The sequence below is a fragment of the Maricaulis maris MCS10 genome (assembly GCF_000014745.1).
Lineage (GTDB): Bacteria > Pseudomonadota > Alphaproteobacteria > Caulobacterales > Maricaulaceae > Maricaulis > Maricaulis maris_A.
In genome coordinates this window covers 1,471,794-1,528,851 of sequence record NC_008347.1, presented here as the reverse complement: position 1 = coordinate 1,528,851, position 57,058 = coordinate 1,471,794, and the positions used below count along the sequence as shown (strand labels likewise).

55 protein-coding genes and 2 tRNA genes (1 of these 57 running past the window's edge) are annotated in these 57,058 nt (G+C 62.7%); 9 read left to right on the top strand and 48 right to left on the bottom strand.

The window, feature by feature from the left end; all coding sequences use genetic code 11:
* Positions 1–913 carry the 3' portion of a citrate synthase gene (gene gltA / locus MMAR10_RS07245; protein ID WP_011643334.1) on the top strand. It extends 392 nt beyond the left edge of the window, so 913 of the gene's 1,305 nt are visible here — the last part of the coding sequence; its start codon lies beyond the left edge, outside the window; it ends in the stop codon at positions 911–913.
* A 60-nt stretch (positions 914–973) separates the two neighbouring features.
* Here the strand turns inward: gltA and lpxB are convergent, their stop codons facing one another.
* The 20 genes from lpxB to proS all read right to left on the bottom strand — a co-directional run bounded on the left by lpxB (position 974) and on the right by proS (position 23,705).
* Positions 974–2,140, bottom strand: coding sequence for a lipid-A-disaccharide synthase (gene lpxB, locus MMAR10_RS07240; protein WP_011643333.1), 1,167 nt, complete (start codon positions 2,138–2,140; stop codon positions 974–976).
* Entirely contained in the window at positions 2,137–2,979 is an 843-nt protein-coding gene (locus tag MMAR10_RS07235) for an LpxI family protein (RefSeq protein WP_011643332.1), read from the bottom strand. Before MMAR10_RS07235 ends, lpxB begins: the two co-directional genes overlap by 4 nt.
* Entirely contained in the window at positions 2,972–3,769 is a 798-nt protein-coding gene (lpxA, locus tag MMAR10_RS07230) for an acyl-ACP--UDP-N-acetylglucosamine O-acyltransferase (RefSeq protein ID WP_011643331.1), read from the bottom strand. Before lpxA ends, MMAR10_RS07235 begins: the two co-directional genes overlap by 8 nt.
* Positions 3,766–4,212, bottom strand: a complete 447-nt coding sequence (gene fabZ, locus MMAR10_RS07225) for a 3-hydroxyacyl-ACP dehydratase FabZ (RefSeq protein WP_011643330.1) — start codon at positions 4,210–4,212, stop codon at positions 3,766–3,768. The genes lpxA and fabZ overlap by 4 nt, the downstream gene beginning before the upstream one ends.
* A 5-nt stretch (positions 4,213–4,217) precedes the next feature.
* The gene (lpxD, locus tag MMAR10_RS07220) at positions 4,218–5,252 is read right to left on the bottom strand and encodes a UDP-3-O-(3-hydroxymyristoyl)glucosamine N-acyltransferase (RefSeq protein WP_011643329.1); all 1,035 of its coding nucleotides are present in this window, start codon (positions 5,250–5,252) and stop codon (positions 4,218–4,220) included.
* A gap of 21 nt (positions 5,253–5,273) precedes the next feature.
* On the bottom strand, positions 5,274–5,864 hold the full coding sequence (locus MMAR10_RS07215) for an OmpH family outer membrane protein (RefSeq protein ID WP_011643328.1): 591 nt from the start codon (positions 5,862–5,864) through the stop codon (positions 5,274–5,276).
* A 4-nt stretch (positions 5,865–5,868) separates the two neighbouring features.
* Positions 5,869–8,256, bottom strand: coding sequence for an outer membrane protein assembly factor BamA (gene bamA, locus MMAR10_RS07210; RefSeq protein ID WP_011643327.1), 2,388 nt, complete (start codon positions 8,254–8,256; stop codon positions 5,869–5,871).
* Positions 8,257–8,294: 38 nt separating this feature from the next.
* Positions 8,295–9,737, bottom strand: coding sequence for an RIP metalloprotease RseP (rseP, locus tag MMAR10_RS07205; protein WP_011643326.1), 1,443 nt, complete (start codon positions 9,735–9,737; stop codon positions 8,295–8,297).
* 17 nt (positions 9,738–9,754) lie between these two features.
* Positions 9,755–10,945 carry a 1-deoxy-D-xylulose-5-phosphate reductoisomerase gene (locus MMAR10_RS07200; RefSeq protein ID WP_011643325.1) on the bottom strand — a complete coding sequence of 397 codons (1,191 nt, stop codon included), beginning with the start codon at positions 10,943–10,945 and terminating at the stop codon, positions 9,755–9,757.
* Complete coding sequence (locus MMAR10_RS07195; protein WP_011643324.1) at positions 10,942–11,745, bottom strand: phosphatidate cytidylyltransferase; 804 nt, start codon at positions 11,743–11,745, stop codon at positions 10,942–10,944. Before MMAR10_RS07195 ends, MMAR10_RS07200 begins: the two co-directional genes overlap by 4 nt.
* Positions 11,729–12,466 carry an isoprenyl transferase gene (locus MMAR10_RS07190; RefSeq protein WP_011643323.1) on the bottom strand — a complete coding sequence of 246 codons (738 nt, stop codon included), beginning with the start codon at positions 12,464–12,466 and terminating at the stop codon, positions 11,729–11,731. The genes MMAR10_RS07195 and MMAR10_RS07190 overlap by 17 nt, the downstream gene beginning before the upstream one ends.
* Positions 12,467–12,491: 25 nt before the next feature.
* Positions 12,492–13,052, bottom strand: coding sequence for a ribosome recycling factor (gene frr / locus MMAR10_RS07185; RefSeq protein WP_011643322.1), 561 nt, complete (start codon positions 13,050–13,052; stop codon positions 12,492–12,494).
* Between the two features lie 36 nt (positions 13,053–13,088).
* The gene (pyrH, locus tag MMAR10_RS07180) at positions 13,089–13,880 is read right to left on the bottom strand and encodes a UMP kinase (RefSeq protein WP_011643321.1); all 792 of its coding nucleotides are present in this window, start codon (positions 13,878–13,880) and stop codon (positions 13,089–13,091) included.
* Positions 13,881–13,930: 50 nt separating this feature from the next.
* Positions 13,931–14,869 carry a translation elongation factor Ts gene (gene tsf / locus MMAR10_RS07175; protein WP_011643320.1) on the bottom strand — a complete coding sequence of 313 codons (939 nt, stop codon included), beginning with the start codon at positions 14,867–14,869 and terminating at the stop codon, positions 13,931–13,933.
* 34 nt (positions 14,870–14,903) lie between these two features.
* On the bottom strand, positions 14,904–15,770 hold the full coding sequence (rpsB, locus tag MMAR10_RS07170) for a 30S ribosomal protein S2 (RefSeq protein ID WP_011643319.1): 867 nt from the start codon (positions 15,768–15,770) through the stop codon (positions 14,904–14,906).
* A gap of 273 nt (positions 15,771–16,043) precedes the next feature.
* A complete protein-coding gene (locus tag MMAR10_RS07165) occupies positions 16,044–16,496 on the bottom strand; it encodes a YybH family protein (RefSeq protein WP_011643318.1) in 453 nt (150 codons plus the stop codon).
* A gap of 94 nt (positions 16,497–16,590) precedes the next feature.
* A complete protein-coding gene (gene dnaE, locus MMAR10_RS07160; protein WP_011643317.1) occupies positions 16,591–20,034 on the bottom strand; it encodes a DNA polymerase III subunit alpha in 3,444 nt (1,147 codons plus the stop codon).
* Between the two features lie 330 nt (positions 20,035–20,364).
* On the bottom strand, positions 20,365–21,054 hold the full coding sequence (locus MMAR10_RS07155; RefSeq protein WP_011643316.1) for an ABC transporter ATP-binding protein: 690 nt from the start codon (positions 21,052–21,054) through the stop codon (positions 20,365–20,367).
* Positions 21,047–22,378, bottom strand: a complete 1,332-nt coding sequence (locus tag MMAR10_RS07150; RefSeq protein ID WP_011643315.1) for a lipoprotein-releasing ABC transporter permease subunit — start codon at positions 22,376–22,378, stop codon at positions 21,047–21,049. The genes MMAR10_RS07155 and MMAR10_RS07150 overlap by 8 nt, the downstream gene beginning before the upstream one ends.
* The gene (gene proS, locus MMAR10_RS07145) at positions 22,371–23,705 is read right to left on the bottom strand and encodes a proline--tRNA ligase (RefSeq protein WP_011643314.1); all 1,335 of its coding nucleotides are present in this window, start codon (positions 23,703–23,705) and stop codon (positions 22,371–22,373) included. Before proS ends, MMAR10_RS07150 begins: the two co-directional genes overlap by 8 nt.
* Positions 23,706–24,771: 1,066 nt before the next feature.
* Between proS and MMAR10_RS07140 the strand changes: the two genes are divergently transcribed.
* Entirely contained in the window at positions 24,772–25,239 is a 468-nt protein-coding gene (locus MMAR10_RS07140) for a DUF1203 domain-containing protein (RefSeq protein ID WP_041637404.1), read from the top strand.
* 7 nt (positions 25,240–25,246) lie between these two features.
* On the opposite strand, the gene MMAR10_RS07135 is transcribed toward MMAR10_RS07140, so the two are convergent.
* The 20 genes from MMAR10_RS07135 to MMAR10_RS16135 all read right to left on the bottom strand — a co-directional run bounded on the left by MMAR10_RS07135 (position 25,247) and on the right by MMAR10_RS16135 (position 44,456).
* On the bottom strand, positions 25,247–25,588 hold the full coding sequence (locus MMAR10_RS07135; RefSeq protein WP_011643312.1) for a DUF1467 family protein: 342 nt from the start codon (positions 25,586–25,588) through the stop codon (positions 25,247–25,249).
* On the bottom strand, positions 25,585–26,004 hold the full coding sequence (gene mce, locus MMAR10_RS07130; protein WP_011643311.1) for a methylmalonyl-CoA epimerase: 420 nt from the start codon (positions 26,002–26,004) through the stop codon (positions 25,585–25,587). Before mce ends, MMAR10_RS07135 begins: the two co-directional genes overlap by 4 nt.
* A gap of 17 nt (positions 26,005–26,021) precedes the next feature.
* Positions 26,022–27,641 (bottom strand): ribonuclease J, encoded by a 1,620-nt coding sequence (locus tag MMAR10_RS07125; protein ID WP_083759616.1) that lies wholly within the window; start codon positions 27,639–27,641, stop codon positions 26,022–26,024.
* A gap of 47 nt (positions 27,642–27,688) precedes the next feature.
* The gene (locus MMAR10_RS07120; RefSeq protein WP_011643309.1) at positions 27,689–28,468 is read right to left on the bottom strand and encodes a type III pantothenate kinase; all 780 of its coding nucleotides are present in this window, start codon (positions 28,466–28,468) and stop codon (positions 27,689–27,691) included.
* A gap of 10 nt (positions 28,469–28,478) precedes the next feature.
* On the bottom strand, positions 28,479–29,228 hold the full coding sequence (locus MMAR10_RS07115) for a biotin--[acetyl-CoA-carboxylase] ligase (RefSeq protein WP_011643308.1): 750 nt from the start codon (positions 29,226–29,228) through the stop codon (positions 28,479–28,481).
* A 10-nt stretch (positions 29,229–29,238) separates the two neighbouring features.
* Entirely contained in the window at positions 29,239–30,681 is a 1,443-nt protein-coding gene (gene nuoN, locus MMAR10_RS07110; protein ID WP_011643307.1) for an NADH-quinone oxidoreductase subunit NuoN, read from the bottom strand.
* A gap of 12 nt (positions 30,682–30,693) precedes the next feature.
* On the bottom strand, positions 30,694–32,208 hold the full coding sequence (locus tag MMAR10_RS07105; RefSeq protein ID WP_011643306.1) for an NADH-quinone oxidoreductase subunit M: 1,515 nt from the start codon (positions 32,206–32,208) through the stop codon (positions 30,694–30,696).
* Positions 32,209–34,347, bottom strand: a complete 2,139-nt coding sequence (gene nuoL / locus MMAR10_RS07100; RefSeq protein ID WP_011643305.1) for an NADH-quinone oxidoreductase subunit L — start codon at positions 34,345–34,347, stop codon at positions 32,209–32,211.
* A 6-nt stretch (positions 34,348–34,353) separates the two neighbouring features.
* Entirely contained in the window at positions 34,354–34,662 is a 309-nt protein-coding gene (gene nuoK / locus MMAR10_RS07095) for an NADH-quinone oxidoreductase subunit NuoK (protein ID WP_041636856.1), read from the bottom strand.
* Positions 34,662–35,273 (bottom strand): NADH-quinone oxidoreductase subunit J, encoded by a 612-nt coding sequence (locus tag MMAR10_RS07090; RefSeq protein ID WP_011643303.1) that lies wholly within the window; start codon positions 35,271–35,273, stop codon positions 34,662–34,664. Before MMAR10_RS07090 ends, nuoK begins: the two co-directional genes overlap by 1 nt.
* A 47-nt stretch (positions 35,274–35,320) precedes the next feature.
* Positions 35,321–35,809 (bottom strand): NADH-quinone oxidoreductase subunit NuoI, encoded by a 489-nt coding sequence (nuoI, locus tag MMAR10_RS07085; protein WP_011643302.1) that lies wholly within the window; start codon positions 35,807–35,809, stop codon positions 35,321–35,323.
* 3 nt (positions 35,810–35,812) lie between these two features.
* Positions 35,813–36,883, bottom strand: a complete 1,071-nt coding sequence (nuoH, locus tag MMAR10_RS07080) for an NADH-quinone oxidoreductase subunit NuoH (RefSeq protein ID WP_011643301.1) — start codon at positions 36,881–36,883, stop codon at positions 35,813–35,815.
* A 3-nt stretch (positions 36,884–36,886) separates the two neighbouring features.
* On the bottom strand, positions 36,887–38,986 hold the full coding sequence (gene nuoG / locus MMAR10_RS07075; RefSeq protein WP_011643300.1) for an NADH-quinone oxidoreductase subunit NuoG: 2,100 nt from the start codon (positions 38,984–38,986) through the stop codon (positions 36,887–36,889).
* Positions 38,987–38,998: 12 nt separating this feature from the next.
* Positions 38,999–40,312 carry an NADH-quinone oxidoreductase subunit NuoF gene (nuoF, locus tag MMAR10_RS07070; protein ID WP_011643299.1) on the bottom strand — a complete coding sequence of 438 codons (1,314 nt, stop codon included), beginning with the start codon at positions 40,310–40,312 and terminating at the stop codon, positions 38,999–39,001.
* Between the two features lie 3 nt (positions 40,313–40,315).
* Positions 40,316–40,981, bottom strand: a complete 666-nt coding sequence (gene nuoE, locus MMAR10_RS07065) for an NADH-quinone oxidoreductase subunit NuoE (RefSeq protein WP_011643298.1) — start codon at positions 40,979–40,981, stop codon at positions 40,316–40,318.
* Complete coding sequence (locus MMAR10_RS07060; RefSeq protein ID WP_011643297.1) at positions 40,978–42,186, bottom strand: NADH-quinone oxidoreductase subunit D; 1,209 nt, start codon at positions 42,184–42,186, stop codon at positions 40,978–40,980. Before MMAR10_RS07060 ends, nuoE begins: the two co-directional genes overlap by 4 nt.
* A 3-nt stretch (positions 42,187–42,189) precedes the next feature.
* Positions 42,190–42,792 carry an NADH-quinone oxidoreductase subunit C gene (locus MMAR10_RS07055; RefSeq protein ID WP_011643296.1) on the bottom strand — a complete coding sequence of 201 codons (603 nt, stop codon included), beginning with the start codon at positions 42,790–42,792 and terminating at the stop codon, positions 42,190–42,192.
* Between the two features lie 13 nt (positions 42,793–42,805).
* Entirely contained in the window at positions 42,806–43,372 is a 567-nt protein-coding gene (locus MMAR10_RS07050) for a NuoB/complex I 20 kDa subunit family protein (protein ID WP_011643295.1), read from the bottom strand.
* A 6-nt stretch (positions 43,373–43,378) separates the two neighbouring features.
* A complete protein-coding gene (locus tag MMAR10_RS07045; protein WP_011643294.1) occupies positions 43,379–43,747 on the bottom strand; it encodes an NADH-quinone oxidoreductase subunit A in 369 nt (122 codons plus the stop codon).
* A 259-nt stretch (positions 43,748–44,006) separates the two neighbouring features.
* Positions 44,007–44,456, bottom strand: a complete 450-nt coding sequence (locus tag MMAR10_RS16135; protein WP_150099730.1) for a hypothetical protein — start codon at positions 44,454–44,456, stop codon at positions 44,007–44,009.
* 159 nt (positions 44,457–44,615) lie between these two features.
* Between MMAR10_RS16135 and MMAR10_RS07035 the strand changes: the two genes are divergently transcribed.
* Positions 44,616–45,350 (top strand): DUF599 domain-containing protein, encoded by a 735-nt coding sequence (locus tag MMAR10_RS07035; RefSeq protein WP_011643292.1) that lies wholly within the window; start codon positions 44,616–44,618, stop codon positions 45,348–45,350.
* A 93-nt stretch (positions 45,351–45,443) separates the two neighbouring features.
* Positions 45,444–47,003 carry an AbgT family transporter gene (locus MMAR10_RS07030; RefSeq protein ID WP_011643291.1) on the top strand — a complete coding sequence of 520 codons (1,560 nt, stop codon included), beginning with the start codon at positions 45,444–45,446 and terminating at the stop codon, positions 47,001–47,003.
* Between the two features lie 3 nt (positions 47,004–47,006).
* Here MMAR10_RS07030 and MMAR10_RS07025 read toward each other — a convergent pair whose 3' ends face one another.
* On the bottom strand, positions 47,007–48,365 hold the full coding sequence (locus tag MMAR10_RS07025) for a DEAD/DEAH box helicase (protein ID WP_011643290.1): 1,359 nt from the start codon (positions 48,363–48,365) through the stop codon (positions 47,007–47,009).
* Positions 48,366–48,719: 354 nt separating this feature from the next.
* Here MMAR10_RS07025 and MMAR10_RS07020 point away from each other — a divergent pair, with 354 nt between their 5' ends.
* Entirely contained in the window at positions 48,720–49,571 is an 852-nt protein-coding gene (locus tag MMAR10_RS07020; RefSeq protein WP_041637398.1) for a metal-dependent hydrolase, read from the top strand.
* Positions 49,572–49,659: 88 nt separating this feature from the next.
* Here the strand turns inward: MMAR10_RS07020 and MMAR10_RS07015 are convergent.
* From MMAR10_RS07015 to MMAR10_RS07000, 4 genes are all read right to left on the bottom strand, one after another.
* A tRNA-Asp gene (locus MMAR10_RS07015) sits at positions 49,660–49,736 on the bottom strand.
* A gap of 103 nt (positions 49,737–49,839) precedes the next feature.
* Complete coding sequence (locus tag MMAR10_RS07010) at positions 49,840–50,244, bottom strand: VOC family protein (RefSeq protein ID WP_011643288.1); 405 nt, start codon at positions 50,242–50,244, stop codon at positions 49,840–49,842.
* Positions 50,241–50,585 carry an ArsR/SmtB family transcription factor gene (locus MMAR10_RS07005; RefSeq protein ID WP_011643287.1) on the bottom strand — a complete coding sequence of 115 codons (345 nt, stop codon included), beginning with the start codon at positions 50,583–50,585 and terminating at the stop codon, positions 50,241–50,243. The genes MMAR10_RS07010 and MMAR10_RS07005 overlap by 4 nt, the downstream gene beginning before the upstream one ends.
* A gap of 57 nt (positions 50,586–50,642) precedes the next feature.
* A complete protein-coding gene (locus MMAR10_RS07000) occupies positions 50,643–51,911 on the bottom strand; it encodes an adenosylmethionine--8-amino-7-oxononanoate transaminase (protein ID WP_011643286.1) in 1,269 nt (422 codons plus the stop codon).
* A gap of 64 nt (positions 51,912–51,975) precedes the next feature.
* On the opposite strand from MMAR10_RS07000, the gene bioF reads away from it, so the two are divergent.
* A complete protein-coding gene (bioF, locus tag MMAR10_RS06995; protein ID WP_011643285.1) occupies positions 51,976–53,154 on the top strand; it encodes an 8-amino-7-oxononanoate synthase in 1,179 nt (392 codons plus the stop codon).
* Entirely contained in the window at positions 53,154–53,819 is a 666-nt protein-coding gene (gene bioD, locus MMAR10_RS06990) for a dethiobiotin synthase (protein WP_011643284.1), read from the top strand. The genes bioF and bioD overlap by 1 nt, the downstream gene beginning before the upstream one ends.
* A 56-nt stretch (positions 53,820–53,875) precedes the next feature.
* On the opposite strand, the gene MMAR10_RS06985 is transcribed toward bioD, so the two are convergent.
* Together MMAR10_RS06985 and MMAR10_RS06980 are read right to left on the bottom strand one after the other, a co-directional pair.
* A tRNA-Val gene (locus MMAR10_RS06985) sits at positions 53,876–53,951 on the bottom strand.
* A 70-nt stretch (positions 53,952–54,021) separates the two neighbouring features.
* On the bottom strand, positions 54,022–54,663 hold the full coding sequence (locus MMAR10_RS06980; RefSeq protein ID WP_011643283.1) for a TetR/AcrR family transcriptional regulator: 642 nt from the start codon (positions 54,661–54,663) through the stop codon (positions 54,022–54,024).
* 113 nt (positions 54,664–54,776) lie between these two features.
* On the opposite strand from MMAR10_RS06980, the gene MMAR10_RS06975 reads away from it, so the two are divergent.
* Positions 54,777–55,484, top strand: a complete 708-nt coding sequence (locus tag MMAR10_RS06975; RefSeq protein ID WP_011643282.1) for a PspA/IM30 family protein — start codon at positions 54,777–54,779, stop codon at positions 55,482–55,484.
* Positions 55,485–55,496: 12 nt separating this feature from the next.
* Positions 55,497–55,760: a YiaA/YiaB family inner membrane protein gene (locus MMAR10_RS06970; protein WP_011643281.1), complete on the top strand. Its 264-nt coding sequence runs from the start codon at positions 55,497–55,499 to the stop codon at positions 55,758–55,760.
* Positions 55,761–55,819: 59 nt separating this feature from the next.
* On the opposite strand, the gene pheA is transcribed toward MMAR10_RS06970, so the two are convergent.
* Positions 55,820–56,974 carry a prephenate dehydratase gene (gene pheA / locus MMAR10_RS06965; protein ID WP_011643280.1) on the bottom strand — a complete coding sequence of 385 codons (1,155 nt, stop codon included), beginning with the start codon at positions 56,972–56,974 and terminating at the stop codon, positions 55,820–55,822.
* Positions 56,975–57,058 lie beyond the last annotated feature (84 nt).

The window sequence follows — 57,058 nt, the reverse complement described above, 5'->3', positions numbered from 1 at the left end:
TCGCGACGCGCACCCGATGGCGATCATGGTCGGCACGGTCGGCGCCCTGTCGGCCTTCTACCACGACTCCACAGACGTCAATGATCCGGCGGCCCGCACGATCGCGTCACACCGCATGATCGCCAAAATGCCGACAATCGCGGCGCGGGCCTTCAAATATGCAGTCGGCCAGCCCTTTATCAGCCCGCGCAATGACATGGACTATGCCGCCAACTTCCTGCGCATGTGCTTTGCCGTGCCGGCCGAGGACTATGAGAGCAACGCCGTGCTCGCCAAGGCGATGGACAAGATCTTCATCCTGCACGCCGACCACGAGCAAAACGCTTCGACCTCGACAGTTCGCCTGGCAGGTTCGTCGGGCGCCAACCCGTTTGCCTGTATCGCAGCGGGCATTGCATCGCTCTGGGGCCCGGCTCATGGCGGCGCCAATGAAGCGGCGCTGAACATGCTCAACGAGATCGGATCGGTCGACAAGATCCCGGAATATGTCCGCAAGGCCAAGGACAAGTCGGACCCGTTCCGCCTGATGGGCTTCGGTCACCGCGTCTACAAGAATTACGATCCGCGCGCCAAGGTCATGCGCGACACCTGCCACGAAGTTCTGGACGTGCTGGGCGTGCGCAATGACCCGACCCTGCAGGTCGCCATGGAACTCGAGCGCATCGCGCTGGAGGACCCGTATTTCGTCGAGAAGAAGCTGTATCCGAATATCGACTTCTATTCCGGCATCACGCTGAAGGCGATGGGCTTCCCGACCGAGATGTTCACGGTGTTGTTCGCGCTGGCTCGTACCGTTGGCTGGATCGCCCAGTGGTCGGAAATGATCGAGGATCCGACCCAGAAGATCGGTCGCCCGCGCCAGCTTTTCACCGGCGCCACGCCGCGCGACTATCTGGACCTGTCCAAGCGTTGATCGGACAGACCGGAAAAGCCATCAAGGCCGCCCCTCCAGGGCGGCCTTTTTGCTTTCGGGTCAGGCTTGGTGGTTGAGCCCGGCAAGTACGGCCTCGGCCGCACGCTTGCTGGCCTGACCGTTGCCGCGCAGTGTGTCGGTTATGGCCCGCAGCCGCACTGACATGGCAGCCCGCGCCGCCGGGTCCCCGAGCAATCGGTCCACCGCATTGGCGAGATTGGCCCCGGTACACTGCAACTGGATGATTTCCGGCACCACGCGCTCATCCACCGCGATATTGACCAGCGAAATGTGTCGGGTGCGGATCAGGTTGAAGGCCCGGGCGATTGCCCAGGTAATCCAGCCCAGCTTGTAACTGGTCACGGTTGGCACGCCGGCTGTTGCGAGCTCTGTGACCACCGTCCCCGAACAAGCCAGCGCCTGGTCAGCCGCCGCGAACGCGTCAGCCTTCTCGTCCTCGCCAACCCTGATCGCACCAGCCAGCACCTCATGGCGGGCGATTGCCGCGCTGACATCATCGGCCACCGGATCGGCGACCGGCAGGACCAGTCGCAGGTCACGATGGCGCGCCTTGAGGCGCGCGAGTGCCTCGACAAAGGGCGGCGTCATGCGACGGATTTCAGACGGGCGGCTACCCAACAGGACTACCAGGACCAGATCGGCCGGATCGAGCCCGTGCCGGGCCCTGAAAGCGGCCCCGTCGCCGGCCGGTAGGCGTTCCAGTGTCGGGTTGCCGACAAAGGTCACAGGCAGCCCGTGCGGCGTATAGAAGGGCTTGTCAAAGCTGAGGATGGTCAGCAGTTCATCGACCGTGTCGGCGAGGACGGCCGCACGGCCTGGCCGCGTCGCAAAGACCTGGGGACCGACATATTTGACCAGGCGGATAGACGGATCCACCGCCCTCACCCCGCGCGCGACACGCAGGGTGAAACCCCAGGAATCAATCAGCACGACCGTGTCCGGTTTGGCCGCAAGGATCAGCTCGACGGCCCTGGCGACAGATTGCTTGACCCGCTTGTAGGCCTTCAGCCCGTCAATCCAGCCCAGAATGTTGAGCCCGTCGATTGACATCATCGACGCCACGCCGGCCTCGGCCATGGCACTCCCGCCAATGCCGGACAGTGTCACTTCATCACCGGTCAGCGTGTTCAGCGCTCGAGCGAGGTCGGCACCCAGCAGGTCCCCGGACCGCTCGGCGGCAACGAGAAAGATATGAGGGCGGCTCATTCCGGCGGCTCGATCAGGACGAAGAGGCCATGCCGTTTCAGCGCACCCTCGACACCGGCCCGATCAACGATCAGCGCACCGTCTGCCTCCAGGACAATCCCGGCCAGACCGGCGGCGGCACAACGCTCCACCGTGCCCACGCCTATGGTGGGCAGGTCAACGCGTCGCTCCTGGATTGGCTTGGGACGCTTGGCCAGCACGCCCAGTCGCCTGGAGGCGTCGCCCCGGATCGGAGCGGGCAGCCCGGCGACACGTTCCAGCATCGCATTGGTGCCCTCCTGGGCCTCGACCGCCAGGACAACGCCGCCAGCGACCACCGCACCCTGTCCGATATCGAGACGCCCGATCTCGGCGGCGACCATCATCGCCTTGCCGGCATCATCGCGATGCGCCTCCACCGCGGCGGCATCACCCAGACAACCCGCCGGCAAACCGTCCTGGCCCAGCAGGCTGTCGGCCCCGACGACGGCGAAACCGGCCCGCTCGAACTCGTCGACAACAACGCGGATCACCGCATCATCGCCCTTGCGACCCGCTGCCAGCGCGCGCGGCACCATGATCAGGCCGCGGGCATCCATCTTCAGGGATTTGAGGTCAGGTCGGGTGACATAGCCGGCAAAACAGATCGCATCACACCCCGCCCCGCGCAGCGCCTTGATGATCCCGCCGATCTCGCCCACTGACAGAGACACGCTGTCGGCCCCGCCATAGTCACGGTCGGCAAAGCCTTTGAGCACGACAACGAAGACCGGCTTGCCGGCCTGGGCCCTGAGGATTTCCAGCGGCAGGTCGCCGCCGCCCGCGATCAGGCCGAGCTTTGTCCAGCCAGACTCAGTCATCCGGCATGCAGATGGACCGTTTCGCATCTGCCCGGATGAAATCGATGATTTCGGCAATCGGCGCATTGCCCGAATACAGGTGCGCGACATCGTCGACGCGTTCTTCAAACGTGCCTTCGCGGGCGAACAGCAGCCGGTAGGCGGCCCGCAATTCGCGCAGCGTCTCACGCGGCATGCCCCGGCGTTTCAGGCCGACCACATTGAGGCCGGCCAAATGGGCATGATTGCCGATCACCGAACCATAGGGAATGACATCCGACGTCACCATCGCCATCGCGCCGATGAAGGCATGACGCCCGATCCGGCTCTTCTGGTGAATGCCCGCATAGCCGCCCAGGATGGCGTGGTCCGCGATCACCGTCTCACCGCCGATGGCCGCACAATTGGCGAACACGACACGGTCGCCAACAATGCAGTCATGGGCGACATGGGAGCCAACCATGAAGTAGCCGTCATTCCCGACCACTGTCCGACCGCGCGCGAAAGTCGTGCCCGGATGCATGGTGACATTCTCGCGCAGGATATTGCGCTGGCCGATCACCAGTTGCGTGTCCTCGCCCTGGTATTTGAAGTCCTGGGGCGGATGGCCCAATTGCGCCCCGGGATAGACGACGCAATCCTCGCCCAGGGTCGTATTGCCGGCGATGGTGACATGCGAAATCACCCGGACCCGGTCCTTCAGGACGACTTTCGGGCCGATGATCGAGAACGGCCCGATTTCGACCCCGACGCCGAGCTGGGCAGCGGGATCCACAATGGCGGTCGGATGGATATCAGCGGTCTGGGTCATATATTTTCGATCGCCTTGGCAGAGAATTCAGCCTGGACGGCACGCTTACCGTCAGCCCAGACTTCACCTTTGAACTTGAACACGCCATGGCGAGCGGCGGTGACCGTGACCGGCATGCGCAGCATCATTCCAGGACGCACCGGCGCCCGAAAACGGACCTTGTCGGCCCCCATGAAGAAGACGGTCGCGGAGTCCGGCGACGCACCCAATGTCTTGTACATGAGGACGGCGCCAGCCTGGGCCATGGCCTCGATCATCAACACGCCCGGCATGACCGGGTTGCCCGGGAAATGTCCCGGAAAAAAGGGCTCGTTGGCTGTCACCCCCTTGATCCCGACGATCGACTGGCCGGCGATGTAATCCTCGGCGGCATCTATCAGCAAGAACGGGTAGCGGTGCGGCAGGAGAGTTTGGATCTCCGCGTTCTCAATGCGATCGGACACGCCAGTCAGCCTTTCTTGGGAGTCTTGTTCTTCGGTCGCGCCAGACGGCGCAACTCCGCCAGTTCACGCATGTGTTGGCGCATCGGCTGGGCCGGGTTGCCGACCCAGAACTCGCCGGCGGGAACGTCCCGCGAAGCGGCTGAGTTGGCGCCCACGCGGGCACCCTCGCCAATGGTGACATGATCGTAGACACCAACCCGGCCACCCAGCATGGCATTGTCCGCAATCACGGCGCTTCCGGCCAGGCCGGAATACCCAGCCATGATCACGTTCTCGCCAATGTCGGCGTTGTGCGCGATATGGCAGAGATTGTCGATCTTGGACGATGCGCCGATACGCGTCGCGCCAAATAGGCCGCGATCAATCGTACAATTGGCACCAATGGTGACATGGTCGCCGATGAGGACACTCCCCAAATGCAGAATTCCAACGGTATTTCCGTTGGATACTGCAATACCGAAGCCGTCCTCGCCAATCACGGCTCCCGCAAGAATGTTGCAGTCGGCACCAATATCACTGCACTGCAGGCTGACATGAGGGGATAATCGGCTCCGGTCACCGATCCGGCAGCCCGGCCCGATGACGCAGTGAGGCCCGATCACGCAGTCGGTCCCGATCTCGGCGCCTTCACCGATGACGACCCCGGCACCCAGACGGGTCCCGGCGCCGATTTTTGCCGATGGATCAATGAAGGAATCGGTCGCAAAACTGCGCGTCTGAAACAGCGCAGGAAGCACGCTGGCAAAGGCCGCACGGGGAGCTGTGTGGGTCAGGACGGCAGCACCGAGGCGTGTGGCCTCGCTGGCCGCATCGGGCGGACAGATCACGGCGACACCCGACAGTGCACCATCCGGCGCGGACCGCAGAAGTTTGCCGCTTTCAGCATAGCTCAGCGCACCTGCAACCGGTTCACCAAGCGGGGTGACCCGGTCAACGGACTGATCCGCAGTGCCAGAATCAGAAATCGCCGCACCCGAGAGCGCGGCGATATCCTTCAGGGTCAGCGGGCCTAGCCGGTCATAGAAACGCGGATCTGCCACACTCTCCCCCTGTTCGTCAGATTACTGCGAGCCCGGCTGGCCGGATCCGTCCTGCGGCAGGCGCACACGTGTCACCGGCACGGTTGGCAGTCGCGAATTCAACAGCGCAATCACGTCCGCGGAAATGTCCATTTCCGGGGCAGCGAAGACCAGGTTGGAGCGGTCGACGAGAATGTCGATGCCTTGAGCCGCAACGACTTCCTCCAGGATCGGGCCAAGCGCTTCATAGACCGGGCGCATGGCCTGGCGTTCTGTCTGCACGATTTCCTGTTGGCGGGCACGACGCAGCACTTCGAATTGCTGTGCCTGCTGGTTCAGCGTCGTGATGCGGCTCATCAGGTCCGGACGTTCCTGGATTGCCTGCTGCGTCATCGACGCGGTTTCGGCGTTCAGCCGCTCGGTTTCCTGCTGGATCGGCTGGCTCAGCGCCTGAAGCTCGGAGTCAATTTCTTGCGCGATTTCCTGCATGCGGGCGGCGATATGTTGCCCCGCAGCGCTTTCGCGCAGGACACGCTCTTCATTGAGCACAGAAATATTGGCCTGTGCCATCGCCGGGGCAGCGATGCCGATCACAAGGACCGGAAGGAGGAGAAGAGATTTAAGCAGTTTCATTGTATCAGAACCCTGTTCGCGTGCTGAACCGGAAGAATTCGGCTCTGTCATAGTCTTCACGAATGAAGGCCTGAGCAAAGTCGAACCGCACCGGTCCGAATGGTGAATCCCAGAAGATGCTCAGGCCGGCTGACGCACGCAGCGCCAAATCATCAACCGTGAACACCGCGTTTGTTCCCTCGTCTACCTGATCCGCCGAATCGAGCATGCCAAGCGTGCCGAACTCGGTGAACAGGCTGCCTCTCACCCCATACTGCTCGGGCAGACCGAGCGGGAATGAGACTTCCAGTGCACCCACTGCATAAAGCCTGCCACCCAGGGCATCGCCCCGGATCAGCTCACCCGTATCGGGGTCGCGCGACACGGCGCGCGGGCCAATACCAGCCACTTCAAAGCCTCGGAAGGAGTTCCCGCCCTTGAAGAAGCGATCGTTGATTCGAACCGAGTCGCCGCCCCATGGCAGGACAAATCCACCATTCATCGTGAAGCTGGCGACCACGTCGTCACCGAGTAGACCCGGGAAGAATGGCCGATAAATGGCACCATTGAATTCCGAGCGCACATAGCGCACATCGCCGCCAATGCCGGCGAAGCCCTGCGTGAACTGGAGGCGATAGCCATTGCTCGGCTCGATCGGGTCGTTCAGACGCGACCAGTTAAGCGTATAGGTCAGAACCGATGTGGCCCGGCTGCCGGCCTGGTTCAACAGCGCCGAAGACGCCGAGGAATACACCAGGACATTATCGGTCCGGTAGGTGTAGCCGAGCTGCAGATTGGTGGAGGCCGTGACCGGGAAACCGAGACGCAAGCTGGCACCGGTTGACTCAGTCTGGAACGATGCCTCGGACAGGAAGTCGGAATTGACCCGAAACAGGTCAAAACCAGCCGCCAGGTTGCGGTCCAGGAAGCGCGGCTCGGTGAAGCGGATATCCAGCGACTCGCGATTGGACGAGGCCGAGATGCGGAAACGCAGGAACTGTCCCCGGCCCCGCAGGTTCCGCTCCGAAATCGACAGGTCGATCAGGAAGGAGTCGGTCGACGAGAAACCGGCACCGAAGGCCAGCTCACCAGTCGGCTGTTCGCTCACGGCGACGTTGACGCGGGCCCGGTCGGGTGCGGAACCCGGCGTTTCCTCAACTTCGACTTCCTCGAAGAAGCCAAGGCGGCGGATATTGTTGCGCGAGCGGTCGATCAGAACCTGGTTGAAGGCATCACCTTCAACAATGTCCAGCTCGCGACGGATGACGCGGTCCAGCGTCCGGGTATTACCGGAAATGTCGATGCGTTCGATATAGACCCGCGGACCCTCATCGATGACGAATTCAACGTCGACGGTGCGGTCTTCGCGATTGCGCGTGGTCAGAGGGCGGATATTGACGAAGGCATAGCCCGCTGCACCGGCCGAGAAGGTCAGCGCGTCGATACTGTCTTCGATCAATTGCCCCTGAAAGAGATCGCCTTCCTGAACCGGCAGGATGGCTTGCAGGAAGTCCGGATTGAGGTCTGGAATTTCCGTTGAAACCGTGACTTCGCCGAAATTATAGATCTCGCCTTCGTCAATCGTGATCGTGATGTAGAAATCGCGCTGGTCCGGCGTCAGCTCAGCGACGGCCGAAAGAACGCGGAAGTTCGCATAGCCCTGGTTGGAATAGAATTGACGCAGCAGCTCGCGGTCATATTCCAGACGATCCGGGTCGTAATTGTCATTCGACGAAAAGAAACGCCACCAACGCGATTCGCGTGTCACCAGTTCGCGGCGCAGACGACGGTCGGAATAGCTCTCATTACCGATGATATTGATCCGGCGAACGCCGGTTACCGGGCCTTCGGAAATTTCGAAGATCAGATCGACACGGTTTTGCGGTTGCTCGACGATCTTCGGCGTGACGGTCGCGGCAAAGCGCCCGGAACGACGATAGACCTCGATGATGCGCTGGACATCGGACTGGACCCGCGAGCGCGTGAAGATGGCGCGTGGCTGGGCCTGGATCTCGTCGGTGATCTTCTCGTCATCGATCGCGCTATTCCCCTCGAGGATGACGCGGTTGATGATGGGATTTTCCTGCACACGCACCAGGACGATCTGGCCCCGGTCCTCGAACTGCACGTCCGAGAACAGGCCGGTGGCCATCAGGGTCTGGATCGACAGGTTGACCAGGCGGGAGTCGAAGGGCTGACCCGGCTGGAGCAGCAGGTAGGACAAAACCGTATCGGCTTCGACCCGCTGATTGCCTTCAACCAGGATTTGCCGGACCAGCGGAGCGGCAACAGGCTGCTCCACCTCGGTCTGGGCCGTCGCGGGAACTTCCGCACCCGATTGTTGTGCCGACGCTATGGCCGACGCACTCACAGTCATCAGGGCTGCGAAGAGCACACGCAGAACACTCACCATGGAAGATCGCCGCTTTGCTGGGCCCGGTCAGACATTCATCAGAAAATCTGGCCGAGCAAATAATTCAGGTCATTCCAGGTCGCTACAAGCATCAAACCGAGCACGAAAACAAGCCCCACCCGGAAACCGAGTGCTTGTGCCTGCATGCTCAGCGGACGTCGTGCCACCGCTTCATAGCCGTAATACACCAAATGCCCGCCGTCGAGGATGGGTATCGGCAGAAGATTGACCAATCCCAGTCCGACCGAGAGCACGCCGGCCAGGTTGATCAGGTTCACCAGCAGTGCACGTGCGGCGTCGAAAGCGCTGCTATGCCCTTCTATGGAACGCTGTGCCACCTGCCCGGCCGCGGTCGCGATGCCCAGGGGACCATTAAGAAGCTCCGGCGATGCGCGTCCCGTAATGATGTTCGTTACATAATCGACAGTTGTGGAAACAACGGCACCCGTCTGGCTGATCCCGTATCCGACCGCCTCGATCGGATTGTAGCGACGGTATTCGATCAGACGCCCGCCCGATACCAATCCAAGACGGGCATAGGCCGGTGAGACATTCGTCGCGCCGTCCGGCGTTTCCCGAGGCGAGACCGTCAAGGTCATCGCCTGGCCATCGCGTTCGATTTCGACAGGCACGACGCCGTCCGCGGCGACAACCAGCTGGCTGAATTGCTGGAAGCTGGCGACCGGCAAACCGTCCAGGGACGCAATCCGGTCGCCCGGCTCAAACCCCGCCAGTGCCGCCGGGCTGCCGGGTTCCACGCCACCAACAACCGGATCGGAGAAGGCTTGAATGCCCAATTGCGGCAAGCGGCGCGTACCGCCGAACTCGTCTTCCACCGTATTGCGAGCAGCCACAATCTGCAGCGGGATGAGCGTGCCGTCGCGCTCGATATCGACCGCGAGTTCGCTGGTACCGCCGGAAATCACGATCCGCATGATGTCGTTGAAGGCGCGAACTTCGCGCCCGTCGATGGCCACGACCCGGTCGCCGACCCGGATGCCGGCATTGTCGGCCGGAGAATCAGCCACGACGGCACCGACAACCGGCTGCAGCTCGCGATTGCCCAGGGTCAGAGACAGGGCAGCAAAAATGGTGATGGCCAGGATGAAGTTCGCGATCGGACCGGCTGCGGTGATGAAGGCGCGCTGCCAGATCGGTTTGAAGTGATAGCAGCGGTCCGCCGCCTCCCCCATCTGCGCGCGTAGCTGCGCCAGCTTGTCGGCATCCGGCTCGCTGGCCGCACCGGCATCGCCGAGGAATTTCACGTAACCGCCCAGTGGCAAGGCCGCGACACGCCAGACCGTGCCGCGCTTGTCCCGCCATGAGAACAGGGTCGGACCAAAGCCCATCGAGAAGGCTTCGGCGTGCACACCGCAAAAACGCCCTGCCCAATAATGCCCAAGCTCGTGAATCACGACGACAATCGAGATCAGGAATACAAAGGAGAATATGGTCAGGAAGCCGTCGCCGATCAGGCTCATGGGGATAATGTCCGTAATTATGAGTGTGTCAGGCGCTCGACCATCAAGTCCCGTGCCATCTGGCGCGCACGATGATCAATCGCGAAAACATCTTCAAAAGCCGTTAGCGAGCGCGGCATGTCCGCATCCGAAAGGCTCCGCTCGAGAACCTGTTCAACGCCTGACGCGATGTCAAGGAAGCCGATCCGGTCGGCCAGGAAGGCCTCGACCGCGATCTCGTTGGCCGCGTTCAACACGGCAGGTGCAATGCCGCCGGCCTCCATGGCCTCGCGGGCCAGACGTATGGCCGGGAAGCGGGTCAGGTCAGGCGGTTCGAAGTCGAGCCGCGCTATATCGGTCAGCCGCAAGCGCTCGACCGGCGCTGCCATCCGTTCCGGCCAGGCCAGCGCGCTGGCGATCGGCGTGCGCATGTCGGGCGATCCCAATTGCGCCAGCAGGGAGCCGTCCGCGTATTCGACCATGCCGTGGACGATGGATTGCGGATGCACCACCACCTCGACGCGCTCGGGCGCCAGGTCGAACAGCCAGCAGGCCTCGATCACTTCCAGGCCCTTATTCATCATCGTGGCGCTGTCGATGGAAATTTTCGCGCCCATCTCCCAGGTCGGGTGAGCGAGCGCATCGGCCCGGCTGGCGCGCGCCATCACCTCGCGCGTGGCTTCCCGAAAGGGACCGCCCGACGCGGTCAGCGTGATCGAGCGGATCGCTTCGCGATGGGCCCGGTCAAAGACCTGGAAAACGGCATTGTGCTCACTGTCGACGGGCAGAAGCGTCGTGCCGCAGCGCGCCGCCTCGTCCATGAACAAGGATCCGGCACAAACCAGGCATTCCTTGTTGGCGAAAGCGAGCGCACGCCCTTGTCGCAAGGCAGCCAGTGTGGGCTTGAGCCCCGCGGCGCCGACAATGGCGGCCATGGTCCAATCCGCGTCGCGGGCCGCCACATCACACACGGCGTCTTCACCGACCCCGATCTCGATGCCGGGATGGTCCTTCAACGCCTGTTGCAGCGCCGGTGCTGCGGCGGGGTCGGCAATCGCCACGCATTCGGCCTGAAAGCGGATCGCCTGGCGGGCCAGTTCGGCCGCATTGGTCTTGGCCGTCAGGGCCACGACCTTGTATTGACCCGGCGCCGCCCGCCCGATCAGGTCCAGCGTGGCCGTGCCGACCGATCCGGTGGCGCCCAGAATTGAGACCCGGCGCGCACTCATGACAGCGCCCATCCCAGCGGCCACAAGCGCGCCGACAGGACCGCCGCGATCACCGCCAGCATCAGCGCATCGACCCGGTCCAGCACCCCGCCATGCCCGGGGATGAGCGTGCCTGAGTCCTTGACCCCGAAACTGCGTTTGAACACCGACATTGCCAGATCGCCGCCGACCGAGGCCAAGGCGACAAGGACAGCAAATGGCAGCACGCGGATCGGCTCGAGGCCAAACAGATAACCCGCCGCCAGTCCCGCCGCGGCGCCGGCCAGGATGCCGGCCAGGAAGCCGGACCAGGTCTTTTTCGGACTGGCCTGGGGCAGGAGTTTCGGCCCGCCGATCCAGGTGCCGACCAGATAGGCCAGGCTGTCAGCGGCCCAGACGACAGCGAACAACAGGATGACGGCCTTGAGCCCATGATCCGGTTCAGCTCGCATGGCCGCCAGCAGGGCCGCGGACAATGACACGTAGAGCACGCCGAGCACTTCGCTCGACCAGCCACGTCGCCAGCGCTCGATCCCGCTCGCCAGCGTACCGGCTGCGCCCCAGGCAAGTGCATCCATGACGCTGGTCTGCCCCGCCAGAAGCACCGTTCCGGACGCTGTCGCACAGGCGATGGCGTAGGCGACCGGTGGCGCATCCCGGTCGGACATGTGGATCCATTCCCAGGCCATCGCCGCAGCAAAGGCCGCGACCCAGGCTGTGAAGGCCAGGTCCCCGACATAAAGCAGCACGACCGCGAGCGGGCCGAGGATCAGCGCGGAAATGAGACGACGCCGGAAAACCGGATCACGCGGCGCCGGCATCAACGCCTCCATAGCGCCTGACACGCTGGTGATAGGTGTTGATGGCGCTCGCCAGATCGTCAGTGGTGAAATCGGGCCAGAGTGCCTCGACGAAGACAAGTTCGGCATAGGCCGCTTGCCAGAGCAGGAAGTTGGAGATGCGTTGCTCGCCACTGGTGCGGATCATCAGGTCCACATCCGGCAGGCCTTCAGTATCGAGGAAGCCGCCAAGGCGCGCCTCGTCGAGCGTCGACACATCCAGGGCCCCTGATGCCGCCTCCTTTGCCACCGCCTGGCAGGCACGCAGGATTTCGTCCCGCCCGCCATAGTTGAAGGCGATGGTCAGGTGGAAGTCGGTATTGTCCCGGGTACGCGCCTCGGCCCGGTCAATAATGGCGATCAGGTCGGCACCGAGATTGTCACGTCGACCGATGATGCGGATCCGCACACCACGCCTGGCCAGCCCCTCCAGGTCCGCTTCGACATAGTGTTTGAGCAGTTCGAACAGCGCCCCGACCTCATCGGCCGGACGGCTCCAATTCTCGGTCGAGAAGGAGAACAGGGTCAGATAGCGCACGCCGAGCTCGCCGGCATGTTCGACAATCTTGCGGACCGTTTCGACACCGCGCTTGTGGCCAAAGGAGCGCGGACGGCCGCGGGCCTTCGCCCAGCGACCATTGCCGTCCATGATGATGGCCGTATGGCGCGGCTCCGGTCGGTCTGCGGAAGCGTCGTCAGTCATGCATTCGCTCCGCCAATCGGGTTGATCAGACCTGCATAATCTCTTCTTGCTTGGACTTCAGGTTCTCATCAATCCGCTTGATCGCTTCATTGGTGAGTTTCTGGACGTCCTCGGAGAAGGCTTTCTGCTCGTCCTCGGACAAGTCGCCATCCTTCTCCATCTTTTTCAGCGCGTCCATGCCGTCACGCCGCACATTGCGGACCGCGACGCGGGCATGTTCGGCATAATTGCCAGCCAGCTTGGCGATCTCGGCCCGGCGTTCCTCATTGAGCGGCGGAATCGGAATACGCAGAAGCTGGCCTTCCATCACCGGATTGAGGCCAATGCCGGAATTGCGGATCGCCTTGTCGACGGCGGCCACCATGTTCTTGTCCCACACCTGCAGGGTGATCATGCGCGGCTCGGGAACCGAGATATTGCCGAGCTGGTTGATCGGCGTCGGCGTGCCATAGGCGTCAACCTTGATCGGCTCGAGCAGGCCGGCGCTGGCCCGGCCTGTACGCAGACCGGCGAATTCCTTGCGCAGGGACTCGATGGCCCCGTCCATGCGGCGCTTCAGGTCGTTTTCGTCATACTCGTCGCTCATGGCGTTTTCGCTCTTTCTGGAGACAATCCGCGCCGGTCAGACCGCAGCGGCGTCAGACTTCATCTTGCCGATCATGGTGCACTTGCCCTCCCCGGCGAGCACACGGGCAAGACCATTGGTCTTGTGAATGTCAAACACGACAATCGGTATCGCATTTTCGCGCATCAGCGTCACCGCCGAGGCATCCATGACCCGCAAATCGCGGGTCAGGACGTCGAGATAGTCGAGTTGGTCAAAGCGCTCGGCATCCGGATTGGTGCGCGGATCGTCCGAATAGACGCCATCGACCTGGGTGCCCTTCAACAGCGCATCGCAGCCCATTTCGGCGGCGCGCAGCGCAGCAGCCGTATCCGTCGTGAAGAAGGGATTGCCGGTGCCGGCGGCGAAGATCACCACCCGGCCCTTTTCCATGTGCCGTGTGGCGCGGCGGCGGATATAGGGCTCGCAAACCGTGGTCATGGGGATGGCCGACTGGACCCGGGTCTGGACGCCAATGCGCTCCAGCGCGGTCTGCATGGCCAGGGCGTTCATGACGGTGGCCAGCATGCCCATATAGTCGGCTGCGGCCCGGTCCATGCCCTTGGCCGCGCCGGACAGGCCCCGGAAGATATTGCCGCCGCCAATGACGAGGCACATCTCGGTCCCGCCCTTCACGGCTGCGGCGACTTCGCGCGCAATCCGGTCAGCGGTATCAATATCGATGCCATAATTCTGGGAGCCCATCAGGGCTTCACCAGAGACTTTGAGCAGTACCCGCCGGAATTTCGGCGCGCCCGCTTGGCCATCAGCCGGCCCGGATGCAGAGGAATCAGTCACGGCGTGCAGCATATAGAAAGCGGCGGCGCTGGAAAGCGCCGCCGCTTGTTGTCAGACAGGGATCAGGATTGGCCTGAAGCGGCAGCAACTTCAGCTGCAAAGTCTTCTTCCGGGCCCTTCTCGACGCCTTCACCCAGGGCCATGCGGACAAAGCCCGAAATGGTCACCGGAGCGCCAAGATCCTTGGCAGCGGCTTCGAGAACCTGCTCGATGGTATTGTCAGGGTCCATGACGAAGGCCTGCTTGAGCAGCACGACTTCCTCATAGAATTTGCGCATGCGGCCTTCGACCATCTTCTCGACGATCGAGTCCGGCTTGCCGGCCTGGCGGGCCTGGTCGGCGAAGACTTCGCGTTCCTTGTCGGCAATCGCGCTGTCGACACCGTCGACATCGACCGAGACGGCAACGGCCGGGGAACCGGCAGCGACGTGCATGGCGATCTTGCGACCCAGCTCGGCCAGCTTGTCCTTGTCACCGTCCGACTGGAGGCCGACGAGCACGCCGATGGCGCCCATGTCGGTCGCGGCCGGATTGTGCACGTAGGACGCAACCACGCCCGGCTCGGCCACGACAACGGCGGCACGGCGCAGGGCCATGTTCTCACCGATCGTCGCGATCAGGTTGGTCAGGTGATCCTCGACCGTGGAACCGCCAGACGTCGACGCCGCCTTGATCTCGGCGACATCACCGCTACCGCCAATGGCGAGGGCAGCGATTTCCTTGACGGCGGTCTGGAACTTTTCGTTCCGGGCCACAAAATCGGTTTCGGAATTGACTTCGACCACAGCGCCCTGGCCACCCTGGGTGGCGACGGCAACGAGGCCTTCAGCGGCAACGCGGTCAGCCTTTTTGGCAGCCTTGGACAGGCCCTTCTTGCGCAGCCAGTCAACGGCCGCTTCGAAGTCACCATCGGTCTCGCCGAGTGCCTTCTTGCAGTCCATCATGCCTACGCCGGTCTTGTCGCGCAGTTCCTTCACGAGAGCAGCGGTAATGCCAGCCATCGGTTTCTCCTGAATTTCGCTTTGGATCGAAGTCTTAGGCTTCGGTCTTGTCAGATTCGGATGACGTGTCCGTGGCAGCCGCCTCGGCTTCTGCAGCCGGGGCTTCCTCGGCTGCCGGAGCAGCTTCGGCCACGACTTCAGCTTCGGCTTCGACCAGGGTCTCGACCGGTGCTTCGGCTTCGCCCAGATCCATGCCCATCGCCAGCTGGCTGTCGCCCATGCCGTCCAGGACAGCGTCGGCGATCAGGTCGCAATACAACGAGATGGCGCGGCTGGCGTCATCATTGCCCGGGATCGGGAAGTCGACGAGGTCCGGATCGCAATTGGTATCGACCACGGCGATGACCGGAATGCCGAGCTTCTTGGCTTCCTGGATGGCGATGCCTTCCTTGTTCGTGTCGATCACGAACATCAGGTCCGGCGTGCCACCCATATCCTTGATACCGCCGAGCGAACGATCGAGCTTTTCGCGCTCGCGGGTCAGCATCAGCTGTTCTTTCTTGGTCAGGCCGGCCATGCCGCCCTCATTCTCGAACATGCCTTCCAGCTCGCGCAGGCGGGCGATGGAGTTCGAGATGGTGCGCCAATTGGTCAGCGTACCGCCGAGCCAGCGCTGGTTCATGTAGTACTGGGCGCAACGACCGGCAGCCTGGGCCAGCGGGTCCTGGGCCTGGCGCTTGGTGCCGACGAACAGCACGCGACCGCCCTTGGCAGCCGTTTCGCGCACTTTCACCAGGGCCTGGTGCAGCAGCGGGACGGTTTGCGAGAGGTCGATGATGTGAATATTGGACCGCTCACCAAAGATGAAATCCTTCATCTTCGGGTTCCAGCGGTGGGTCTGGTGTCCAAAGTGACAACCAGCTTCGAGCAGCTGACGCATGCTGAAATCGGGGAGAGCCATCGTGTTTTCCTTTTCCGGTTGGCCTCCACGGGGCGGAGTCACCTGCCTGGGCAGCTGACACCGGAGCGTCTGGTCACAATGACCGGACGTAGCCCCGTGTGCGTGATGGCGCGGCTTATAGGCGCGCATGGGCAGGTTGGCAAGCGCGGTCAGGCAGGACCGCAGCAGTGCCAACACAGCGGATTGATCAGAAACACGCCGCCTTGTGTCAAACGCGCCCTCGTGGGCGCGCCCGAACGCAGTACCATGCCCGCCGCGCCCCGCTCCGCGGGGCTATTCGACCGTAGCCATTTCTGGCGAAACCGAGGCATGATCGGCCACATAATACCAGCGCCCCTCGATGCGGGCCTGGACATCCATGAACCGCCCCGTCAGCACGAATGGCTCGCCACCGTCTGCCGGGGTCTGGGTCATCGTCCACACGCCCCAGGCGGCATGGGTATCATCGACGTGCACCGAACCGTGCGGCTCGATCACCAGGGCGATATCATCGAAGGCATCGAAAAACCCCTGCCAGTCGGCTGCGATCGCCTCGCGGCCACGGACATGATGGGTGCCCGGGGCGTAGCTGTCGGCATCTTCGGTATAGAGCTGGGCCAATGCCGACGCGTCCTCCGAACTGATCGCCGTGATGAAGGCGTCAAGCAGCGCATCAGGTGTCTCCTGAGCCTGCGCTGCGCTCGCAAGCCCGACCGCCAAGGCGGCAGCTAGCCAAAAACGGTTCATGGATCATTCACTCCGCAAAATGCGAGCATCCGCTGCATTACGGCCCCGCGCAACCGAAAACATGCCGGCCGCGACCAGAGCGACATCGCCCCGGTCAGGCCGTCTCCACGGACGCGACGCCCTTGACCCCTTTCAACGCCGCCTGCAACGCCGCGTCGGCGCTGTGGCGGCCGGGCAGACGCATCTCGATTTCGCCGCCATCGCGCAGCGGCAGCAACAGGTCGATCACCGCGTCATGACTGGCATCGGCACGCTTGTTGGCCCGCTCGAGCCGGGCATGCACGCCTGTCAGCGCATCCGGCAGGTCGAGGCGGATCCGCAGCCGCTCGGCCGAGATCTTGGTGTCCAGCGGCTCGATCTTGTCGGCGAAGAAGGAAATCTGCTCGTCGCGCTCATCGACCCGGCAATTGACCATCACGGCCTGGCCGCTGTCGAGAATATCGCGCGAACTCACCAGCAGATCGGAATTGACGAAGACCTCGAACTCTCCGGTCGGGTCGGACAGGGTGGTCCAGGCGAAACGCTCGCCATTCTTGTTGGAGACCCGCTCCTGGCGCCGCCGCACCATGCCGGCCAGGCGCAGCGCCGTCGCGCCGTCGGCGACGCGGGCCGGCGCCTCGGCGAAGAAGACCACGCCGCGACCGGCCAGGTGTTCGGTCAGATCGTCGAGCGGATGGCCGGACAGGTAAAAGCCGATCGCCGACAATTCGGCATCGAGACGCTGGGTCGCGGTCCAGGGATCGGGCTCGGGCAGGCGCGGCCGCTCGAGCTGGGCCTCCTCGCCACCACCGCCAAACAGGCTGGCCTGGGCGCTCTCGCGCTGCTCGGCGGCATGCTGGGCCATCGAGATCAGGGTTTCCGCCGAGGCCATGACACGGGCCCGGTCCGGATCGAGACTGTCAAAGGCGCCGGCCTTGGCGAGGTTTTCAAAGGTGCGCTTGTTGACCTGGCGCGGATCGACGCGTTCGGCGAAATCGTAAAGATCGCGGAATGGCCCGTTGGCGGTGCGTTCCTCGACGATGTGTTCCATGGCCACAAAGCCGACATTGCGGATCGCGCCGAGGGCAAAGCGAATCGTCCCCTCCTCGACCGAGAAATCGGCCTGGGAGGCATTCACGTCCGGCGGCCGCACGTCCAGCTTCATGCGCCGCACTTCCTGGAAGAAGGCGGACAGCTTGTCGGTATTGGCGGCATCCAGCGACATCAGCGCCGCCATGAATTCGACCGGGTAGTTGGCCTTCAGATAACCGGTCCGGTAGGCGATGGCGGCATAGGCGGCAGCGTGTGACTTGTTGAAGCCATAGCCGGCGAACTCGGCCACCAGTTCAAAGATGTAGGAGGCTTTCTCGCGGCTGACGCCCTTGGCCTCGGCGCCTTCGAGGAAACGGACCTTCTGCTTGTCCATCTCCTCCTTCTTCTTCTTGCCCATGGCCCGGCGCAACAGGTCGGCCTCGCCGAGCGAATAGCCGGACAGGATCTGGGCGATCTGCATCACCTGTTCCTGGTAGATGATGACGCCATAGGTTTCCGACAGCACGCCCTCGAGATCGGCATGCAGGCAATCGACCTCGGCGCGACCGAATTTCCGGTCGACATAGACGTCGATATTCTTCATCGGGCCCGGTCGATAGAGCGAGATCAGGGCGATCAGATCCTCGATCGCATCCGGCTTCATCTTCTTGAGTGTGTCGCGCATGCCGGATGATTCCAGCTGGAACACACCGATCGCATGGCCGGACTGCAAAAGGTCGAAGGTCGCCTGGTCGTCGAAATCGAGCCCTTCGATATCGGGCACGTCCTTGCCGGTCGAGGCGATATAGCCCAGCGCACGGGCAATCACGGTCAGTGTTTTCAGGCCGAGGAAGTCGAATTTCACGAGACCCGCCGGTTCGACCCATTTCATGTTGAACTGGGTGGCGGGAATGTCGGAGCGCGGATCGCGATAGAGCGGAACGAGCTCGGACAGTTTGCGGTCACCGATCACCACACCGGCGGCGTGGGTCGAGGCGTTGCGGAACAGGCCTTCCAGCTTCAGGGCGACGGTCAGCAGCGTGTCGACGGACTCGTCATCGCGCCGCATTTCGCGCAGCCTGGGTTCGATATCGAGGGCCTGGGCCAGGGTGACCGGATTGGCCGGGTTGGCCGGCACCATTTTGGCGAGCCGGTCGACCAGGCCCAGCGGCAGCTGCAGGACCCGGCCGGTATCGCGCACCACGGCGCGGGCCTGCAGGGTGCCGAAAGTGATGATCTGGGCGACCCGGTCATGCCCGTATTGTTCCTGCACATAACGGATCACCTCGCCGCGTCGTTCCTGGCAGAAGTCGACGTCGAAATCGGGCATGGAGACCCGCTCGGGATTGAGGAAGCGTTCGAACAGAAGACCAAAGCGCAGAGGGTCGAGATCGGTGATGGTCAGCGCATAGGCGACCAGCGAGCCGGCGCCCGAACCCCGGCCCGGCCCGACCGGTATGTCGTTATTCTTGGCCCACTGGATGAAGTCCGAGACGATCAGGAAATAGCCCGGGAACCCCATCTGCTTGATGATGTCGAGTTCGAAATCGAGACGGGCGCGGTAGTCCGCCTCGGGCGCCGCCGCATTGATGCTGGCCAGCCGGTCTGTCAGGCCTTCATGGGCGCGCGCGATCAGCTCTTCGACCTCGGTCCGGCCGCCCTCGGTCGGGAAGCTGGGCAGGATCGGCGCGTGGGTGCGGACCCGAAAGGCGCAGCGGCGGGCAATTTCGATCGTGTTGGTCAGCGCTTCCGGCAAGTCGGCAAAGCGCGCATTCATTTCTTCCGGCGTGGTCAGGTAGTGGTCCGCCGTCACCCGGCGCCGGTCGGCGACCGAGACAAAGGAACTCTCCGAGATACACAGCAAGGCGTCATGGGCCTTGTGCATCGACTGGTCCGGGAAATAGGCCTCATTGGTCGCAACCAGGGGCAGATCGCGGGCATAGGCTTGGCCGACCAGCCAGTCCTCCGCTTCGAGCTCGGCTTCCAGACCGTGACGCTGCAGCTCGACATAGAGCCGGTCGCCAAAGGCCGATGCGAGCTGGTCGAGATAGGTCGCGGCCTCGGGCTGCCGACCGCCCGTGATCAGACGGTTGAGAAGACCATCCGGCCCGCCGGTCAGGGCAATCAGCCCCGCCGCATGATCGAGCACCAGGCTGAACGGGATGTGCGGCTCTTCCGACCCGTCGACATCCAGATAGGCGGCGCTGGAAAGCGCCATCAGATTGCCATAGCCGACCTCGTCCTGGGCCAGCAGGACCAGTGTCCCGTCCGGCTCGGCGCGCTCGCCCGGATGCGGGTCACCCAGACGGACTTTCAGCGTACACCCGACAATCGGTTGGACCCCAGCCCCGGACAGGACCTCGGAGAACTCAAGCGCCCCGAAAAGATTGTTTGTGTCCGTCAGCGCGATCGCCGGCATGCCATGGGTCTGGCAGGCCTCGACCATTTTGGGCATGCGGATCGCGCCCTCGAGCACCGAATAAGGCGACCGAACCCGCAAATGCACAAAAGGTAGCTGCGCGGCCATCCCACTCTCCCGAACCGGCCCCGATCCTGCCTAGATCATGGACACCGCATCAGGCCGCCATCCGGCCCGACCGCTCACCGGATCAGCACCTGCCAGCGCGCTCCGAGTCAGCCGGGCCAGCATAGACGGTTCAGGCAGCGCCGAGAACCGATCCCCACATCGCGATCATCCAGGCGAAACCCAGAACAGCAGTGGCGGCAGAAACATCTTGAACAACGCGGCGCATGGCTATCTCCCCAACAACAATGTTCGTGCTTTGTTCTATTTGGCGACAATCAAGACGTCAAGAGATTTGTTCCAATTTTGTTCCATTCGGTGAAAGTGCCTTGCTCAGGCAGGGACATAGGGCGTCAGATGCCCGTCCGCGAAGGTCAGGATGCGGTCCATCCGCCCGGCCAATTCGTGGTTATGGGTCGCCACGAGCGCCGCAGCGCCCTCGGCCCGGACGGTATCGCGGAAAGCGGCGAACACCGTGTCGGAGGTATCCGGATCGAGATTTCCGGTCGGTTCGTCGGCCAGCAGCACATGCGGCGCATTGGCCAGCGCCCGGGCAATTGCGACGCGCTGCTGTTCCCCGCCGGACAATTGAGAGGGCTGATGGAGCAGGCGCTCGGCCAGACCCAGCCGGGTCAGCAATTCTTCGGCGCGCTGACGGGCCCTGGCGGACGGAACGCCGGCGATCAGCTGCGGCAGGACGATGTTTTCCAACGCGTCGAATTCCGGCAGCAGATGGTGGAATTGGTAGACGAAACCGATATCGCGGCGGCGGATGGCGGTGCGTGCCCGATCATCCAGATCACGCGTCGCCTGTCCCCTCACCCGCACTTCGCCGGCATCGGGACGCTCCAGCAATCCGGCCGCATGCAGCAAGGAGGACTTGCCGGAGCCGGACGGTCCGACAAGCCCGACAATCTCGCCCGGTGCCAGCGACAGGCTGGCGCCGCGCAGCACGGGCAGCTCGCCGGCCTCGGTCACATAGGTGCGTTCGATGGCGTCGAGTTCGAGGACGAAATCACTCATAGCGCAGCGCCTCCACCGGATCGAGACGGGCCGCTCGCCAGGCTGGTGGCAGGGTGACAAGCAGCGACACCACAAGGCCGAAGATCGAGATGAAACCGACCTCGCCCCAATCCATCTTGGCGGGAATGCGATAGAGATAATAGACGCTTGGATCCCAGACCTGGGCGCCGGTCGTCCAGGTGATGAAGTCCTGGATGGGGCCGATATTCATCACGAACAGGATGCCCAGGGTGAGGCCGGCCAGGGTTCCGGCCATGCCGATGCTGGCGCCGACGATCAGGAAGACCCGCATGATCGAGGCCTGGGTCGCGCCCATGGTCCGCAGGATGGCAATGTCGCGGGACTTGTTCTTCACCAGCATGACCAGGCCGGAAATGATGTTCATCGCGGCGATCGCCACAACGATCGACAGGATCAGCCGCATCGCCGTGCGCTCGAATTGCAGCGCGTTGAAAAAGGCCGGATCGAGCCTTGTATAGTCGTAGACGGCGGCATTGGGTCCGGCGATCGCGCGCACGGGATCTACATAGAGCGGCGCCTGCTCGGCGTCGTCGAGACGCACCTGGATCAGGTCCACATCATCACCCCGCACGAAGAACAACTGCCCCTGCTCCAGCGGCATATAGGCCAGGCTGTCATCAATGGTGGAGACGCCGGCGGCCAGGATGGCACCGACATAATAGGCTTTTTGCTGAGGCCGGGCCCCGAAAGCCGACGGCGCGGCGCGGGCCGACAGGAAAGTCACCCGGTCGCCGACATTGACGCCGAGACGACGGGCCACGCCGGTGCCCAGCACGATGACATCGCCGCCATTGCGGCCCGTTCCGAATTCCGAGAGGTCGCCATGGGTCAGCCCGGTTCGGCTGCGAGGGTCCTCGCCGGAGCGGATGACATCCATTTCGGCGAGATCCTGCGGCCGTACGGCAAGGACCTGGAGGAAGGTTTCATAGCGGTCCGAGGTCGCCATGACCTGACCGGATATGACCGGATCAGCGCTGGTCACGCCCGTCATTGCTTCGATTTCGAGCAGAAGGCGGTCGACATCATCAGCGGGCATTTCCCGTGTATCGACATAGACATGCGGCTGAAAGCCGAGAAGTTGGCTGAACAGCTCGGCACGAAACCCGTTCATGATCGACATGACGGCGATCAGGCCGGTCACTGCCAGCGCAATCCCGCCAAAGGATATCCAGGCAATCAGGGCAACGCCGCCATGCTTGCGGCGCGAGCGCAGATAGCGAAAGGCGAGCAGGAATTCATAGGGGCTGAACGGCCGTGCGCCGCCGCCTTCACCAACACCCGTCCCGCCAGCCGCCTCAGACATCGCTGAACGCCCCTTCGGCGAGCCGGCTGACCGCATCCTCGGGCGACATTTCGTGGGTCTCACCCGTGCGGCGGACTTTCAGTTCGATCTTGCCCTCTTTCAGACCACGCGGCCCGACCACAAGCTGGTAGGGCAGTCCGATCAGGTCGGCGGTGGCGAATTTGGCGCCGGCGCGGCTGTCGGTATCGTCATAGAGCGGGTCGAGACCGGCCTTCACCAATCCCTGGTAAGCGGTCTCACAGGCCGCATCACAGGCCTCATCGCCGACACGCATATTGATGATGCCCGCTCCGAAGGGGGCGACGCTTTCCGGCCAGATACAGCCCTTCTCGTCATGATGTGCTTCGATGATCGCGCCCAGCAGACGCGACACACCAACACCGTAGGAGCCCATATGGACCGGGCGCGGCTGACCGTCCTGGTGCTGGACCGTGGCCTTCATCGGCTCGGAATATTTGGTGCCGAAATTGAAGATATGACCGACCTCGATACCGCGGGCCGACAATTGGCGGTCGGCCGGCACGGCGGCGAATTCTTCGGGCTGGTGCATTTCCTCGGTCGCGGCATAGAGCGCCGTACGCTGGTCGACCAGCGGCTGCAGATCGCCGTCGAAATCAACATCGAGGCCCGGCGCGCCCATCTCGACGAGATCGGCATGGCAGAAGACCTCGCTCTCGCCGGTCTCGGCCAAGACGATGAATTCATGGCTGAGATCGCCGCCGATCGGACCGGTATCGGCCTGCATCGGCACGGCCTTCAGCCCAAGCCGCGCGAAAGTGTTGAGATAGGCCACGAACATGCGGTTGTAGGAGCGCCGCGCCGCCGCCTCGTCGACATCGAAGGAATAGGCATCCTTCATCAGGAATTCGCGTCCGCGCATGACTCCGAAACGGGGCCGGCGCTCATCGCGGAATTTCCACTGGATATGATAGAGGAGCTTGGGGACGTCCTTGTAGGACTTGCAATAGGACCGAAAGATGTCGGTGATCATCTCCTCATTGGTCGGCCCGAACAGCATGTCGCGATCATGGCGGTCGGTGATGCGCAGCATCTCGTCCCCATAATCATCATAGCGCCCGCTCTCGCGCCACAGATCAGCGGACTGGATGGTCGGCATCAACAGTTCGACCGCGCCGGCCCGGTCCTGTTCCTCGCGCACGATCTGCTCGATCTTGCGAAGCACCCGATGGCCCAGCGGCAACCAGGCATAAATGCCGGCGGCCTCCTGTTTGATCATGCCGGCACGCAGCATCAGCTGGTGCGAGACAATCTCGGCATCGGACGGGGTTTCCTTGAGGACGGGCAGGAAATAACGGGACAGGCGCATGGGGCGATTCCGGTGGGTAAGAGTGTGACGCCCATTAGACCGGGTGAGCGCCGTAATACAAGGCGGCAGCGATGTCGGGGTGCAGAGACTGCGCGGCAGACTGGCTGACCAGGTCCGGATTTGCATCTCCCGCGCCGGAAAGCGGGGGCCTATCCCCGTTGCGCGCTGCTTTCCTTCTCCCCTGGGAGAAGGTGGCCGGAGGCCGGATGAGGGGGATTTCTCCTGCGGTCACCGGGATTTACCCCTCACCCTCCTCATCATTTGCCCCGCAGGCGCACAGCGCCATCCGGGACCGACGGGTTTGGTTTGAAAGGGCTGTCCGACGCCGATGCACGCCTGTCATCCCGGACGAAGCCCTGACTTGATCAGGGCGAAGACCCGGGACCCATACGCCCGGTGCGGCCAGCTTTCGCGATAATGGGTCCCGGATCGCCGCCCGGCTCGAGGCCGGGCATATGTCCGGGATGACAAGGTTTTGTGCCTTTATCCCCGCTGTGCACCCCACACACCGTCATCCTGGCGAAAGTCAGGACCCAGTCTCGCACACTCGATTTCGCCAGGCTTGGCAATAGCTTGCGTCGCAGGCTGGGTCCCGGCCTTCGCCGGGATGACGGTGTGTGGAGCGGGTGTTTGAAGAAAACTTATCCTCCCCCCTAGACCGCCAGCACATAATGCCCTCGGTTTTCGGGACGGGAGGCACGAGCTCAGTCACTTGTGCCCGGAAGCGAGCGGAGCCTGTCCGCGCGTTGGATGTGACATTCCAAAGCTCCGGCAGGGCGTGCGACCAGGTCGCGGGGCACTAAACGACCGACCCCATCTACCTGCCGCATTGGAATCGGGGGCGAGAGCGTCCGGGAAATCTCCGAGAACGGGATGTCGAGGACATCACGGACACCGCAGACTACCAACAGGACACCCCGGTGTCCGCCGACATCCCGTTCCCTCCCACACTTCGGCGCCCTGGCGCGCGAAGACAAAGGCGCATGCCGCAGGCGACAGCAAGGATCGGGTGGCGGCCTCGATTCAGGCGCGCCAGGGTGCAGCCTGCAATCTCGAGGAGACACCCATGGCCTTCACCATCAGCGGGCTCGCGCCGGACGCCTTCACACCCTATTTCGGCATGAGCGACACAGAACTGGCCGAGCACGGCATCATTCGCCACACCGCGACCGCCAAGCCCGGCTATCCCTGCCGCATCACGCTGGAAGACGCCGAGCCGGGCGAGACACTGCTCCTGCTCAATCATGTCAGCCACGCGGCCGACACGCCCTATCGCAGCAGTTATGCGATCTTTGTGCGCGAGACGGCCGTCGAAACCGCCCGCTTTCACGATGACATCCCGCCGGTGATGAAAGGACGGCCGCTGGCGCTGCGCCTGTTTGATGCGGAAGGCATGCTGGTCGGAGCCGATCTCGCCCTGAGCGGTGACCCGACGTCCAATATCGAGGCCGCCCTCGCCCGCAAGGACGTCGCCCATGTGGACGTGCACAACGCCGCCCATGGCTGTTTCGCGGCGCGTGTGGAGCGCGATTGACCGCTGCCTAGCTGAACAGGCTTTGCGGCATGAATTGCTCCATCACACCGCTCTCGGTGATCAGGAAATAGGCGATCCAGACAATCGAGGTGGCGATGGTGGTCCACCACATCTTGCGCTTCAGATTGGGCGCTTGTGGTGCGCCGGGCTCGGAACCGGCCACCACATCGCCGGCCTCCTCCTGCGAACGCACGCCGATCGGCAGCATGGTGAAGAAGAACAGCCACCAGACGATCAGGAAGACGACCAGCCCGTTGACGATTCCGACACCGCCATCCCGGACGAAAAAGCCCTTCAGCCAGAATATGGCAGCCAGGGCGACTGGCAGGTACGGCAGGAAGCGGGTCATCGGGCTGGCTCCTGCATCAATTCGATCAGCTGGCCATGGCTGTCCTTGGGGTGAACGAAGATCACCGGCACGCAATGGGCGCCGATATAGGGTTCGCCCGTACCCAGCACTGTCGCGCCACGCTCGCGCATGGCGTCGCGTGCAGCGATGATGTCGGGCACTTCAAAACAGATATGGTGCTGGCCGCCCTTGGGATTGCGCTCGAGGAATTTGTGGATCGGGCTGGCCTCACCGCACGGCTCGATCAATTCGATCTCGGAATTGTCGAGATGGACAAAGGCGACCCGTACACCCAGATGAGGGAAATCCTTGGTCTCGGTCGCTTGGGTCGCGCCATAGAGCGCGGCATAGGTCTTTTTGGCCGCCTCGATATCGGGAACGGCCACGCCGACATGGTTCAAACGTCCGATCTTCATGGGGTTATCTCCCGGTTTCAGACTTCCAGCATCATGATCTCGACCCAGGGCTTCTTGCCCCAGATGCGGTTGGCCTCGCGGCGGACCGCGCGGCGGACTTCTTCCTCGGCCCGCTCGACATCGCGGCGGTCGCGCTTGGACAGGCGGTCGAAGGCACGTTCGGCCTCGTCGGCCATGGCGTCGGCGAAATCATCGAGGGACATGTTGTCGTCTTCCGGCACACCCTGCAGGCGCACTTCCGGGCCCGAGACAATCTCGCCCTTCTCGCTGACCGCCATCGACAGGGTCACCTGACCGGCATGGGCCAGCTTGCGGCGCTCGCGCATCGAGGCGGCGTCGGCATCGACGATGAAATTGCCATCAACATGCAGCCGGCTGGCCGGCGCCTCGTCGACAATCGAGGCGGTGCCGTCGGAGCGTATCTGCACCATGTCGCCATTGCGCACGGAGACCGAATGCGGCACCTGCAGCTCACGGGCAAAATCGGCATGCTCGAGCAGGTGACGGCGCTCGCCGTGCACGGGGATGGCCACACTCGGCTTGGCCCAGGCATACATCTGCGCCAGCTCGTCGCGGCAGGGATGGCCGGAGACATGGATCGGCCGGGTCTTCTCGGTGATGATATGAACACCACGCTCGGCCAGCTGGTTCTGCAGCTCGAAAATTCCCAGCTCATTGCCCGGAATGACACGGCTCGAGAAAATGACGGTGTCGTCCCTGCTCAGCGAGACATTGCGGTGATTGCCCGCCGCGATGCGTGACAGGGCGGCGCGCGGCTCACCTTGTGATCCGGTGCACAGGTAGAGAATCTTGGAGGCCGGGAAGGACGACGCCTCTTCTTCGCTGACGAAATCCTTCACATGCTTCAACATGCCGACAGCCTTGGCGGCAGCCGTCATGCGGTGCATCGAGCGGCCCACCAGACAGACGCGGCGGCCATTGGCCTCGGCGGCCTCGATGGAGGATTGCAGTCGCGCGACATTGGAGGCGAACGACGCGATCGCCACCTTGCCGGTCTTGCACTCGCCGACGACCTTGATCAGCTCTTCCCGGACATCGCCTTCCGAACCGCTCTCGCCCGGCGAGAACACATTCGTGCTGTCGCAGACCATGGCCAGCACGCCTTCATTGCCGATTGCGGTCAGCGCGTCGATATCAGTCGCCTCGCCAATCATCGGCGCCGGGTCGATCTTCCAGTCGCCGGTGTGCAGCACCATTCCGGCCGGCGTGCGGATGGCGATGCCATTGGGTTCGGGAATGGAGTGGGTCAGCGTCACCAATTGCAGGTTGAAGGGTCCCAGATCAAAGCGGCAATCCAGCGCCATCTCGTGCAGCTCGACCTCGTCGAGAAGCCCGTACTCACGCAGCCGGTCACGGACCAGCCAGGCGGTGAAGGGGGTCGCCCAGATCGGACAGCGCAGGCGGCGCCACAAATGGGCAACAGCGCCCATGTGATCCTCGTGCGCATGGGTCAGCACCATGCCGATCAGGTCGTCGCGCCGCTCTTCGATGAAGCGCGGATCAGGCATGATCAGGTCGACACCCGGCGTCGTCAGATCGCCGAAAGTGACCCCGCAATCGACGATGATCCATTTTTGTTTTCCCTCCGGCCCGTAGCCGTAGAGATTGAGATTCATGCCGATTTCATCGGATCCGCCAAGCGGCAGGAAGTAGAGGCTATCGGTCACGTATCGGCACCGCCATTGAGTTTCCAGACTTCAAGAAGACCGCGAATGGTCAGATCCGCGTCATAGTGGTCGATCGCCTTCGAGGCGCCGTCAAACAGCGAGACGACCCCGCCGGTCGCAACCACGGTCATGGGTTGGGCGTACTCGCTCTTGAGCCGCTGGACCAGCCCGTCAATCAGGTCGATATAGCCCCAGAACACGCCGGACTGCATGGCCGACACCGTATCCTTGCCCATCACACGCGCCGGTTTGGCAATGGCGACACGCGGCAGCTTGGCCGCGGCGCCATGCAGGGCCTGCATGGACAGGTTGATGCCCGGGGCAATGATCCCGCCTTCAAAGGCGCCATCTGCCGCGATCACATCGAACGTCGTCGCCGTGCCGCTGTCGATGATGATCAGGGCGCCGTCATAGACCGCGCGGGCGCCGAGTGCGTTCACCAGGCGGTCAGCACCGGCATCCTGCGGACGGTCCAGGCGGACCTCGATGTCCATGCGGACGCCCGGCTCACCGACGATCACCGGCTCGGCCTTGAAATAGCGACGCGACAGGTTTCGCAGGTTGAACAGGGCCTGCGGCACCACCGTCGAGATCACGCAGGCGGTGATGTCGGCAAAGCTGCGCCCTTGCAAGCCCATGAGCTGGGACAGCCAGACCGCATGTTCGTCAGCGGTCCGGGTCGAATCGGTTCCCGAACGCCATTGGGCGACCCAGTCATTGCCGTCATGAATGGCAAACAGTGTATTGGTGTTGCCGCAATCGATCGCGAGCAGCATGGGTTTCCTTTCATCCCGCATCCGGGAAAAACACGTCTCCTGCGGAGATATACCGGCGACCGCCGCCAACCAAGTCCAGTCGCAGCGCGCCATCGGGCCCGAGGTCCGCAAAGACGCCCTTGACTGTCTCGCCCTCGAGCCGTGCTTCGCAGGGCTGGCCAAGCCCGTGGGCCCGGGTCAGCCAGCGATCGCGGATCGGACCGAAGCCGCCCAATTGCCAGGCCTGACGCTCACGCTCGAAGGCGTTCACCAGGGTCTCGAGTGCGGCGTCGGGCGACAGGGTTGCGCCATGCCGGTCCAGCGACGTCGCCGGACGCTCAACATCGTCAGGTGCAGCAGCCAGATTGATGCCGATGCCGACCGCCAGCCACAGACCGCCCTCGGGCGCCGGACCGCTCTCGAGCAGGATGCCCGCCACCTTGCGGCCATGCACGAGCGCGTCATTGGGCCATTTCAGGCGCGTCACCGACGGGTCCCGCGTGGCGCTGTCGCAGACCGCCGCAACGGCCAGGGCAGCGGCGAAGGACAACTCGGCCGCCCGGCCGGGATCAGATTGCAGCGTGTACAGGCCGGTCGTGAAAAGATTACCGGTCAGCCCGCTCCAGACCCGCCCGCGCCGGCCACGGCCCGCGGTCTGGCGGCGAGCGGCCAGCCATAACGGGCCACGCTCACCGGCCAGGGCCCGCTCCCGGATATCGGCATTGGTCGAGCTTGTTTCCTCGATCCACTCGATACGAGGCTGGGGCTGGGTCTGTGCCAAGGCTATGGCGCTAGAGCAGCGCCAGCCCGACCGAATAGGCGCGGAAGACCAGCCAGCCGAGCACGGGCAACAGCAACACCGTCGCCAGGCCGGCAATCCGGGCAATCCAGTAAGTCGAAACCGCAGACGGTACGAACTCGATCTCCGAGCTGTCGAACCAGATCACTTTCACGATGCGCAGATAATAGGCCGCACCCACGACAGAGAACAGGACGGCGAGGACCGCGAGGATCATCAGATCGGCCTGCACGGCGGCATAGATCACGAAGAATTTGCCGAAAAAGCCGACCATGAAAGGCAGGCCACCGATCGAGAACATCAGGGCGGTCATCGACCAGCCGAGGCCGGGATTGCGCTGGGCGAGACCGGCGAGATCGGAAATCTGCTCGACCATGCCCTCACGTGTCCGCATCGACAGGATGGTGGCAAAGGACCCGATGGCCCCGACCATGTAGAGCACCATGAAGACCAGCAGCGCCCACAGGCCGGTCTGGCTGGCCGCTGCTACGGCAACCAGGGCATAGCCCATATTGCTGATCGACGAGTAAGCCATCAGACGCTTGATGTTCTGCTGGGTCAGGGCGCCGAAGGCACCGACAGCCATAGACAGGACCGCGATCATCCAGATCACGTCCCGCCACTGGTCGACCACAGCCCCGAAGGGTTCCATGAGCACGCGGGCCAAAAGCACGATGGCGGCAAATTTCGGCGCCGTTGCGAAGAAGGCGGTGACCGGTGTCGGCGCGCCTTCATAGACGTCCGGGGTCCACATGTGGAAGGGCGCGGCCGAGACCTTGAAGGCCAGACCACAGATCACGAAGACGAGGCCGACGGTGAGGCCGATATTGCTGCCGCTTTCGACGGCCAGGGCGATGTCGCCAAAACCGGTCGAGCCGGCGAAACCATAGACCAGCGAGGCACCATAGAGCAGCAGGCCGGAGGACAGCGCGCCGAGCACGAAATATTTCAGCCCCGCCTCGGACGCCCGCAGGCTGTCGCGATTGAAGGCGGCGAGCACGTACAGCGCCAGCGATTGCAGCTCGATGCCCATATACATGGCAATCAGGTCATTGGCCGACACCATCATCATCATGCCGGTCACAGCCAGCACGACCAGGACCGGATACTCGATCTTGCCCAGCTTCTCGGCCTGCAGATACGGCATGGCCAGCAGCATGGCGATCGCCGCGACAAGGCCGATGGCGGTCTTGGAGAAACGCGCCAGGCTGTCAAAGACGAAGCTGTCATTGAAGGCCATGCCCTCACCGCTCACCAGGAAGAGCGCCGCCAGTGCCGCCGCGGCCAGCAGGCCAACGGTCAGCCACTGGACCAGTTTCTCGGTCCCGTCGCCCTTGAGGAAGACGCCCAGCATCAGCAGCGCCATGGCGCCGCCGGCCAGCACCAGCTCGGGAATGAGAAGCGACAGGTCGTGGGAAAGCATGTCCGCCGTCATGGCTGGCTTCTCCTACTGGGCCGATGCGGCAAGCGCCGCATCATAATTGGAAAGCAGATGATCAACCGCGGTTGCGGTGACATCCGTGATCAGGGTCGAGAACACGCCGAGCAGCAGCGTACCGATGATCAAGGGGATGAAGATCAGCCACTCCATCCGGTTGAGATCGGTAATGGTCTCGAGCTTGGGATTGGTGATCTCGCCGAACACGACATCGCGATAGACGGTCAGCATGTACATGGCCGACAGGATCACACCGACCGCGGCGCCGGTGGCAATCCACCAGCTGACCTGGAAGGCGCCGACCATGGTCATGATCTCACCGACAAAGCCGGAGGTGCCCGGCAGTCCGACATTGGCCATGGCAAACAGGCCGAAGATCGCCGCGAAAACCGGCATCCTGTGAACCAGCCCGCCATAGAAGGCGATCTCGCGGGTGTGCATGCGGTCATAGATGACGCCGACACACAGGAAGAGCGCACCGGAGATCACGCCGTGCGAGATCATCTGGAAGATCGCGCCCTGCACACCGGTCTCATTCATCGCGAACAGGCCCATGGTCACGAAGCCCATATGGGCGACCGAGGAGTAGGCGATCAGCTTCTTGATATCGGTCTGCCGGAAAGCCACCAGGGAGGTGTAGATGATGGCGATGATCGACAGCACGAAGACCATTGGCGCGAAATAATCACTCGCCTCCGGGAACATCGGCAGGGAGAAGCGCAGGAAGCCATAGCCGCCCAGCTTCAACAATACGCCGGCCAGAATGACCGAACCAGCGGTCGGCGCCTGCACGTGGGCATCGGGCAGCCAGGTATGGACCGGCCACATCGGCATCTTCACCGCGAAGGAGGCGAAGAAGGCCAGCCACATCCACATCTGGGCATTGCGGGCGAACTCGGTCTCCAGCAGAACGGTGACATCGGTCGTGCCGGCCTGCAGGAACATCACGATCATGGCGACCAGCATCAGCACCGAGCCGAGCAGGGTGTAGAGGAAGAATTTGAACGCCGCATAGACGCGGTTCTGTCCGCCCCAGACACCGATGATGATGAACATCGGGATCAGGCCGCCTTCGAAGAAGATGTAGAAGAGCACCAGGTCGAGCGCGCAGAACACGCCGATGACCATGGTTTCCAGCAGCAGGAAGGCGATCATGTAGTCGGCGACGCGGGTCTTGATCGCGCCCGACGCCATGATGCAGATCGGCATCAGGAAGGCGGTCAGGACGACGAACAGGATCGACAGGCCGTCAACACCCATCCGGTAACCCAGACCAATCTGCTCGAGCCAGGTCACTTCGTGGACAAACTGGAATCCGGTCGCCTCGGCATCAAAATTGGCCAGAAGCAGAACCGACATGCCAAGCGTCACCATGGTGGCCAGCCAGGCCACCCAGCGCGAATTACGGTCGATCAGGCTCTGGTCCTCTGAGCGGGCCGTGAACCGGAAGATCGCAATGACCAGCGCGCCAAGCGCCGGAACGAACGTCAGGATCGACAGGAAGGCTTCAAATTCGCCGAACATTTAAAGACCCCCTTGCCCGATCATGATCCAGAGCGTGAAGCCCAGGACGCCGATCAGCATGACGAATGCGTAGTGGTAGAGGAAACCGGACTGGCCCTTGGCCAGGCGGCGCGCCGCGGCCAGCGTCGTGCCGGCCACACCATTGGGACCCAGCCCGTCGATGATCTTCACATCACCGATTTTCCAGAACAGGTCACCGAGTGCCTTGGCACCGCGGACGAAGAGGAAATGGTAGATCTCGTCGACATACCACTTGTTGTAGAGGAAGGAATGGAGCGGACCACCGCGCGCGGCGATGCGGGCGCCCATGCCCTCATTGATCAGGTAGAACCAGATCGCGAGCCCGAAACCGGTCAGCGTGGCAAAGAAGGGCGACAGCAAGACCCAGGTCGGCGGATGATGACCACCGCCATGATCGCCCTCACCGGCCTCACCATGATCATCGACCACGGCATGGTCATCCGCCGCCGCGTGCGCCGGCGGCGCGTCATGGCCGGCTTGCGCCGCATGATCATCGACCACCGCGTGATCACCGGCTTCAGCATGGTCATCACCATGACCACCGGCAACGGCCTCGCCGTGCGCAGCTGACGGCATGGCGTCATGCCAGAAGGCGGACGCCCGCTCGCCGATGAAGTCGGCCTTGAAAATGCCACCGGCCAGGATCGCGCCCACCGCCAGCACCACCAGCGGCATTGCCATGGCGAATTTGGGGTCATGGGCGTGGTCATACACATCCTTGGGACCGCGATAGGTGCCGTGGAAGGTCATGAAGATCAGGCGCCAGGAGTAGAAGCTGGTCAACAACGCCGCGACACAGCCGATCCAGAAGGCCGGGATGCCGAAGAAGACACCTTCGCGGCCGGCCATGAAGGCCCCCTCGATGATCGCATCTTTCGAGAAGAAACCGGCAAAGCCCAGATCCCAGGGCAACAGGCCCAGCATCCCGAAGGAGAAGCCGACGCCGGTCAGTGCGACCGTACCGATGAGCATCATCAGCCAGGTCATCGGCATCATCTTGTAGAGGCCGCCCATCTTGCGCATGTCCTGCTCGTCATGAACGCCGTGGATCACCGCGCCGGAGCCGAGGAATAACAGCGCCTTGAAGAAGGCGTGCGTGAACAGGTGGAACATGGCGGCGCCATAAAGGCCCAGACCGGCAGCAAAGAACATGTAGCCAAGCTGCGAACAGGTCGAATAGGCGACCACGCGCTTGATGTCGTTCTGCGCCACACCGACCGTCGCTGCGAACAATGCCGTGGTCGCACCGATCACGGTGACGAAGGCCGAGGCCGCTTCGGCGTCCTGGAAGATCGGGAAAGCCCGGCAGACCAGGAAGACACCGGCGGTGACCATGGTGGCGGCATGGATCAGGGCGGAGACCGGCGTCGGGCCTTCCATCGCGTCCGGCAGCCAGACATGCAGGAAGAACTGGGCCGACTTGCCCATCGCGCCGATGAACAGCAGGAAGGCAATCAGCTCGATCGCGTTGAGCTCCATGCCGGCAAAGGCCAGCACCGTGTCGCGATGCTCGGAGACACCGGCGAAGACGTCGTCAAAGCTGACAGAGCCAAAGACGTAGAAGATCGCCATGATGCCCAGGGCAAAGCCGAAATCGCCGACCCGGTTGGTCACGAAGGCCTTGATGGCCGCATCATTGGCCGACTTCTTCTTGTACCAGAAGCCGATCAGCAGATAGGAGGCCAGCCCCACGCCTTCCCAGCCGAAGAAGAGCTGAAGGAAGTTGTCGGCGGTCACCAGCGACAGCATCGCGAAGGTGAAGAGCGACAGGTAGGAGAAGAAGCGCGCCTTGTGCGGGTCGTGCTCCATATAGCCCCAGGAATAAATGTGCACGAGCGAGGAGACCGAGGTCACCACGACCAGCATCACCGCGGACAGGCTGTCCAGCTTGATCGCCCAGGAGACGTCAAACGCGCCAACGCTCATCCAGGTCGCGAGGTGAATGGTCTGGGCATTGCCGCCATAGGTGACGTCAAAGAAGGTGATCACCGACAGGACGAAGGACAGCACCACGAAGAAAGTGGTGACGATCTGCGCCGCGCGGTGGCCGACATGATTGCCGAGAAGACCGGCAAAGGCCGAAGCGATCAGCGGCCCGAAGACGATAATGGGTGCCATGATCCCCTAGCCCTTCATCAGGTTGACGCCCTCAACCGAGATATCACCCCGGTTGCGGAAATAGACGACGAGAATGGCCAGACCGACCGCCGCCTCGGCGGCCGCCACGGTCAGGACGAAAAGCGCGAAGACCTGCCCGGCGAGATCGCCGAGGAAGGCCGAGAAGGCCACCAGGTTGACATTGACGGAGAGCAGGATCAGCTCGACCGACATCAACAGGATGATGACATTCTTGCGGTTCACGAAAATGCCGAAGACACCGATGGTGAAGAGCACACCGGCGACGGCGAGATAATGTCCCAGTCCGACGTCCATCATTCCCCAATCCCCTGTCCCGGCTTGATATCATGCATGGTCACGGCGTCCTTGCGGTCGCGGGCGACCTGGGCCGAAACGCTCTGGCGGCGCACGCCCGGCTTGTGGCGCAGGGTCAGCACGATGGCGCCGATCATGGCGACCAACAGCACCAGGCCCGCAGCCTGGAAAAAATAGACATATTGGTCATAGATCACGAGGCCGAGCGCCTCGACATTGGTCAGCCCGTCGGGAATGGCCGCATCGCGCAGCGCCATCGCCTGCTCGGAGGCCTGCCAGGTCATGCCGATCATGCCCAGCTCGACCGCCAGGATGATGGCGACCAGACCGCCCAGTGGCAGATAGCTCAAAAAGCCCTGTTTCAGCTCGGTGAAATCGACGTCCAGCATCATCACGACGAAGAGGAACAAGACCGCGACCGCGCCGACATAGACAACGATCAGCAGCATGGCGAGGAATTCGGCGCCGAGCAGCACGAAGAGCCCGGCCGCCGAGAAGAAGGCCAGGATCAGGAACAAGACCGACCGCACCGGGTTGCGGGCAATGACGACCATCAAGGCCGACAAAATCGCCACTCCGGAAAAGGCCCAGAAAGCCAGGTTAGCGAGCATGGTGCCCTCGTCCTCTCAAATGCGTCCCAAAATCGCTCCCAACCGCATCAGCGGTAAGGCGCGTCGAGTTCCAGGTTCTTGGCAATTTCCCGTTCCCAGCGATCGCCGTTCTCGAGCAGTTTTGCCTTGTCGTAGAAAAGTTCTTCGCGGGTTTCGGCGGCGAATTCGAAATTCGGGCCTTCCACGATTGCATCGACCGGGCATGCCTCCTGGCAGTAACCGCAATAGATGCATTTGGTCATGTCGATGTCGTAGCGCGTGGTCCGGCGCGAGCCGTCAGAGCGCGGCTCGGCCTCGATGGTGATCGCCTGGGCCGGACAGATGGCTTCGCACAGCTTGCAGGCAATGCAGCGCTCCTCGCCATTGGCATAGCGGCGCAGGGCGTGCTGGCCGCGGAAACGCGGGCTGAGCGGACCCTTTTCGAACGGGTAGTTCAGCGTCGCCTTCTTGGCGAAGAAATAGCGCATGCCGAGCCCGAATGCGGACCAGAAGTCCATCAGGAGCGCGCCGCGAAATGCTTGTTGAATGCGTCCCATGACTTACCCCTGAGGTCCGTAAACGACGGCGGCGCCGACCAGGGCGACTGCCGCGAGCGAGATGGGCAGGAAGATTTTCCAGCCCAACCGCATCAGCTGGTCGTAGCGGTAGCGCGGCACCAGGGCCTTCACCATCGCGAACATGAAGAAGAAGAAGACGATCTTGGCGGCGAACCAGAAGAAATACCAAGCGTGCGAGGCCAGGTAGGGCCAGCCGGACACGTCCAGACCGAAGGGGTCATTCCAGCCGCCAAAAAAGAGGATCGCCGTCATCGCGCACATCAGCACGATGTTGAGATACTCGCCGACCATGAACAGCAGATACGGGGTCGAGGAATATTCGACCTGATAACCCGCCACCAGTTCCGACTCGGCTTCGGGAAGGTCAAACGGCGGACGGTTGGTTTCGGCCAGGGCCGAGATGAAGAAGATCACCGCCATCGGGATCATCACCAGGAACATCGGCATCGGCCAGGCGTGGAAGGACAGCACATTCCAGTTCCAGAAACCGCCACCCTGCATCTCGATGATCTCGGACAGGTTCATCGAGCCGGCGAACAGCAGCACCGTGACGATGATGAAGCCGATCGAGACTTCATAGGACACCATCTGCGCCGCCGAGCGCAGTGCGCCGAGGAAGGGATATTTCGAGTTCGAGGCCCAGCCGCCGATGATGATGCCATAGACACCCAGGGACGACATGGCGAACAAATAGAGAATGCCGACATTGAGATCGGCAATCACCCAGCCCGGCGCTGCCGGGACGACGGCCCAGGTCACGAAGGCGAGGATCAGGGTGATCAGCGGTGCCAGCAGGTAGAGCGAACGATCCGCCCCGGCCGGAACCACGATTTCCTTGAACACGAATTTGAAGAAGTCGGCGAAGGACTGCAGCAGGCCGAAGGCGCCAACGACGTTCGGGCCCTTGCGCATCTGCACGGCGGCCCAGACCTTGCGGTCCATCAGCAGCAGGAAGGCCAGTGAAATCAGCAGGACAACGGCAAAGGCCAGGATCTGCAGAACGGCAATGCCGAACCCGCCCCAGACACCGAATTGTTCGATGAAATCCGTCATCGCTTACTCCGCAGCCATCTGGGCCGGACCGGACGCCAGGGCGGAACATTCCGCCAGCGTCTTGGAGGCCCGGACGATCGGGTTGGTGAAGTAGAAATTCCGCACCGCCGGCACGAAATCAGTTGCCTCGACGTCACCGGCAGCACCGGCGGCCTTGGCGTCATATCCCTCACTTGCACCCGGTGCGTGATCGATTCCCGCCAGCACGGGAACATCCTCGAACAGTTTGTGGCGCAATTCGGTGAGATTGTTATAGGGCAGCGTCTTGCCCAGACGCTCGGACAGGGCCCGGAAGATCGCCCAACCCTCTTTCGCATCGCCCTTCGGGAAGGTCGCACGATAGCCCAGCTGTACCCGGCCTTCGGTGTTGGCGAACAGTCCGTCCTGCTCGGTCCAGGCGGCGCTTGGCAGGATGAGATCGGCGCGGTGGGCACCGGCATCACCATGGCTGCCGACATAGATCACGAAGGCGTCGCCGAACTGGTCCATGTCCAGCTCGTCAGCGCCCATCAGGACAACCGTGTCGAGTGCGGCAGACTGCATGCCGGCCACATCATGACCACCCTCGCCCGGCACAAAGCCGAGATCGAGACCGGCAACACGGCTGGCCGCCGTGTGCAGGATCGAGAGACCATTCCATTCGGCGCTGACAGCCCCTACCGCATCGGCGAGTTCACCGGCGGCGCGCAGCACCTGGGCGCCATCGGCGCGGGTCAGGGCGCCGGAACCGACCAGGATGAGCGGACGCTTGGCATCCTTGAGGGTCTTGATGAAGCCGGAGCGCTTTTTCTTGAGGCCGGCGAGAATATCGGCAGACGTGCCGACATGCTCATAGGGATAGGTCAGATCAACAGCTTCGCCGATCAGCCCGACCTTTGTGTCATTATGCAGCCAGGTCTTGCGGATGCGGGCATTGAGGATGGCCGCTTCCTTTCGCGGATTCGACCCGATGATGAGGATGGCATCGGCCTCCTCGATCCCGGCAATGGTCGCGTTGAAGAGATAATCCTCACGCGCGCCGTTCCCGTCCTTGGCGCCGACTTTCGCGCCATCCTGGCGGCAATCGGTCGAGACCACGCCGAGCGCGTCGGCGAGATCCTTGGCGGCTTTCATTTCTTCAGCCGAGCAGAGATCACCGGCAATCATGCCGATCTTGGAGGCGTCACCACCCAGCTTTTCAGCCGCGATGGTCAGCGCTTCAGGCCAGTCGGCCGGACGCAGCTTGCCGTTCTCGCGGACATAAGCCTTGTCGAGACGCTGACGGCCAAGGCCTTCCCAAGCGTAGCGCGTCTTGTCGGAAATCCATTCCTCATTCACGCCCTCATGGACGCGCGGCAGGATGCGCAGCACGGCGGAGCCGCGCGCATCAACACGAATATTCGAGCCGAGCGCATCCATCACATCAATGGTCTCGGTCTTCTTCAGCTCCCAGGGACGGGCGTTGAAGGCGTAAGGCTTGGAAGTCAGCGCGCCGACCGGGCAGAGATCGATGACATTGCCGGAAAGCTCCGACGTCACGGCGCTTTCCAGATAGGTGGTGATCTCGGCATCCTCGCCGCGACCGATCATGCCGATCTCGGGCGAGCCGGCGACCTCGGTCACGAAACGGACGCAGCGCGTGCACTGGATGCAGCGCGTCATCTCGGTCGCGATGATCGGACCCATTTCCTTGTCTTCGACGGCGCGCTTGTTTTCCGGAAAACGCGAGCCGGTGCGGCCATAGACCAGCGACTGGTCCTGCAGGTCGCACTCACCGCCCTGGTCACAGATCGGGCAATCGAGCGGGTGGTTGATCAAGAGGAATTCCATCACGCCTTCGCGGGCCTTCTTGACCAGCGGAGACAGCGTATTCATCGCCGGCGGCTCGCCATTCGGCCCGCCGCGCATGTCACGCACATTCATCGCGCAAGACGCAGCCGGCTTGGGCGCACCAACGAGCTCGACCAGGCACATCCGGCAATTGCCGGCGACCGAGAGGCGCTCATGATAGCAAAAGCGCGGGATTTCCCGGCCAGCCGCTTCAGCGGCCTGCAACAGCGTATAGGAATTCGGAACCTCGATTTCCTCGCCGTCGATAATGATTTTGCGGAGATCTTCGCTCATCGGATGATGCCCCTACTCGGCCGCGACCTGGCTGACAAAGACAGGCTTGCCAGCGCGGTAATTATTGATGCGGTCCTCGATTTCGGACCGGAAATGGCGGATCAGGCCCTGGACCGGCCAGGCGGCCGCGTCACCCAGGGCGCAGATCGTGTGACCTTCGACCTGACCGGCGACGTCCAGCAGCATGTCGATCTCTTCAATCGTCGACTCGCCGCGCGACATGCGGGTCAAGACGCGCCACATCCAGCCGGTGCCTTCGCGGCACGGCGTGCACTGCCCGCAGCTTTCATGGCGGTAGAAGTAGGAGATGCGGGCAATCGCCTTCACCACGTCGGTGGACTTGTCCATGACGATGACGGCAGCCGTGCCCAGACCCGACTTGTGCGCGGAGAGCGCGTCGAAATCCATCAGCACGTCGTCGCAAATGTCTTTCGGCAGGAGCGAGACCGAGGAGCCGCCCGGAATGACGGCTTTGAGATTATCCCAACCGCCGCGCACGCCGCCGGCATGCGTCTCGATGAGGGTTTTCATCGGGATCGACATGGCTTCTTCGACATTGCACGGATTGTTCACATGGCCGGAGATCGAGAAGATCTTGGTGCCGACATTGCGCTCGCGGCCAAAGCTGGCGAACCATTCGGCGCCGCGGCGCAAAATGGTGCCGGCAACGGCGATCGATTCGACGTTGTTGACCGTGGTCGGGCAGCCATAAAGGCCGGCATTGGCCGGGAATGGCGGCTTGAGGCGCGGTTGCCCCTTCTTGCCTTCCAGGCTTTCCAGCAGGGCCGTCTCTTCGCCGCAGATATAGGCACCGGCGCCGTGATGGATATAGACGTGGAAGGGCCAGCCATGAATGTTGTCATCGCCGATCAGCTTGGCCTCATAGGCCTCCTTGACGGCCTTTTCCATGGCCAGACGCTCGGTGACATATTCACCGCGCAGATAGATGTAGCAGGCATGGGCCTGCATGGAGAATGAGGCGATCAGGCAACCTTCGATGAGAAGGTGCGGATCATGCCGCATGATCTCGCGATCCTTGCAGGTGCCCGGCTCGGATTCGTCGGCATTGACGACGAGATAATGCGGGCGGGCGCCCACTTCCTTTGGCATGAAGGACCATTTCAGACCGGTCGGGAAACCGGCGCCGCCACGACCACGCAGGCCGGAGGCCTTCATGTTCTCGATGATCCAGTCACGACCCTGCTGAAGGATCTCGGTGGTGCCATTCCAGCAGCCGCGCTGCTTGGCGCCTTCCAGATCCGGGCTGTGATGCCCGAACAGGTTGGTGAAGATGCGGTCTTTGTCCTGGAGGAGTTGCGTCGCCATGGTTCAGCCCTCCGCCTTGCCGGTATTCGGCAGCTTGATTTTCTTGGCGCGCGAACCGTCATAGAGCGACGGGTCGGTGAGCACCTTGGTGCCATGCGGCTCGGAAGCATTGCGCTCCGATTGCGGGCCGTACTTGATCTGTTTGCCGGCGGCGAGGTCGTCCATGAGGGCTTCCAGTTTCGCCCCGTCGAGATCCTCGACGTAATGGTCGCCGTCGGGGTTGGCGAGCTGGATCATCGGGGCATTGGCGCAGGCGCCCATGCATTCGACTTCGATCCAGGTAAACTTGCCGTCGGCGGAAATCTCGTGCTGCTTGCCGATGCGCTTCTTGCACACATCGATCAGCTCGCCCGAACCCCGCAACATGCAGGGCGTGGTACCGCAGACCTGGATCAGGTGTGTCCCGACCGGCTCGAGATTGAACATGGTGTAGAAGGTCGCGACTTCGTAGACGCGGATATAGGGCATCTCCAGCCGGCCCGCGATGTCGCGAATGGCGGGCTCTGAGACCCAGCCTTCCTGCTTCTGCGCAATCCACAGCATGGGAATGACCGCCGATGCCTTCTTGGCCTCGGGATATTTGGCCAGCCAGAACTTGATCTCGGCTTCGCTCTTCTTGTTGAAGGCAAAGCTCTCCGGCTGCTCTTTTGCGAGACGACGAACGCTCATCGGTCGATCTCCCCGAACACGACATCCAGCGAGCCGATGATCGCTGACACGTCGGCCAGCATGTGGCCCTTGCTCATGTAATCCATCGCCGCGAGGTGGGCGAAGCCCGGTGCGCGGATCTTCAGGCGGTAGGGCTTGTTTGAGCCGTCCGAGACCAGGTAGACGCCGAATTCGCCCTTGGGCGCCTCGACGGCGACATAGGTCTCGCCCTCTTCGACATGGACACCCTCGGTATAGAGTTTGAAGTGCTGGATCAGCGCTTCCATCGAGCGCTTCATCTCGGCCCGGCGCGGCGGCGAGAATTTCGAGTCAGTGGCCAGCACCTCGCCCGCATTCTCGTCCTTCATGAGCCAGTCGCAGCACTGGATCATGATCTTCACGCTCTCGCGCATCTCTTCCATGCGGCAGAGGTAACGATCATAGCAATCGCCATTCTTGCCGACCGGAATGTCGAATTTGAGCTCGTCATAGACCGAATAGGGCTGCGAACGGCGCAAATCCCAGGCCAGGCCAGAACCTCGCACCATGACGCCGGAGAAACCCCAGGCCAGCACGTCTTCCTTGGTCACAACGCCGATATCGACATTGCGCTGCTTGAAGATGCGGTTTTCGGTCAAAAGGCTGTCGATATCGTCCAGCTTGGCCGGGAATTGGTCACACCAGGCACGGATGTCCTCGACCAGCTTCATCGGCAGGTCCTGATGGACCCCGCCCGGCCGGAAATAATGCGCGTGCATGCGCGAACCGGAAGCGCGCTCATAGAAGACCATCAGTTTTTCGCGCTCTTCAAAACCCCAGAGCGGCGGCGTCAGCGCGCCGACATCCATGGCCTGGGTGGTCACGTTCAAGAGGTGGTTGAGCACCCGGCCAATCTCGCAATAGAGCACGCGGACATATTCGCCGCGCTTGGGCACGGTGATGCCGGCGAGCTTTTCGGCGGCCATGCAGAAGGCGTGCTCCTGGTTCATCGGCGCGACATAGTCGAGACGGTCGAAATAACCGATGCCCTGGAGATAGGTCTTGTGCTCGAGAAGCTTCTCGGTACCGCGGTGCAGAAGGCCGATATGCGGATCAACGCGCTCGACAACCTCGCCATCCAGCTCCAGCACCAGGCGCAGCACGCCGTGCGCAGCCGGGTGTTGCGGGCCGAAATTGATGGTGAAATTGCGCGGGGCCTCGGTGGCCTGGGTCATGTCGTCAGCCATCGTCTAACCCTCCGCCTTCTCATCGCCCGGGAGGATGTATTTGGCACCTTCCCACGGGCTCATGAAATCAAAGTCGCGATATTCCTGGACCAGCTCGACCGGCTCGTAGACGACGCGCTTTTCTTCCTCGTCCCAGCGCACTTCGACATAGCCGGTGAGCGGGAAGTCCTTGCGCAGCGGATAGCCCTCGAAACCGTAATCGGTCAGCAGGCGGCGCAGGTCCGGATGATCGGCGAAGACGATGCCATACATGTCGAAGGCTTCGCGCTCGAACCAGTCAGCGACCGGGTAGACCGGAATCACGGTCGGGACCGGTGCTTCCTCATCCGTCGACAGCTTCACGCGGATGCGGTGATTCTGGTGCATGGAGAGCAGGTGATAGACGACCTCGAAGCGCTCGGCGCGCTGCGGGTAGTCGACGCCGCAAATATCGATCAGCGTGGTGAAACGGCAGGCCGGATCATCGCGCAGCCAGGTCAGCACAGTCTCGATCCGGTCGCGATGGATTTCCACCGTCAGCTCGCCATTGGCGATCGACCAGCCGGTGACGGCCGCATCCTGGGCGTTGGCAATATGCTCGCCGAGAACCTTGAGGGCTTCGCTCATTTGCCGTTCTCTCCTAGCGCTCAATCGAGCCTTCGCGGCGGATCTTCTTTTGCAATTGCAAAATGCCATAGACCAGGGCTTCCGCGGTCGGCGGGCAGCCCGGGACATAGATATCCACCGGAACGATGCGGTCGCAGCCACGCACGACCGAGTATGAGTAGTGATAATAGCCGCCGCCATTGGCGCATGAGCCCATCGAGATGACGTAGCGCGGCTCGGGCATCTGGTCGTAGACCTTGCGCAGGGCCGGAGCCATCTTGTTGGTCAATGTGCCGGCGACGATCATCACGTCGGACTGGCGCGGGGAGGCCCGCGGCGCAAAACCGAAGCGCTCGACATCATAACGCGGCATCGAGGCCTGCATCATTTCAACGGCGCAGCAGGCCAGACCAAAGGTCATCCACATCAGGGAGCCGGTGCGGGCCCAGGTGACAAGATCATCGGCAGCCGCAACCACGAATCCCTTGTCGGCCAGCGCATCGCTGACACCGTCGAAGAACGGGTCGTGCTTCTTGGGGTCATAGCCCGGGACGGTCGCGCGTCCGGCCATGCCGGCATGAGGTGTGAGATCAGATGCCATTGTGGACTACTCCCAATCCAGCGCGCCTTTTTTCAGCTCGTAGACGAAGCCGATGGTGAGGACAGTGAGGAAGACCATCATCGACCAGAACTCGAACTGGCCAAGATGCTCGCGAAGCGTCACCGCCCAGGGAAAGAGGAAGGCGACTTCGAGGTCGAAGATGATGAAGAGGATGGCGACGAGATAGAATCGCACGTCGAACTTCATCCGCGCGTCGTCAAAGGCGTTGAACCCGCACTCATAGGTCGACACTTTTTCCGGATCGGGACGCGACGGGGCAATGACGAAGGCCGCCACCATGAAACCAATACCGATCACCGCGGCAATCGCGAAAAAGATCAGGATGGGCAGGTATTCAAGAAGCAATGCATCCATCGCCAGGCCTCGCCAAGAAGAGCGTCCGGTAGGGTATGGGAGGCTGCGGATTGGCTGGCAAGACACGCCGAAAGCGAATCGCCAACGCCAATCAGGCCCCCTGCCCGATTTGGCGCGGAAGCTAGAGCGCGTGGACGCTCGGAGCAAGGGCTAAAGACCGTCTGACATCAGTTCCTTGTCACGCGATCCGGGGATAATCAAACCTAGTTGCGAATGGTTTTCAACTGGAATGCGCAGCGACAGACCAGGCCGGCAATGCCTAGCGCTTGAATCCCAGCACGGATTGCCAGAAAGCCAGGCGCAGGAAGGGCGAGTTGAGTGAGAAGGCGCGATCCGGAAACACGTGCCAGGGCTTGTACCCCCAGCCGGTGACCAAGGCCCTGGCATCGAGACCGAAACCCTCCGCCTGGGCGGCAGCGATCGCCGCGCGGCGCGAACACCAGGTCGACCGGGCGGCCCGGAAACGGGCCAGAGCCTCCCCGGTCAGACCGCACGCCGCCCGGACAGAATGCCGCAAGGCACGAAACTCGCGATGACGGGCCAGGCTGTCGATGACGAGGACAAGCGCGCCGGTCGCGCAGGCAACACCCCACCAGACCGACGCGTGCAACAGCGACGCCAGCAGGCAGGTCGCGGCCAGAACGAGCGGCGGCCAGGTCGCTCGCAGATACCAGAGCGATCGACGGAGTTGGGCGGACAGGCGGTTCATGCTGGCCATTCTTGCACGGCCAACTAAGCACGATAGCGGGACTGGCACGACGGTTGTCCCCCGGACCGGGACGACGGAAGTCACCGACCGGCACAATTGCGGCTTGAAGCGCTGCAGAACTCATGGCTGCATGGCGTTGTGGACGCCGGGAGCTGTGCAATGCTGGACAATTATTATGGTGTCATCGGTTTCGCACTGATCGCGGCCGGGTTTTCCTGGCTCGTCGATCACAGCCCCTTGGCCAAGCACACGCTGTCGCGCCGGATGGATGTCCATCGCAAGCAATGGATGATGCACATGGCGGCCCGCTCGGTGCGGATCATGGACAGCCAGATCATCGCCGGGCTGCAGAACGGGATCGCCTTCTTTGCCTCGACCGCACTGCTGGGCATCGGCGCCGCCTTCACCCTGATCACCGCACTCGACCCGGTCATGGCCGCGGTCGGGGATGTGCCTTTCCTCGACACCTCCTCACGGATCCAGTGGGAGGTGATGACGCTGGGCCTGCTGGTGATCTATGCCTACGCCTTCTTCAAATTCGGCTGGGCCTACCGGCTGGTCAATTATTCGGCAATGCTGCTGGGCGCGACACCGGACGTCCAGCGCGACACCGAGGCGACGGCCGAGGCGCTGCGCGGCGCCTATCGGGCCGGCGCCATGAATGTGGTGGCAGGCCGCCAGTTCAATCGCGGCCTGCGGGCACTATTCCTCTCCATCGGCTATCTCGCCTGGATCGCCGGACCGGCGGCCCAGATCGGCGGGACTCTGATAGTCGTCGGCCTGCTGGCCTCGCGCCAGTTCTTCTCGCCCGCCCTCGCAGCGCTGGCCGCCGGTGAGGACGCCATGGATGGGGTGGAGATGCCCGCGGCCGACGACAGCGCGAACCGGACCTGATTCCGCTCGACCCGATCGTGTAGTCCGCACAGGCATTGCGCCCACCGGTCGAATGCGCTCAAACTCCCGGCCTTGTATTCGGGGAGACAGCACATGAGCATCGGATCAGCCATACTCAATTCGGTCGAGAAGGCCGGCAACAAACTGCCGGACCCGGTGACGATCTTTCTGATCCTGATCGCTGTGGTGATGGGCGCTTCCTTCGGCCTGGCGGCACTGGACGTAGCCGTGACCAATCCGGTCAGTGGTGACGATATCGCCGTCGTCAATCTCCTGACCGGTGCACAATTGCAGAATCTGCTCGTCGGGATGCCAGGCGTCCTGACCGGCTTTGCCCCGCTGGGCATGGTCCTGGTGGTCATGATCGGAGCCGGGATCGCCGAGAAAACCGGGCTCCTGTCTGCCGGTCTGCGGGTCATGGTCTCGGGTGCGCCCTCCTACCTCCTAACCCCGGTTCTCGTCTTCGCCGGCGTGATGGGCAATCTGGCCGTCGATTCCGGCTATATCGTCATGGTCCCGTTGGGCGCCGTGGTCTTCGCCGCTGCCGGCCGCCACCCGATCGCGGGTATCGCCGCTGTCTTCGCCGGTGTCTCCGCCGGTTTCTCGGCCAACCTGGTCGTCACCTCGCTTGAACCGCTCCTGTTCGGGATCACCGAAGTCGCCGCCCAGACAATCGAGCCCGGCGCGACCGTCGGCATGCTCGACAATTACTATTTCACCATCGCCCTCACTCCCTTGCTGGTGATAGTCGGCACGCTGGTCAATGACCGTATCGTCGAGCCCCGCCTGGGCACCTGGGTGCGCCCGGCCGACTTCGCGGAACCAGAGGGTAATGGCAGCCTCAGCGCCAACGAGCGGAAAGGCCTGCTCTGGGCCGGTCTCTCCCTCCTCGCCATCACGATCATTGTCCTGTTCATGGCTGTTCCGGTTGACGGCATTCTGCGTGATCCGAACGGAGACCTCGCCCCCTTCTATCGCTCCATCGTTGCTATCCTGATGATCGCCTTCCTGGTGTCCGGCACGATCTACGGTATCGCGGTTGGTTCGGTGAAGTCGGACAAGGATGTTGTCCAGCTTGGCACACGTTCAATGGCCGACATGGGCGGCTACATCATTCTCGCCTTCGCGATGGCGCATTTCATCATGCTGTTCGGTGCCTCCGAGATGGACACGGTCATCGCTATTTCCGGTGCAGGCGGACTGCAATCGCTCAACCTGCCGGCTCCGCTGCTGATAATCGGCATGGTGATTCTGGTCGCCGTCCTGAACCTGTTCATGGGTTCGGCGTCAGCGAAATGGGCGCTTCTGGCACCGGTCTTCGTGCCGATGCTGATGCTGTTGGGTATTTCCCCGGAGGGTTCGACGCTGGCCTACCGCATGGGCGACCAGGCGACGAATATCATTACGCCATTGATGCCCTATCTGCCGCTGATCCTGATTTTCTGCCAGCGCTATGTGCCGGAGTTCGGCCTGGGCAGCCTGATTGCAGTGATGCTGCCCTATTCGATGGCAATCCTGGTCTCGTCGTTGACCATGATCTTCGTCTGGTTCGCACTGGACCTGCCGTTGGGGCCCAATGGTGCCAGCTTCACCTATGAGGTGCCGGCAGCCGCGTCCGCCCCGGCCGAAGCCGGGGCAGATGGTCGACGATAATCGTCAGGCCGGCGAACGAGCGCCGGAGCGGTTATTGCGGCGGCGGGGACGTTTGGATCCGCCGCCCTGACCACCGCCTTGGCCACCACCCTGGCCGCCACCGCGGCTGCCGCCATTACCCTGTCCCTGCGGCCGGGCGCGACCGGCCGTGAAGGGCTTCTTGCGGGCCGGGCGCTGTTGCTTCTTCTGCGACGCGGCCGGCGTGGCATTCTTGGCCTCGGCGAGGAATTTCGCTTCGTCACCGACGAAGACCCGATCGATATCGAGCCCGGTCAGGCGCTCGATATCGCGCAGATATTCATACTCCCCCGGCTCACACATCGAGACCGCGACGCCGGACTTGCCGGCCCGTGCCGTCCGACCAATTCGGTGGACATAGGATTCCGGCAAGTTGGGCAGGTCGTGATTGACGACGTGGGAAACATTGTCGACATCGATACCGCGCGCCGCGATGTCAGTCGCGACGAGGATCTTGACCGCACCGGTCTTGAAACCGTCCAGCGCCTTGATCCGCTGGGCCTGCGACTTGTTGCCATGAATGGCAGCAGACTTGAGACCATAATCGACCAGGTGCCGGTTGATCTTGTCGGCGCCATGCTTGGTCCGCGAAAAGACGATGGCACGCTCGACGGCGCGATCCGACATCAGCTCCAGCAGGAGGTCCTTCTTGGACTCCTTGGGCAGGAGCACCACTGATTGCTCGATACGCTCGATCGGACGTGAGGCCGGCGCGACCGAGACTTCCTTGGGGTCGTCCAGCATTTCCTGCGCCAGGGCGCGGATCGGCTTGGGCATGGTCGCCGACAGCAGGGCCGTCTGGCGCTTGTTCGGCAGGAAGCTGACAATCTTGCGGATAGCCGGGAAGAAGCCGAGATCCAGCATCTGGTCGGCTTCGTCCAGGATCAGGATTTTCGTCTCGCTCAGCTTGACGGCGCCGGACTGCATCAGGTCGAGCAGGCGTCCCGGAGTGGCGACCAGGACGTCGACGCCCTTCGACAGGGCACGGATTTGCGGCCCGGGCTTCACGCCGCCCACGACCAGGGTCGAGGATACCCGCATATGACGGCTATAGCCGCGAACATTCTCGAGAATCTGGGCTGACAGCTCGCGGGTTGGCGACAGGATCAGCGCCCGGCAGGTTTTCGGATGGGTGGGCCGGTTCTCCTCGATCAGGCGATTGAGGATCGGCAGCACGAAGGATGCGGTCTTTCCGGTGCCGGTTTGCGCAATGCCGACTATGTCACGGCCTTCAATCATCGCCGGGATGACTTCGCGCTGGATCGGGGTCGGGGTCTCATAACCCTCATCGTTCAAAGCGCGCAGAATGGGCTCGGCCAGGCCGAGATCAGAAAACTGGGTCAAAAATCAAAATCTTTCTCATGGACCGGGCGCAGACAGCCGCGCGGCGCGATCCTCGGGGTTCTTGTTGCGGAAGCTTGCGTAGATCAGCTGCCAGTGACTGGCGCCGGACCTGGCGCCTGGGTGGCAATGATCAATACGGGCCGTCAAACGGCTGACTGTCTCGCCAACGACCACCGTTCGCAGCTACTCGCTGCCTACACACGGCGGATCGTGAGCTGCGTGTCCCATGTTTCGCCGCCATTGGCAAATTGTTTCGCGCTTGCAGCAAAAAGCCGGAATTGACACAGCTCCGGCATCGGGGGACGGTAAACACTGTTCACCCCGCCGATTGGGGTCCACAGCATGGAGCACGACATGGCCCGGACCGCCACACCCGACGATCTGGAAATCACGCCCCGGAACCGCAAGTTCACCGACGATCCGCACCGGCCACGATGGTGGCTTGGCGGCGATCCCTATGCGAGTGCCTGGCACAATGCCCTGTCGATCACTTTCCCGGCTGGCGAGACCTTCTTCATCGAAAGCGTCAGGCGCTTCCAAAAGGACGTCCCGCCCGCCCTCGCCGCACAGATAAAGGATTTCGTCCGCCAGGAAGCCTTCCACACCCGCGAACACAACAGCTTCAACCAACGCGTCATCGAGGCCGGTTATGATGTCAGCACCGCCCTGAAACGGGTCGAGGACAGCCTCGCCGAGGCGCGGGAGGGCCATCCTGTTGCCCAGCTGAGCATCACGGTCTCTCTGGAACATTTCACCGCGATTTTCGCCCATCTCGCCCTGAAGGATCTGAAGCTATACGCGGGCACGGATCGCGAATCGCAACGCATGTGGCTGTGGCACGCGATCGAGGAGATCGAGCACAAGAGTGTTGCCTACGACACCTATGCCCATGTCATGCGGGATGTGTCGCCGCTCAAGCGCTGGGGCATCCGCTGTGCCGTGTTTGCCCGGGTCTCGAAGGATTTCATGCTCAAGCGCTGGACCGACGCCCTCAACCTGCTCGCACAGGACGGAATCACCGGTTTGAGGGCCCGCCTGGGCCTCGCCGGCTATCTCTGGGGTCGCCCCGGTGTCGTACGACGGGTGGCCCTGCCCTGGCTGGCCTATTTCCAACCCGGCTTTCACCCCTGGCAGGTTGATGACCGCAATCTGATCGCCGACGTCGAGTCGCTCTACGATCTGGCCGAGCCGGTCGCCGCCGAATAGACCGGTTCCAAGGACAGTCCAAACGCAAACGGCCGCCCCGAAGGGCGGCCGTTTTGGCGTCTGGCCATCTCTTCCAACGTGAAAGAAATGGCGCGAGTGACGGGACTCGAACCCGCGACCTCCGGCGTGACAGGCCGGCGCTCTAACCAACTGAGCTACACCCGCATAAGGCGTCTCGCCGCAGCGAGGTGCGTTGTTTATGGGCAGAGCGCGGCCCGGTCAAGCGGGTTTCAGCACGCTTTGCAGGCCGAACGCAGATCGATTGCAGTCAGCCCGGCTGCAGCACAAATTGCGGCGCCGCGCCGCGCTCTTCCGTTTGATGTTGCGTGTGAAACGCTTCCCACATCACGCCATCAGGGTCAGACGTCCAGCTCTTCTCCGATTTGTGGTAGCAGCAAGTCGTCACGCCTTCCGGCAGATAGGGGGCTTCTGCAGATTTCATCCGCGCGAACACCTCATGCAATTCTCCCGGGGTTTCGGACTGCAGTCCGGCATGGCTGAACCCGGGCTCGCCCTCTCCCGCCTCGAGCACGAAATTCATGCGCGGGTCGTCGAGCAACCATTTCGCATACTGATCCCGGACAAGCGTGGGCTGGCATCCGAAGAGCTGGGTATAAAACTGAATGGACGCGTCAAGGTCGCGCACATTGAAGCTGACATGGAGACGTTTCATGAACCGGTTTCCTTGGCTTTCCCGGCGACAGCACTTGCTGGCGCCCCTTTGCAACAATCGTCGAGAAGGAATCCGGCGAGAGCCTGCAGAGCAGAAATACACGGCGTGTAGATCAGCGAGCGTCCGCGCCTCTGGTGCCGGACCAGGCCGGCACGCGACAATTCCTTCAGGTGGAAAGACAAGGTCGGCGCCGGCAAACCCAACGCCTTGGCCATTGCACCGGGGGTCAATCCGCCCTCGCCTTCACACGGCGATGCCGCCGTGACGAGCAGACGGAAAACATCCAGGCGGGCTTCATGGGCGAGTGCGGCGAGCGCGGTGATGGCAGCTGTCTTTTCCATTATTCCAATATAATGAAATAATCAGCGATCGCAAGTCCCGCTCTCAAAATTTTCGCCCTAGGAGAAATGCCGCCGCGCCCACCCTTCAGTGACCCGCAAAGTGGTATCGATCAGAACGGTCAGATCCTCAGCACTGATCACATAGGGCGGCATGAGATAGATGATGTTGTTGAATGGGCGCACCCACACCCCGGCATCAACGAAACAGGCCTTCAGCACATCCAGTTCGGGCAGGCTGGCCATCTCGATCACCCCGATCGCGCCCTGCCAGCGCACATCCACAACGCCGGGAAAGTCCCGCGCTGTCGGCAAGAGGGCGGCAAACATCGCCTCGATGGCATGGACCTGCGCCAGGCGCGGTTCGTGCTCGAACAGGTCCAACGAGGCATTGGCCGCCGCGCAGGCAGCCGGATTGCCCATATAGGTCGGGCCGTGCATCAGCGCCTTGCCGGGATCTTCATCCCAGAACAATTCGAACAGACGGGTGGAAACCAGCGTTGCCGCCAGTGGCAGTGTGCCGCCGGTCAGCGCCTTTGAGACCGTCATGATATCGGGCGTGACCCCCGCCTTCTCGGCAGCGAACATCGTCCCCAGCCGGCCGAAACCGGTCATGATCTCGTCGAAGATCAGCGGCAGGCCGTGACGGTCACACAGATCGCGCAAGGCTTGCAGCGTAGCGGCGTCATGGAAACGCATGCCGCCAGCGCCCTGGACCAGGGGCTCGACCACCACACCGGCCAGCGTGTCGATATGGTCAGACACCAGCGCGTCGAGACTGTCGATACGGTCGGCATCGGTTGGCAGGTCCGCGATCAGCTGCCTGGCAATCGCCCCGGCAAACATCGTATGCATGCCTTCTTCGGGGTCACAGACCGACATGGTCGCCAGCGTGTCACCATGATAGCCGCCGCGAAAGGCCAGGAAGCGGGTGCGCCCACGCAAGCCCCGATTGATGAAGGACTGGACCGCGACCTTCATCGCGATCTCGACCGAGACCGAGCCCGACTCGCTGAAGAAGGCGTGGTTGAGATCACCCGGCGCGATTGCCGCCAGGCGGCGGGCCAGGCACTCGGCCGGGTCATGGGTAAGCCCGCCCAGCATCACATGCGGCACGGCATCAAGCTGGCGCTTGACCGCGTTGATGATGTGCGGATGGCGGTAGCCGTGGCAGACCGTCCACCAGGACGAGACCCCGTCGATCAACTCGCGGCCGTCGGCAAGTGTCAGACGGACACCTTCCGCACTGAGGACCGGAAGGGCGGGCGGTGTGGTTTTCATCTGGGCGTAGGGACGCCAAAGGGCATGATCAGCGGGGTCGAAATTCATCTTGTCTGCATCCCGAAACATGTGGAGGCTTTAGCAGGCCACAATTCTGTGCGACAGGCTTTGTATGACATCTGCCAGTGCTTCCCTCGAGCGGTTCGCAGCCAACAAGCTGGCCGGGCTCGACCGGCGCAATCTGCGTCGCCGGACCCGTGAAACCCGCCCGCTGGGCGGTGCCCTTGTCGAACGCGACGGTCGCCAGCTCGTCAACGCCTGTTCCAATGACTATCTCGGCCTCAGCCAGCACCCCGCCGTGATTGAAGCGGCAGCCGCGGCAGCCCGGCAATTCGGTGCCGGTTCCGGTGCCTCCCGTCTGGTGACCGGTGGTCATCCGCTATTGTTTGAACTGGAAGCCCGCCTGGCAGCCTTCAAGGGGACAGAGGACTGTCTGGTGTTCGGATCGGGCTATCTGGCCAATCTGGCGATAACACCCGCCCTGGTCGGCAGTGGCGACATCATCTTCGTCGATACGCTCGCCCATGCCTGCCTGCACGCCGGGGCCCGGCTATCCGGCGCCCGTGTCGAAGTCTTTCCGCACAATGACATGGCGGCTCTCGAGGCGATGCTGAAGACGCTGAGGCCCGTCCATCGTCACGCCATGATCCTGACCGACGGCGTTTTCTCCATGGATGGCGATCTCGCACCCTTGCCCGACATGATGGCGCTGGCTCAAACACACGACGCTTGGACCCTGATTGATGATGCGCACGGTATCGGGGTGATCGGTGGCGGCCACGGCAGCACCCACGCTTTTCAGCCATCGGTGGTTCCGCCCTTGCAGATGGGGACGCTGTCGAAGGCCCTGGGAAGCTATGGGGGCTATGTGTGCGCGTCCCGTGATGTCTGCGATCTGCTACGCACCCGCGCCCGGCCGCTCGTCTTCACCACCGCCCTGCCGCCCGCCAGTATCGGAGCCGCGCTGGCGGCGCTTGACCTGATCGAACAGGACTCCGCTTTACGCGAGCGACCGATGGACCTGGCCCGCCGCTTCTGCCGGACGCTCGGCCTGGCTGAGCCCAACTCACCGATCGTACCGATCATCATCGGCGACGAATCGGCTGCCCTCTCAGCCTCGGCCGAGCTGGAGGACGCCGGCTTCCTGGTCACCGCGATTCGCCCCCCCACTGTGCCCCGCCGCACGGCCCGACTGCGTATCACTTTCAATGCCGCGCACAGCGAGGCCGATATCGACCGCCTTGCCACCACCTTGAAATCGATCCTGCAAACCGCCGAGGCTGCCGAGTAATGAGACCCCTGTTTTTCACCGGCACCGGAACGGATATCGGCAAGACCCATGTATTGTGCGAGATCATCCGCGCCTGGCGGGCCAGCGGCCGGTCGATGCGGGTGCTCAAGCCGGTCATTTCCGGCTTTGATCCGTCAGCGTTGAACGAAACCGATACAATCCGCCTTATGCGGGCCAATGAGGACGCCCTGACCGGGGAAGGCGTACAGGCCGTGTCGCCCTGGCGCTTCCGGGCGCCGCTCTCACCCGACCTGGCGGCGCGCAAGGAACGGCGCGAGCTGGCGCTCGACAAGATCGTCAGCTGGTGTCTGGACCATATCAGTCGCGACATGCCGACCGTGATCGAGGGCGCCGGTGGTGTGATGTCACCGATCGCCTCTGACGGACTCAATCTCGACCTGATCCGGGAACTCGATGCCCATCCGGTCCTGGTCGCCGGCAGCTATCTGGGGACGATTTCGCACACCTTGACGGCACTGCGTGTGCTCGATGGGCGCTGCAGCGTGATCCTGAATGACCACCCCGAAAGCGACACGCCGATCGCCGAGACCGCCCGTACAATCAGCCGTTTCGCACCGCGCGCTGATATCCGTGTCTTCGACCCGGCCGCACCCGAAGCGCTGCTCGACCTGTTCGAACGCGCAGCAGAAACCCTGCTCGACTAGAAACATGGTTGCCCGCGGGTCCGCGCCTTTGCGGCGCAGGCCTCACGGCTTGGGTATGGTGGGCGGTGAGGGGCTCGAACCCCCGACCCTCTCGGTGTAAACGAGATGCTCTCCCAGCTGAGCTAACCGCCCGGATACCGGTGCCCGTCGGATGGGCAGGAGGCGCTTGTAATGCGTTCGACCCCGATGGCGCAAGCCCGGCTCAGCGTCGCTGTGCAGCGTCGCGAATATAAGCACCCACCACCATCTCGATCTGGTTCATCGCGGTGGCGACCGGATCGTCATAACTGGCATTGGGCAGCACGATGCCGATAATGCCGTGGACAGCCGCCCAGAGCGCCCGCGCGGATGTCTCCCGCAAGGCGGCATCCTCAAGTCCGGGCGCCGCCTCGAGAACGTCGATCACCAGCCTGAAAAGCTGGTCCTCGTAATCCGTATAGTATTGTGGCGCAGAACCGCCCTGGCGTCGATTGAACGCCAACAAGGCCCGCCAACGCGCATTCTCGGCGGTTACAAAATCCACATAGGCTCTTGCCAACACCATGACCCGGCCGTGCACCTCGGACGGATCGAGGGCGGCCCGCTCCAGCGCCTGACGGTGATGCTCGGCGAAATCGCGATAGGTGATCATGTTGAGTTCGCGAATCAAATCATCGATATCGCCGAACAGCTTGTAGATCGACCCGACGCTGAGACCGGCCCGTTCCGCGATGGTCCGGGCCTTCATGCCGTTCAAGCCCTGCTCCGCCAGCAAGGCTCCGGCGGCGGCGAGCGCCTGCTCGCGGGTTTCCGGAGCCAGGGCCGGACGGCCTCGTGGCCGAAGTTTGTCCTGAACATCTGTCATAACCCATCTGATACTCCGGCGAGGCCCGCCGAACAATGTTCATTATTCGCCTTGCGTGAATGGGATTCCCGCCTAGCCTAATTAAATGAACATTGTTCACAAAGGAGAATGACATGTTCACGACACTGGTTGCATTGTTCAGGGCCCGGTCTGAATCCAGCCGGCAAAAGTTGGAAACCGAGAACGCCGCCCTGCTCATCGAACAGAAGATACGGGAGGCCGAACAGGGCCACGATACCGCCAAGCGCTCCCTGGCCGGCCTCATCCTTCGCGAGCGCCAGGAGGACACCGCGCTGAAGGCTCTCGCTGCGAGACGCCAGGACATGGAAAACCGCACGCGTGATGCCCTCAAGGCCGGGATGGAGGAGCTGGCCGGTGATGGCGCCAATGCCCTCGCCGATCTGGACAATGAACACGCGGCCCGCGCTGATGCCCTCGCTCGGACACGGGCCGGCGCACGACGATTGCGCCTGCTGCTGGAAAAGACCGAGCGCCGGCTGACCGATCTCAGACAGGGCCTCATAACGGCCCGGGCGCTGGAGGATGAACGCCGCGGCGGGACGGCCCTCCAGGGCAGCCTTGGCGGCCTCGGCGCCCTCATGGAGGGCGAGGCCGTGCTCAAACGGGCACTCGCCGCCCCGAACACTGGCGATTTCGCCGATATCCTCGACGACATCAATGCGGACCTGTCCGGCGATGACCTGGTCGACCGCATGGCCGTTCAGGGGTTCGGCGCCGCAGTAAAGGCACGCGGGGATGACATCCTCAAGCGGATCAGGGCCGGAACCGACACCGAACAACCAGCCGCGCATCCGGCCTAGGGAGGACAGGACATGCTGGGACAATCAAAACTCTGGATCAGTTTCAACTATGCCTGTGTTGCCGTGGCCTACGCCATGCTGGGCCTGTCACTGATGCTGATGCCGGTCGACCTGTCGACCAAAGGCTATGTCGGAATGGGGATCCTGTTCCTGACAGGTTCACTCATCACGCTGGTCAAGACGCTGCAGGAGCAGCGCATCAACGACCAGTTCTCGTCCAAGCTGGAACGCGCCAAACACGAGAAGATACTGGAGGACTATGTCACCAAGGCCTGACCGGCAAACGGCGCCCGTCCCGCGCGGGCGCCGTCAGCTGACAGGGACGGGCGAGACGGTCATTCGGCGACCGACACCTTGTCGATGGCGTCCATTGCATAACAGCCGAGCAGTTTGATCTCGCGGGTATGCTCCTCAAGCACCGACATGGACTCGCGGATCTTGCTGTCCTCCAGATGCCCTTCGACATCCATGATGAACATTTCTTCCCAGGGATTGCCGGCAATCGGCCGCGATTCCAGCTTCACCAGATTGATCCCGTTATCACGGAAACCGATCAACGCATTGACCAGCGATCCCGGCGTGTCGCGTGTGGTGAACATCATCGACGTCTTGCACTCGACCTCGCGCGTCGGGAGTTTGGACTTGCGTCCGATGACGATGAACCGCGTGATATTCTGCTCGTGGTCACCGACATTGCGCTCCAGAATATCCATGCCGAACAGGCGGGCCGCATCCTCGCCGGCGACGGCCACCGCCGTATCATCGTCCTCCAACAGCCGCTCCAGCGCGCGCGTGGTCGAGGCCGCCATGTGGGTTTCAAGCTCCGGATGCGAGCTGATATAGCGCCGGCACTGGGCCAGCGCCTGAGGATGGCCGAACACACGGCGCACGCGCCCCTGCCCGCTCGCCCGACCGACCAGGCAATGATCGACCCGCAGCAGGAACTCACCAATGATCTGCGTGTGGGAATTGATCAAGATGTCGTAGACCTCGTTGATCGACCCGGTCGTGGTGTTCTCGATCGGGATCACGCCATAATCGACTTCGGCATTCTCGACCGCACGGAAAATCGAGACAAAGTCCCGTTTCGGCGATGGCACCACCGTCGCATTGCGACGCTGGAAGACCTTTTGCGCGGCAATGTGGCTGTAGCTGCCGGGACCGCCCAGATAGGCGACCGTGGCCTCATTGAGCTCGTCATTGCGCATGGAGTCGAATTGCTGGCGCTGACGGCGGACCGACGCCTCGAACAGCGCATGAAACAGCGTCTCGACCAGTTCAGCCGGAACGCCTTTCTCGCTGCCCTGCTGGACGGCGGCCCGGAGCACGTCGCGCTCGCGCTCCCGGTCCCTGACCGGACTGCCGGTCCGCGCCTTGGCCTTGAGGATTTCTTCCACCAGTCCGGAGCGACGGGCGATGGCATCGATCAATTCCTTATCGATATCGCTGATAGCCGAGCGGATTTCATCCCGCGTCATGTCCGTTGCCATGTGTGTAATCCCTTCAGACAAAAGAAAAGGGCCTCCCCGTGGGGGAGGCCCTGGTTTCGTTGCGCTGTCGCACAATCTAGCCGG

Coding starts and splice junctions, on each gene's coding strand:
- MMAR10_RS07125 (WP_083759616.1), bottom strand. CDS start 27,641: ATGAATCTCAATCTCTACGGCTACGGGCCGGAGGGAAAACAAAAATGG.
- MMAR10_RS07090 (WP_011643303.1), bottom strand. CDS start 35,273: ATGCTCGCTAACCTGGCTTTCTGGGCCTTTTCCGGAGTGGCGATTTTG.
- MMAR10_RS07005 (WP_011643287.1), bottom strand. CDS start 50,585: ATGGAAAAGACAGCTGCCATCACCGCGCTCGCCGCACTCGCCCATGAA.
- MMAR10_RS07200 (WP_011643325.1), bottom strand. CDS start 10,945: ATGAGTGCGCGCCGGGTCTCAATTCTGGGCGCCACCGGATCGGTCGGC.
- proS (WP_011643314.1), bottom strand. CDS start 23,705: ATGCGCCTGTCCCGTTATTTCCTGCCCGTCCTCAAGGAAACCCCGTCC.
- MMAR10_RS07150 (WP_011643315.1), bottom strand. CDS start 22,378: ATGTCTGAGGCGGCTGGCGGGACGGGTGTTGGTGAAGGCGGCGGCGCA.
- bioD (WP_011643284.1), top strand. CDS start 53,154: ATGAGACCCCTGTTTTTCACCGGCACCGGAACGGATATCGGCAAGACC.
- MMAR10_RS07105 (WP_011643306.1), bottom strand. CDS start 32,208: ATGTTCGGCGAATTTGAAGCCTTCCTGTCGATCCTGACGTTCGTTCCG.
- MMAR10_RS06970 (WP_011643281.1), top strand. CDS start 55,497: ATGCTGGGACAATCAAAACTCTGGATCAGTTTCAACTATGCCTGTGTT.
- MMAR10_RS07050 (WP_011643295.1), bottom strand. CDS start 43,372: ATGGCATCTGATCTCACACCTCATGCCGGCATGGCCGGACGCGCGACC.
- pheA (WP_011643280.1), bottom strand. CDS start 56,974: ATGGCAACGGACATGACGCGGGATGAAATCCGCTCGGCTATCAGCGAT.
- nuoE (WP_011643298.1), bottom strand. CDS start 40,981: ATGAGCGTTCGTCGTCTCGCAAAAGAGCAGCCGGAGAGCTTTGCCTTC.
- MMAR10_RS07010 (WP_011643288.1), bottom strand. CDS start 50,244: ATGAAACGTCTCCATGTCAGCTTCAATGTGCGCGACCTTGACGCGTCC.
- nuoN (WP_011643307.1), bottom strand. CDS start 30,681: ATGACGGCGGACATGCTTTCCCACGACCTGTCGCTTCTCATTCCCGAG.
- MMAR10_RS07055 (WP_011643296.1), bottom strand. CDS start 42,792: ATGAGCGAAGCCCTCAAGGTTCTCGGCGAGCATATTGCCAACGCCCAG.
- MMAR10_RS07140 (WP_041637404.1), top strand. CDS start 24,772: ATGGCCTTCACCATCAGCGGGCTCGCGCCGGACGCCTTCACACCCTAT.
- MMAR10_RS06980 (WP_011643283.1), bottom strand. CDS start 54,663: ATGACAGATGTTCAGGACAAACTTCGGCCACGAGGCCGTCCGGCCCTG.
- mce (WP_011643311.1), bottom strand. CDS start 26,004: ATGAAGATCGGACGTTTGAACCATGTCGGCGTGGCCGTTCCCGATATC.
- nuoH (WP_011643301.1), bottom strand. CDS start 36,883: ATGACGGATTTCATCGAACAATTCGGTGTCTGGGGCGGGTTCGGCATT.
- MMAR10_RS07235 (WP_011643332.1), bottom strand. CDS start 2,979: ATGACTGAGTCTGGCTGGACAAAGCTCGGCCTGATCGCGGGCGGCGGC.
- pyrH (WP_011643321.1), bottom strand. CDS start 13,880: ATGCTGCACGCCGTGACTGATTCCTCTGCATCCGGGCCGGCTGATGGC.
- MMAR10_RS07035 (WP_011643292.1), top strand. CDS start 44,616: ATGCTGGACAATTATTATGGTGTCATCGGTTTCGCACTGATCGCGGCC.
- MMAR10_RS06975 (WP_011643282.1), top strand. CDS start 54,777: ATGTTCACGACACTGGTTGCATTGTTCAGGGCCCGGTCTGAATCCAGC.
- bioF (WP_011643285.1), top strand. CDS start 51,976: ATGACATCTGCCAGTGCTTCCCTCGAGCGGTTCGCAGCCAACAAGCTG.
- nuoG (WP_011643300.1), bottom strand. CDS start 38,986: ATGAGCGAAGATCTCCGCAAAATCATTATCGACGGCGAGGAAATCGAG.
- MMAR10_RS07060 (WP_011643297.1), bottom strand. CDS start 42,186: ATGGCTGACGACATGACCCAGGCCACCGAGGCCCCGCGCAATTTCACC.
- MMAR10_RS07165 (WP_011643318.1), bottom strand. CDS start 16,496: ATGAACCGTTTTTGGCTAGCTGCCGCCTTGGCGGTCGGGCTTGCGAGC.
- MMAR10_RS16135 (WP_150099730.1), bottom strand. CDS start 44,456: ATGAACCGCCTGTCCGCCCAACTCCGTCGATCGCTCTGGTATCTGCGA.
- dnaE (WP_011643317.1), bottom strand. CDS start 20,034: ATGGCCGCGCAGCTACCTTTTGTGCATTTGCGGGTTCGGTCGCCTTAT.
- MMAR10_RS07190 (WP_011643323.1), bottom strand. CDS start 12,466: ATGACTGACGACGCTTCCGCAGACCGACCGGAGCCGCGCCATACGGCC.
- nuoI (WP_011643302.1), bottom strand. CDS start 35,809: ATGGGACGCATTCAACAAGCATTTCGCGGCGCGCTCCTGATGGACTTC.
- rseP (WP_011643326.1), bottom strand. CDS start 9,737: ATGAGCCTGATCGGCGACGGCTTCCTGACCATATTCTCCTTTGTATTC.
- nuoF (WP_011643299.1), bottom strand. CDS start 40,312: ATGGCGACGCAACTCCTCCAGGACAAAGACCGCATCTTCACCAACCTG.
- MMAR10_RS07155 (WP_011643316.1), bottom strand. CDS start 21,054: ATGAGTGATTTCGTCCTCGAACTCGACGCCATCGAACGCACCTATGTG.
- nuoL (WP_011643305.1), bottom strand. CDS start 34,347: ATGGCACCCATTATCGTCTTCGGGCCGCTGATCGCTTCGGCCTTTGCC.
- rpsB (WP_011643319.1), bottom strand. CDS start 15,770: ATGGCTCTCCCCGATTTCAGCATGCGTCAGCTGCTCGAAGCTGGTTGT.
- MMAR10_RS07215 (WP_011643328.1), bottom strand. CDS start 5,864: ATGAAACTGCTTAAATCTCTTCTCCTCCTTCCGGTCCTTGTGATCGGC.
- lpxA (WP_011643331.1), bottom strand. CDS start 3,769: ATGACCCAGACCGCTGATATCCATCCGACCGCCATTGTGGATCCCGCT.
- MMAR10_RS07195 (WP_011643324.1), bottom strand. CDS start 11,745: ATGCCGGCGCCGCGTGATCCGGTTTTCCGGCGTCGTCTCATTTCCGCG.
- MMAR10_RS07120 (WP_011643309.1), bottom strand. CDS start 28,468: ATGCTGCTCGCGATCGATTGCGGCAACACCAATACACTGTTTGCCATT.
- MMAR10_RS07045 (WP_011643294.1), bottom strand. CDS start 43,747: ATGGATGCATTGCTTCTTGAATACCTGCCCATCCTGATCTTTTTCGCG.
- frr (WP_011643322.1), bottom strand. CDS start 13,052: ATGAGCGACGAGTATGACGAAAACGACCTGAAGCGCCGCATGGACGGG.
- nuoK (WP_041636856.1), bottom strand. CDS start 34,662: ATGGACGTCGGACTGGGACATTATCTCGCCGTCGCCGGTGTGCTCTTC.
- MMAR10_RS07135 (WP_011643312.1), bottom strand. CDS start 25,588: ATGACCCGCTTCCTGCCGTACCTGCCAGTCGCCCTGGCTGCCATATTC.
- tsf (WP_011643320.1), bottom strand. CDS start 14,869: ATGGCTGGCATTACCGCTGCTCTCGTGAAGGAACTGCGCGACAAGACC.
- MMAR10_RS07020 (WP_041637398.1), top strand. CDS start 48,720: ATGGCCCGGACCGCCACACCCGACGATCTGGAAATCACGCCCCGGAAC.
- MMAR10_RS07030 (WP_011643291.1), top strand. CDS start 45,444: ATGAGCATCGGATCAGCCATACTCAATTCGGTCGAGAAGGCCGGCAAC.
- bamA (WP_011643327.1), bottom strand. CDS start 8,256: ATGGTGAGTGTTCTGCGTGTGCTCTTCGCAGCCCTGATGACTGTGAGT.
- lpxB (WP_011643333.1), bottom strand. CDS start 2,140: ATGAGCCGCCCTCATATCTTTCTCGTTGCCGCCGAGCGGTCCGGGGAC.
- MMAR10_RS07000 (WP_011643286.1), bottom strand. CDS start 51,911: ATGAATTTCGACCCCGCTGATCATGCCCTTTGGCGTCCCTACGCCCAG.